The sequence below is a fragment of the Candidatus Methylomirabilota bacterium genome (assembly GCA_036002485.1).
Lineage (GTDB): Bacteria > Methylomirabilota > Methylomirabilia > Rokubacteriales > CSP1-6 > AR37.
In genome coordinates this window covers 1-50,117 of record DASYTI010000057.1, presented here as the reverse complement: position 1 = coordinate 50,117, position 50,117 = coordinate 1, and the positions used below count along the sequence as shown (strand labels likewise).

Sequence of the window (50,117 nt, the reverse complement as noted above, 5' to 3'; positions counted from 1 at the left end):
TAACAAAGGGCACTCATGGCGGCCTCCTTCCTCGAGGGCACCGGGGTCAGCAAGAGCTTCGGCGGTCTCCGGGTGCTGAACGAGGTCGGCTTCCGGGTGGCGGAAGGCGAGATCGTCGGGCTCATCGGGCCCAATGGCGCGGGCAAGACCACGCTGTTCAACGTGATCAGCGGGCTCGAGCGGCCCTCGGCCGGCGCCATCCGCGTGGGCGACCGACGCGTCGACGCGCTGCCCGCGCATCGCGTGGCGCGTCTCGGCGTCGCGCGCACCTTCCAGACACCGCGGCCATTTCTCGATCTCACGGCGCTCGAGAACGTGCGGATGGCCGCCCTGTTCGGAGAGCGAGCGGCGCCCGCGGGGCCGACCGCGCTCCTCGGGCTGGTCGAGCTCGAGGCCCAGGGCGGTATCCGCGCCCGGCATCTGCCCGGTCCGCATCGAAAGCTGCTCGAGCTGGCCATGGCGCTCGCGCAAGGCCCGCGCCTCGTCCTGCTCGACGAGATCCTGGCGGGTCTCACGCCCACGGAGGTGGGCCGGGCCACGGCCATCCTGCGGCGTATTCGGGACGAGCACGGCATCGGGCTGTTCTGGATCGAGCACGTGATGCAGGCGGTGATGGCGGCGGCGGAGCGCGTGATCGTGCTCGATCATGGAGAAGTGATCGCTGAGGGCGCGCCGCGGACCGTGGTGCGGGACGCGCGGGTGCTCGAGGCTTATCTGGGCAAGTCCATGGCTCGCTCACACTGACGGCAAGGAGGCCATCATGCGGATGCGGAGACGGGAATTTCTCACGACCACGGGCGGCGGGGCCACCGCGGCAGCGGTGCTGAGGGGCCGCGCATGGGCGCAAGCCAAGCCGATCAGGATCGGCTACACCCTATCGGCCACCGGCCCCTACTCGGTGGGAGCGGGGATCACCCAGGGCACCGGGTACGCGCTGTGGCACGAGCAGGTCAACGCCAAGGGCGGCCTCGCCGTGAAGGGCGAGGGCCGGCGTCTCGTCGAGTACGTCACCATCGACGATCGAAGCGAGATCGAGACGGCCGTGCGCTTCTACGAGAAGCTGATGGGCGATGACAAGGTCGATCTGATCCTGCCGCCCTGGGGCACGGCCATGAACTTCGCGGTAGCCCCCGTCGCCAACAAGTACGGCTACCCGATGATCGGCCCCACCGTCAGCTCCAACAAGCTCAAGGAGCTGTCCTTCCCATACTTCTACGCCATCTTGCAGCAGCCCGACGCCTGCATGGGCGCCTTCACGAGCTTTCTCAAGGAGCTCAAGGGACAGGGGAAGGTGTCCAAGGTCGGCGTCGCCTACGTCAACGACCTCTTCGGCATCGAGATGCACTCGAGCCTGACGGCCACCCTGAAGGACACCGGGCTCGAGATCGTCGACACCAAGAGCTATCCGCTCGGCGTCAAGGACCTCTCGCCCGTCCTCAAGGGGTTCAAGGCCGCCGGGGCCGACGTCTTCCTGGGGTTGACCTATCCGCCGGACAATATCCTCGCAGCCAGTCAGTCCAAGGAGGTCGACTTCAATCCGCCTGTCTATCTCGCCGCCGTGGGCACCGCCTTCCCCTTCTACCGCGACCGCTTCAAGGGCGCCGAGGGGGTGTCGGGGATCGCGGGCTGGAACCCGAAGATGAAGTACCCGGGCGCCCGCGAGTACTACGAGGCGCATGTGAAGAAGCACCAGAAAGAGCCCGACCGGTGGGCGAGCGCCTTCGCCTACGGCTCGCTGCAGATCCTCGAGCGCTGCGTGGGCGAGGTGGGGCTCGACCGGAAGAAGATCAAGGAGATGCTGGACGCGACCGAGTTCCAGACCGTGGCGGGCCCCATCAAGTTCGCCAAGGGCGTGAACGTCACCACGCCCGGCATGGTGGGCCAATGGCAGAAGGGAGAGTTCGAGATCGTCTGGCCCAAGGCTCTGGCCACCGCGCCCCTCATCGTACCGAAGCCCGCGTGGGCGTGACCACCAGACCAAACCCCCTCCTAGAGAGAACCCTCTCCCCCATCGGGGGAGAGGGGAGGGTGAGGGGGCCGAGGGTGAGGGGCGAGGGTGACGGAGCGCAGTTGGACGTGATGCGGTGACCGCGTCACTCCTCTTCGACATCCTCGGCACGGGGCTGATCACCGGAGGGATCTACGCCCTGGTGGCGCTGGGGCTGAACCTTCAATACGGCCTCATGCGCGTGCTCAACGTGGCGCACGGCGAGTTCCTCATGCTGGGCGCCTACGTCACGTACTCGCTGCATACCGGCTGGGGGGCCAATCCGCTCCTCACGCTGCTCGTGACGGGACCGGCGGCCTTTGGCGCCGGTCTCGTCCTTCACCGGCTCCTCTACGCGCGCGTGCTCGGCCAGGCGGAGGCGCGCGAGGCGATCGAGTCGCGCTCGCTCCTGCTGTCCTTCGGCCTCCTCTTCGTGCTGCAGAACGCCGCGCTCCTCGTGTGGAGCGCCGACCTCAGGGGCTATGGCTATCTCGCTACCCCGCTTCGCGTCCTGGGCGCGGTCTTCCCCGCCAATCGCGTCCTCGCCGCGGTGGTGGCCCTCGGCCTCAGCGTCGGCTTCTACGTCTATCTGCGGCGAAGCCTCACGGGCAAGGCCATTCGCGCCCTCATGGACGAGCCCGAGGGCGCTCAGCTCGTGGGCGTCAACCTGACGCGGCTTCACGGCGTCTGCTTCGGTCTGGGCGTGGCCATGGCCGCGGTCACGGGCTCCTTGATCAGCATGCTCTTCGAGCTGACTCCTTTCGTCGGGCTGCCCTATACCGTGACCGCCCTCGTCGTGGTCATCCTGGGCGGTCTCGGCAATGTGGCGGGAAGCCTGCTGGGGGCCCTGCTCCTGGGGGTGGTGGAGACGGCGGGCGTCTATCTCGCCTCATCCGATATCCGGCTCATCTCCTCGTACGCCGTGCTGTCGCTCATCCTGATCCTCAAGCCCGCGGGTCTCTTTGGCCGTTAGTCGCGCGCTGCTCGCCGCCCTGGTCCTGGCCCTGGTCGGCGCGCCCTGGCTCGTGTCCGGCTATCAGCGCTCCCTGCTCCTGGCCATCCTGGCCGACGTCGCTCTTGCCGTGTCGTGGGCGTTCTTTTCCGGACCCACCCGCTATCTCTCGCTGGCCACCGGGGCCTTCTTCGGCGCCGGCGCCTATACGACGGCCGTGGTGGGAGGACGGCTGGCCTGGCCCCTTCCCGTGCTGGCCGGGGCGGCGGTGGGCGGCGCCATGGCGCTCGTGGTCGGCGCCCTCGCTCTCCGTCTGCGCGGCCCGTACTTCGCGGTCTTCACCTTCGGCCTGGCCGAGCTCGCCAAGCACACATTGATCTGGTACGAGACGCGCGTGACGGGCACGGTGGGGCGGCTGCTCCTCTCTCCACCGGGGCCGTGGACCCTCTACTACACGGTGCTGGCCCTGGCGGGGCTCGCGGTGGTGACCGCGCTTGTCCTGCGCCGTACCCGGTGGGGATACGCGCTCATCGGGATCGGGGAGGACGAAGAGCGCGCCTTGACCCTGGGGATCGACACGACGCGGGTCAAGATCGGGACCTTCGCGCTTAGCGCCGCCTTCATGGGCGCGGTGGGGGCAGCCATGGCGCCGCGCTGGACCTACCTCGATCCGCAGGTCTTCAACCCGTTGGTGTCATTCCAGACGGTGATCATGGCGCTGGTCGGCGGGGCCACCACCGTGGCGGGGCCCGCCCTCGGGGCCGCCTTCCTGGGGCTGGTCTCGGAGCTCTTCCTCCTCAGGTTTCGCTATCTCTACATGCTCGCGCTGGGGCTGACGCTCATTGCGGTGGTCGTGGCATTTCCGTCCGGTCTGGCCGGCATCGGGCGGCGGGATCATCGGGGCGGTCAGCACTGAGCATGGTGGCCATACCGTTCCTCCGCTGGGTGAAGCGCTGGGGCGTCTCGATCTTCTCGCTCGGCCTTGGTCTGGCCACCCTCTTCGTCTTCCGCCGCGGATTACCGCACGTGGGCTGGATCGTCGGCTACCTGCTGCTCCTGTGGCTGCTCGTCCTCGTGGTGGCCGAGCTCCGAGCGCCCCTCGAGGCCAAGCGCCAGCGCCTCGTCGTGGATGCCGTCGACTACGTCATTCAGTCCCTCTATCACGGTCTCCTTCTCTTCGTGCTGCCCGCCTACTGGGCGAGCGTGACGCTGGACTCGATCAATGTGATCTTTCTCGTTGCCGTGGTGGCGGGAGCGCTCGTCACGGCCGTCGATCCCTGGTACGCGGCCATCGTGCATCCGCGACCCTGGCTCAATCAGCTCCTGCTCGGCTTCTCGTTCTTCGCCGCCCTCAACGTGGCGCTGCCCCTCCTGCGCATCAAGCCCATCTTCGCCCTCGAGGGCGCCGCCGCGCTCTCGCTCCTGGCCATGACCCCGGTGTTCCGCGACCGCGGCGCCCTGACATGGCCGCGGGCGCACAGCCGGGCCGTGGCCCTCGCCGTGGTGGCCATGGTCGCGGTGTGGTTCGGGCGCACGGCCGTGCCGCCGGCGCCGCTCTTCGTCGCGCGTGCCACGGTGGCCCGCGATGTCAGCATGCTCGAGCCGCTGGAGCCCGTGTCGAGCCCAATCCCCGCGTCCTCGGTGGCGATATGGGGCGGCCTGACCGCGTATACGGCCGTGTATGCGCCGGCCGGTCTCGAGCAGGCCATCAGCCACCGGTGGTGGAAGGATGGCCGGCTGATCGGGATCGCGCCGCTCTCGCCGGTGCGGGGCGGTCGCAAGGAAGGCTTCCGCACCTACTCGAAGAAGACGGACCTGAAGCCCCCTTATCAAGGCCGCTACCACGTCGACGTCGTGACGGCCTCGGGCCAGCTCATCGGTCGCCTCAGATTCACCGTCAGACCATAGCCTGCCCCGCGTTCACTCAGCCCTCGCCTCAGGGCTTCGCCCTTCAGCTCGAACTGCGGCCCTCTCCCCAGAGAGGAGAGGGATGCAAGGCAAGCGCAGCTCAGTTCTCTCCACATCCCTCTCCCCCATTGGGGGAGAGGGGCAGGGTGAGGGGGAAAGGTTATGATGGGCAGTCAATGACCTTCTTCGACACTCACGCGCATCTGCATTTCCCCGACTTCGCCGACGACCTCGAGGCCGTGCTCGATCGAGCCCGCGCCGCGGGAGTGCGCGGCATGGTGACGATCGGCACCGATCGCGACACCAACCGCACGGTGGTGGAGCTGGCCCGGCGGCTGCCCGACGTCTGGTCGACGGTGGGGATCCATCCTCACGACGCGGCCGAGGCCACCGAGGCGGACTTCGAAGAGATGGAGCGACTCGCGCGCTCCGAGGCCAAGGTCGTCGGCTTGGGCGAGATGGGGCTCGACTTCTTCCGCAATCTGTCGCCCAGGGAAGTCCAGGAGAAAGTCTTCCGCCGCCAGCTGGGAATGGCGCGGGCTGTCGGCAAGCCCGTGGTCATCCACTGCCGGGATGCCCACGCGGAGATCCTGGGCATTCTCGTCGACGAGAAAGTCGGAGAGACGGGCGGGGTCATGCACTGCTTCTCGGGCGACGTCGAGATGGCCAGGCGCTGTCTCGACCTGGGGTTGTTCATCTCGCTGGCGGGCCCGGTCACTTACAAGAACGCGCGCGCTTTGCCGGACGTGGCGCGCTTCGTGCCCGAGGACCAGCTCGTGGTGGAGACCGATTGTCCTTACCTGCCCCCGACGCCTCACCGAGGCCAGCGCAATGAGCCGGCCTATGTCGCGCTCACCGCGGGCAGGATCGCCGAGCTGCGAGGGGTCGATTCAGCCGAGCTGGGCGAGACCACGACGCGGAATGCCGCGCGGCTCTTCCGCCTCCGCATCGACTAAGTGCCCACGCAAACGCCGCAGGCTGCTCAGCAGCCTCCTAGCCGAGACTGTTCATGAACGTGGCTCTGTCTGCCCCCTCACCCTGCCCTCTCCCCCGATGGGGGAGAGGGATTGAAATTTTGCAGACTCTCTTCGGATCCCTCGCCCCCGGAGGGGGAGAGGGCAGGGTGAGGGGGCGTCTATGGTGAGGGGCCTCTATGATGACGAACACGCGTTTATGAATAGTCCAGACTAGGTGCGCGAGGTGATGGCGCGGGCGGGATCGGCCTGGTCGATTGGCACGAGGATCACGATCTCGCCCTGATCGCCGACGCTGAAGGGATGCACGGACTGCGCGAGACGACTGCGCATCACCACCTGGATGCCCTCGCTCTCGAGGAGGCTGCGCACGACCATCGCCTCCAGCTGATTGGCGCAGCGGCACAGCTCGATGAAGCCGGACTCCGGCTCCGGCCGCCGCGTCCCGGGAAAGGGGATGACCTTGCCCCGCCGCCTCATCGCTGTGACCTGTACCACTCGTAGATGTCCTCGCCCGTGGTGAACCACACGCCTTTCTTCTTCCGCATGTAATCGTAGGCCGCCTCGAAGTACTTGATCCGGTGCGGCACGCCCGAGATGTACGGATGCACGGCAAGCGCCATCACCCGAGGATTCTTGGCGCCCTCGGTGTAGAGACGGTCGAACTGGTCCTTGACCCGCTGCAGCCACTCGGAGGAAGTGTGGTGCTGGATCACCATCATGGGGATGTCGTTGAGCTCTATCGAGTACGGCACGGAGACGAGCCGGCCCGCGCTCGTGCGGATCTCGTAGGGCTGGTCGTCATTGACCCAGTCGGAGACGTACTCGATGCCCTCGGCGGCCAGATGGTCGAGCGTCTCCCAGGTCTCGGTCAGGCCGGGGCCGAGCCAGCCTTTGGGCTTCTTGCCGGTGAACTTCGTCAGCATCTCCACCGATTGTCGTATCGCCGCGCGCTGATCGGGCAGGAGGTGCATGGCGCCCTGGATCACGCCATGGGCCATGAATTCCCACCCCGCCTCCAGCATGGCCCGCGCCACGGGCTCGTATGACTCGACGACATGGGCATTGATGGCGGTCGTCGCGCGCAGCTTGCGCTTGGCGAGCGCCTCGAGAAGCCGCCAGAAGCCCACCCGCATGCCGTAGTCGTGCCAGGCCCAGTTCGGCACGTCGGGCACGATGCTCACCCCCTGGGGCGCGGTCAGGTACTGACGGGCCATCGCCTTCTCGATGTCCCATTCCTCGACATTGACGATGGTCCAGACGGCAATGCGGGCGCCCTTGGGCAGTCTCCACGGCGGGCGGCTCACCATCGGCGAGTAGTCGAAGCGTTCGCGAGGCAGCTTCACGGCCTCCTCCTTCTCGGTAGGGCTCGGGCACTCGCGCCGCCGAACCTGGGCCCCGGTCGCCCTTGAGACTACCATCGCCCGGGCATTGAGAGTAGAATCCCGATCCGTGGCCCGCCCGCCCGGCATCGACGTCCACGCGCATTTCTTTCCCGAGACTTTCATCCGGCTCATCGAGGAAGCCGGCGCACCCTTCGGCGCCGGGATCGACCGCGGCAATCCCAAGGGGCCCGTGATCATGTTCGGCGCGTCGCGGACGGCGCCGCTCGAGCCGCGTTTCGTGGACCTGGACCTTCGCCTCCGATCGATGAATCACCAGGGCGTGGGCGTCCAGGCCCTCTCCCTCACCGTGCCGATGGTCTACTGGGCGGACGGCCCCATGGGCGCGCGCCTCTCGGCCACCTTCAACGACGCCGCGAGCGCCGCGCATGTGGCGCATCCCGACCGCTTCGTGGGCTGCGCCATGCTGCCCATGCAGGATCCGCCGCGCGCGCTCGAGGAACTCGAGCGGGCGGCCCAGCTCCCGGGCATCCGCGGCGTCTACATGGGCACCAATGTGGGCGGCCGCGAGCTGTCCGATGGGGAGTTCTTCCCCGTCTTCGAGCGCGCGGCGGCCCTCCGGCTGCCCGTGCTCCTTCATCCGCTTCGGGTCATCGGCGCCGAGCGCCTGCAGCCCTACTACCTGGGCAATCTCCTCGGGAATCCGTTCGACACCGCCATCGCAGCTGCCCACCTGGTCTTCGGCGGCGTGCTCGATCGGCTCCCCAAGCTCGAGGTCTGCCTCCCGCATGCGGGCGGGGCCCTCCCGTATCTGCACGGCCGGCTCCGTCACGGCCAGCGGGTGCGCCCGGAGGCCCAGAAGCGCGCGAAGAAGCCCTTCAGCTCCTACCTGCGCCGCTTCACCTACGACATCATCAGCCACGACGCGGGGGCCCTGCGGTACCTCGTGGCCACGGTGGGGGCGGACCGGGTGATGCTCGGCACCGATTTCTGCTTCGACATGGGCTATGAGCGGCCGCGTGCCATCATCGAGGCCAAGGCGACGGGGCTCAATCGAAAGGACCAGGATCGCGTCGTGCGCGACAATGCCGCCCGCCTGCTGCGCCTGAGGTAGCCAGGCCGCATGCGGGCGGACTTCTGGATCCTCCAGACCTTCAACGGCCTGTCGTACGGCGCTCTCCTCTTCCTCCTGGCCAGCGGGCTCTCCCTGATCTTCGGCGTCATGCGCGTGGTCAACATGGCGCACGGCTCGTATTTCCTCCTCGGCGGCTATATCGGGCTGACCGTCGTCCTCCGCACGCGCAGCTTCGTCATGGCCATGGTCGCGGGCACCGTGGCCATCGCGCTGGTGGGGATCGGCATGGAGCGTCTCTTTCTCCGCCGCCTGCGCGGCCAGGAGCTGGGGCAGGTGCTGATGACCGTCGGCTTCTCGCTGATCTTCCAGGATCTGGCCCTCTTGATCTGGGGCGGCGATCCCTACAATCTGCCCGTGCCCGCGGTGCTTGGCGGAGCGCTGCGGCTGGGCGGGATGGTGTTTCCCATCTACCGCTTCTTCATCATGGGCGTGGCGGTGGCCGTGGGCCTGGGGCTCTGGCTCCTCCTGGATCGGACGCGGATGGGCGCCATGATCCGCGCCGCCGTGGACGATGGCGAGATGGCGGAGGGCGTAGGCATCAATGTGCCCCGCATCTCTCTCGTGGTCTTCGGTCTGGGCGCCGCCCTGGCCGCCCTCGGCGGCGTGGTCGGCGCCGGCTTCCTCGGGGTGTACCCGGGCGCGGACTCCGAAGTGCTTCCCTATGCGTTCGTGGTGGTGATCGTCGGCGGGCTCGGGAGCCTGCCCGGCGCGATGGTGGGCAGCCTCGTCGTGGGTCTCCTCGACAATTTCGGGAAGGCGCTCTTTCCCGAGCTCGCCTACTTCACCCTCTTCGCTCCCATGGCGGTGATCCTGGCCCTCAGGCCGACCGGACTGTTTGGCCGCGCGTGATGGGCCGCGGGATGGATCTCGCGACGAGACAGCGGCGGGCGGTGCCGTGATCCGCCGGCGGGGTCTCATCGCCGCCGCGGCCATGGTGGGGCTCGGCATCATCGGGCCGTTCTTGCCGGCCTATCCGCTGACGCTCCTCACCCAGGCGCTCATCCTGGGCATCCTCGCCATGAGCCTGGATGTGCTGCTCGGCTACACGGGGATGCCGTCGCTCGGCCAGGCCGCCTACTTCGGCGTGGCCGCCTACGCGGTGGCCCTGCTCACCACCGAGCGCCAGGTCGGGCTCGTGGGCTGCGCGGCCGCCGGCATCGCCCTGGCCACCGTCACCGCCGCCGTCTTCGGGATCATCGCCATCCGTGCCAGGGGCACCTATTTCCTCATGATCACCCTCGCCCTCGGCATGGTGGTGTGGGGGCTGGCCTTCCGCTGGGTCTCGCTCACGAAGGGAGACAATGGTGTCTCTGGGGTGGCGCGGCCGGAGCTCGGCACGCTCAGCCTCGCCGCTCCGCTACCCTTCTTCTACTTCTCGCTGCTGTGCGCGGCGGCGGCCTTCGCCCTGCTGGGGCTCCTCGTCGTCTCGCCTTTCGGGCTCGGTCTCAAGGGGATACGGGGCAGCGAATCGCGCATGGAGGCCCTGGGCTACAACGTCTGGCTCCACAAGTACCTGGCCTTCGTCATCTCGGGCGCCTTCGCCGGCGCATCCGGCGTCCTCTGGGCTTACTACAACGGCTTCGTCGGGCCCACCGATGTCCAGCTCCTGACCTCCGTCGAGGCCTTGCTCATGGTCGCCCTGGGCGGTCCGGGCACTCTGGTCGGCCCCGCCATCGGCGCCGGCCTCATCGTGTTCCTCAAGAACTTCGTGAGCGTGTACACCAAGCGCTGGCTTCTCATTCTGGGGGCCGTGTATATCGGCGTCATTCTCTTCGCTCCGCACGGCGTGGTCGGCGCGCTCCGCGGCCGGCGGCGCTGAGCACAGGAGGCCTGACATGCTGATTCGCTCGATTGCCCTCATCGCGACCTTGCTCACCGCGCTCGCGGGCACGGCGCCCGCGCCGGCCGCCGCTCAGGGCGGGTCCATCAAGATCGGACTTCTGGCGCCGCTCACCGGCGCCGCCTCCGCTCTCGGCAAGGACATGCTCGGCGGCACCGAGCTCTACCTGGACGAGATCGGCCGGCAGGCCGCGGGGAGGAAGATCGAGCTCATTGTCGAGGACTCGGAAGGCGTCACCGCGACCGCGCTCACCAAGGCGCGCAAGCTCGTGGACCAGGACCACATCCACATCCTCACGGGAGGGCTCCTCGCCTCGACGGGCTATGCCATCCACCCCTTCGCGGACGCCGCGAAGATCCCCACCACGTATCCGGTCATGTCCTCCGACGACCTGACCCAGCGCAAGCCCGCGAAGTGGGTGGTGCGGACGGGCTGGAACAGCAGCCAGTCCATGCACGTCTTCGGGGAATGGGTGGCCAAGAACCTCAAGCACAAGAAGATCGCCGTGGTCGCCTTCGACTACGCGTTCGGCTGGGAGTCGGTGGGCGGCTTCCAGCGCACCTTCGAGGAGCAGGGCGGCCAGATCGTGCAGAAGATCTGGGTGCCCCTGAACACCACGGATTTCGCGCCGTTCCTCGCCCAGATCAAGCGGGACGCCGACGCGGTCTTCGCCGTCTTCTTCGGCCGCGGCTCGCTGCAGTTCGTGAAGCAGTACGCGGACTCGGGACTCAAGGCCAAGCTTCCCCTCCTCGGCAATGGCACTGTCACCGACGAGTCGGTGCTGCCGCAGATGGGTGACGAGGCGCTCGGCGTCCACACGGCCCTCCACTACTCGGCGGCTCTCGACAATCCCGCCAATCAGAGGTTCGCCAAGGCCTTCGAGGCCAAGATGGGCAAGGTGCCTTCCTACTATGGCGAGACTTGTTACACCAATGCCCGCTGGATCGTGGAGGCCATCAAGGCGATCAATGGCAAGGTCGAGGACCGCGAGGCCTTCCTGGCCGCCCTCAAGAAGGTCGAGCTGAAGGACTTCCCACGCGGCCCGGTGGTGATCGACCGCTGGGGCAATCCCGTCCAGAACATCTACGTGCGGAAGGTGGAGCGCGCGGGCGGCCAGCTCCAGAACAGCGTGGTCGTCACCTACCCGGCCGTGAGTCAGTTCTGGAAGTACAACCCCGACGAGTTCCTGAAGATGCCGCTCTACACGCGCGACTACCCTCCGTGCAAGTACTGCTAGTGGAAACATCTCCCCCTCACCCTGCCCTCTCCCCCTCGGCGGGGGAGAGGGTTTTTGGAATCCTCTTCTCTCTGCGTTTTGGATCCCTCTCCCCCGTGAGGGGGAGAGGGGAGGGTGAGGGGGTGGCTTAGTGAACCCCGACTTCGCACTCCGGCTCGACGGAGTCTCCAAGTACTTCGGGGGACTGCAGGCGGTGGGGGACGTGTCGCTCGCCGTCCGAGCGGGCGAGCGACGTGCCCTCATCGGACCGAATGGCGCGGGCAAGACGACGCTGTTCAATCTCATCTCCGGCTCGCTGCCCGTGAGCACGGGGGCCATCTCCTTCTTCGGGCGCGACGTCACGGGCATTCCCACGCATCGCCGCGCCGCGCAGGGTCTGGCCCGCACCTTCCAGATCACCAACCTCTTCGCCGACCTCACGGTGCTGGACAATTGCCTGCTCGCCATTCAGGCCGTGACGCGGGCGCGCTTCGCCATGCTGCGTCCTCTCACGGCCTTCCGGGACCTCCACGCCGCCGCCCTCGCCGCTCTCGAGGCGGTCGGTCTCGGCGCCGTCGGTGACGTGCCGGTCCGCAATCTCTCCCACGGCGAGCAGCGCCAGCTCGAGATCGCCCTGGCCCTGGCCGGGAAGCCCCGTCTGCTCCTGCTCGACGAGCCCACGGCCGGGCTCTCGCCGGCCGAGTCTCGCCTGATGGCCGACCTCCTCACGCGGCTCGATCCCGCCATCACCGTCCTCATGATCGAGCACGACATGGACATCGCCCTCGAGCTGTCGGCGCAGGTGACCGTGCTCCACTACGGCCGGGTGATTGCCGACGGCTCTCGCGAAGAGATCAGGGCCGATGCGCAGGTGCGAGAGATCTACCTCGGTGCCTGAGCCACGGCCCGCGTCGTCCGCCGTCCTCGAGGTGGAGGGCGTCCATACCTACTACGGAGAGAGCCACGTGCTCCAGGGCATCTCGCTCCGGGTGGGGGAGGGAGAGGTCCTGACCATCCTCGGCCGCAATGGGGCGGGCAAGACGACCCTGGTGCGCTCCATCATCGGCTTCACGCCCCCGCGGGAGGGTCATGTCCGTTTCAAGGGCCGCGACATCACGGAGTGGCCGTCATATCGGATGGTGGGGGCCGGGATGGCCCTGGTACCCCAGGGCCGGCGCGTTTTTCCCTCGCTCACCGTGCAGGAGAATCTCGAAGTCGCCCGGGCCGGCCAGGGGCGGTGGACCATCGAGCGCGTCCACACGCTCTTCCCGCGGCTCGCCGAGCGGGCGGGCAATCGAGCGAACAAGCTCTCGGGCGGCGAGCAGCAGATGCTCGCCATCGGGCGCGCCCTCATGACCAACCCCGAGCTGCTCCTCATGGACGAGCCCACCGAGGGCCTCGCCCCCCTCCTCGTGCGCGAGGTGGGGAGGGTCATCGGCGAGCTCAAGCGCGAGGGGCTGTCCATCCTGCTCGTGGAGCAGAATCTGCCCCTGGCCTTGTCCGTGGCCGACCGCACGCATATTCTCAGCCGGGGGCAGATCGTGCATTCCTGCCGGCCCGCGGAGCTTCTCGCCAACGAAGAGGTGAAGTCGCGATATCTTGGAGTGAGCTGAAAGCGAGGTCATCGGATGCGATTCGGCACCTTCTATTTCTTCCAGGCCGCCCCGGGGCAGAGTCACGCCGACATCATCCGGGGCGAGCTCGATCAGATCGTCTGGTCGGAGGAGCTGGGCTTCGACGAGATCTGGCTCACCGAGCACCATTTCATCAACTACGGGCTCTCCGTCGACCCCGCCGCCCTGGCCGCCGCCGCGGCCTCGCGCACCCGGCGTATCCGGATCGGTCTGGCCGCGGCCATCCTGCCCTTTCATCATCCCCTCCGCCTCGCCGAGCAGATGGCCCTCGTCGACATCATCTCGAATGGGCGGCTGGATGTGGGGGTGGGGCGTGGCAATCGCCCCATGGAGTTCCGCGGCTTCCACGTGCCGCAGGAGGAGAGCCGCGATCGTTTCGACGAGGCCGTGGAGATCCTGCGGCGCGCGTGGACGGAGGAGCGCTTCAGCTACGACGGGCGCTTCTTCAAGGTGCCCGAGGTGTCCGTGATTCCCAAGCCGGTGCAGCGTCCGCATCCGCCGCTCTATCAGGTGTGCGTCAGCAAGGATGGCATCGAGAACACGGCGCTGCATGGCTGGCCCATGCTCAACTCCGTCCTCTTCGGCCCCGTGGACCAGCTGATCGCCAACCGCGAGACCTATATCGACACGCTGAAGAAGGCGGGCCGCAGCGCGGAGGAGATCAAGAGTCTCCTCGCCCGCTGGGGCGTCTCGCGCCAGATCTACGTGGCGGAGACGGATGCCCGCGCCCTCGCCGAGGCCAAGGACGCCGAGCTCTGGTACCAGGAGTCGTTTCGCAAGTTCGTCGTGCCCGAACGCATCGAGGAGGCGCACCCGTCGCTCCAGCCGGGCTTCCGCGCCATGGCGGAGCGCTTGTCGAAGATCACCTGGGAAGGCCTGGTGGCCGAGACGCTCGCCTTCGGTTCGCCCGATACGGTGGCGCGGCACATCGAGGTCATGCGCGACCTCGGGGTGGGGCAAGTGATGTGCTGGATGAACTTCGGCGGCCTGGCTCAGGACAAGGTGCGCCGCTCCATGGAGCTCTTTGCCCGCGAGGTGATGCCGCGCTTCCGGTGACCTCCACGCGCTGACCCCGCTCGGGGTGCGCCTAGCATAGGCATTCCTCAGCGTGATTCGGCCACGGGCGTGCTCAGCGCCGTCACCACCACCGCGAGATCCTCTCCCCCGTGGCCCGCGGCCTGGGCGGCGGCATAGAGCCGCTCGGCCAGATCGGTGAAGGGGAGGGGAGCGCCCACGGCACTCGCGGCCTCCTGCATGAGGTGAATGTCCTTCATGAAGAGGTCGAGCTTCATCTGGGCGGGAAATTCACCGCGGACGATCATGGGACCCCGAACCTTGAGCATGCTGGAGGCGGCCGCGCTGGCATTGAGCACCTCGAGGGCGAGGTCGAGGTCGAGCCCGGCCTTGCGCGCGAGGGTGAGGGCCTCGGCGGCCGCCGCGCTATTGAGGGCCACGAGCAGATTGGCCACCAGCTTGAGCACCATGGCCTGACCCACCCGGCCCACGAGGACGGCGCGCGGCAGCACCGACTCGAGCACGGGCCGCCAGCGCTCGAAGAGCGCGCGATCCCCGCCCACGAAGAAGATGCCATCGCCCCGCTCGACCATGCTGCTCGTCCCGCTGACGGGACAGTCGAGGAATCCGAGACCGCGGGCCGTCACCTCGCGGGCGAGGCGTTCGGTCAAGGTGGGGGAGATGGTGCTCATCTGGATGACGGCGAGGTCTGGGCGCGCGCCCGCGAGGATGCCGTCGGCGCCGAGGATGACCGCCTCCGCGGTGGCGAGCGAGGGCAGCAGCGTGCAGACCGCCTCGACGGACTGGGCGACGGCGGCAGCCGAGGGAGCGGACTTGCCGCCCATGGCGGTGAGGGCGGAGATGCGGTCCGGCACGACGTCGAAGCCGACGACCGCGTGCCCGGCCTTGATCAGTCGTGAGGCGATGGCGTGACCAAGGAGACCGAGGCCGACGATGCCGATGGTGGACATGTGACTTATTCCCTCACCTTGCCAGTGATTGGCTCGCCTCGCTCACACCATGACCTGGCCGCCATTGACGTCGAGAGTGGCGCCGTTGATGAAGGCCGCCGCGTCGGAGGCGAGAAAGACCACGGCCTCGGCGATCTCCTCGGGTTGGCCGAGCCGTCTCACGGGGATTGCCTCGGCGACACGCCGCGTCTCCTCCGGGGTGCGCGCGTTGAGCACGCGCTCGGTGGCGGTGGTCCCGGGAGCCACCGCGTTGACCGTGATGCCGTCGCCCCCGACCTCGAGGGCCAGATGGCGCGTGAAGCCGATGACGCCGGCCTTGGCGGCCGCGTAGTGAGAGGTGACGCGCACCGCTCCCGCCCGGCCGACCACGGAGGCGAGGTTCACGATGCGGCCGTAGCGCTGCCGTTTCATGATGGGGAGCACGGCCTTGGCGCAGAGGAAGACGCTCGTGAGGTTCGAGGCGAGAATGGCCTGCCACTCGTCTTCCGTGATCTCTTCCGTGGCGCGGATGACCGCGAAGCCACCCGCGTTGTTCACGAGCGCGTCCACACGGCTCCAGCGGGCCATGACGGCATCGAGCGCGCGCGCGATCTCCGCCGATCGGGTCACATCCGCCCGAAAGGCCATGGCCTCGGCGCCGCTTCCCCGGAGCTTGTCCGCCACCGCCTCCACGCCGCCGCCATCGAGATCGAGGACGGCGACGCGGGCACCTTCGCGCGCGCAAGCGTCCGCGATGGCTGCGCCGATGCCCTTGGCCGCGCCCGTGACGATCACAACCTTGCCGTCGAGCCGCATGGCGTTCTCCCGTCCCCTCGGAATGGCACGTCTGCCTGGGAGCGATAGCATACCCGGAGCGGCGATGCTAGTCTTGGGCGCCTGCGGCGGGACGTCCGGAGATGAGGCCCGCAAGGGGATGGAGAGAATATCGACATGGCGAAGGCAACGAAGCTTCGGTATCCGTGCCGCACGTGGTCAGTGCTGGCGTTCCTTCTCGCCATGCTGGCAGGTCCCATCGAGCACGGCGCCGCCCAGGCTCCTGCGCCTGCCCGAGAAGCGGAGCAGCGCGATATGCGGCTCGTCGGCCACGATGATCTGCAGGGCCGCTCGGCCTACCAGCCCGTGATCCATCATCAGGGGAGCCGCTGGATCGCCTATGTCGGCCATCACGGCGGGCTGAGGTCGAATCCCCTCACGGGGCAGATGGAGCGGAGCGGCACCTCCGTCGTGGATGTGACGGATCCGCGCCGCCCGCGCTATCTCCATCACATTCCGGGCGCCCCGGGGGAAGCCGAGGCCGGTGGCGCCCAGATGGTGCGGCTCTGCGATGGCGCGTCGCTGCCGCGAGGGACGCGGGGCAAGACCTATCTCCTTCGCACTCTTGGCAATCTCGCCCACGAGGTGTGGGACGTCAGCGACAGCGCCAAGCCTGCGCTGCTCACCACGGTGATCTCAGGGCTCAACGCCACTCACAAGAACTGGTGGGAGTGTGAGACGGGCATCGCCTATCTCGTCTCGGACGGACGGCCCGCGGGCTGGCGGACCCATCGCATGACGAAGATCTACGACCTCTCCGATCCCGCGCAGCCACGCTTCATCCGCGACTTCGGGCTTGTGGGCCAGGAGCCGGGCTCGACGGGCCCGGCGCCCGAGGGCGTGCACGGGCCCATCGCCTACAAGAACCGCGTCTACTTCGCGTATGGTACGGGCTCCGAAGGCGTCCTGCAGATCGTGGATCGCGAGAAGCTGCTGGCCGGTGACCCAAGCGCCGCGGACCGCTTTGCTCCCACTCCCGCGAGTCTGCTCTACCCGCAGGTGGGACGCCTCGACATGTCGCCCGCCTGGGGCGGGCACACGAGCTACCCCATCCTGGGCATGCCCATCCCCGACTGGTCGGCGAATGCCAAGGGGCAGACACGTGACTTCCTGCTCCTCGTCTCCGAGTCACTCCGCAACGAGTGCCAGGAGTTCCGGCAGCTCTCCTTCATGGTCGACATCACCACGGAAGCGAAGCCGTTCTCCGTCTCGACCTTCCAGGTGCCCGCCTCCCCCGGTGACTTCTGCAGCCGCGGCGGGCGCTTCGGCCCCCATTCGAGCCACGAATCGTTCACGCCCATCTACTATGGCCGTCTCGTCTTCATCGCCTACTTCAATGCGGGCGTGCGCGCCGTCGACATCCGCGACCCGTTCAATCCCCGGGAAACCGCGTATTTCATCCCCGCCGTCACCGCCAAGACGGACAAGCGCTGCCTCAAGGTCAACGGCGCCGACCGCTGCAAGGTGGCCATCCAGACGAACAACGTCGAGGTGGACGACCGCGGGCTCATCTATCTGGCCGACCGCGCGGATGCGGGGCTGCACATCGTCGAGCTCACGGGCGCCGCGCGCGCCATCGGGCGCAAGCCTTAGGGGAGGAGTATGGGCCGCTTCGTCGATCTCTCCGTCACGGTGGACTCGAGCACCATGAGCCCGCCCTCGACCAACATGCGGCTCGAGGTGACGCCGCACCGGCGGGGACCGGGCTTCTGGCAGGTCTCGAGCGTGCACCAGAGCCTCCACACGGGCGCGCACATCGATTCGCCTCTTCACGTGTTCAAGAACGGCATCACCACCGCCGAGATCACCCTCGACCAGGTGCTGGGCGAGGCCCTCGTGGTGGATCTGTCCTGGGTGGGCGCCAATCACGCGATCACCATCGACGACCTCAAGAAGGCCGGGGCGGGCGACGTCAAGCGCGGCGATATCGTGCTGCTGCGCACGGACTGGACGGACAAGATGTACGGCACCTGGCCCGACTACTTCACACAGTCGCCATACTTTCCCCCCGAGTCCGCCCAGTGGCTGGTGGACCGCGGCCCCAAGAATATCGGCTTCGACTTCTTCGAGGAGTACTGCGCGCGGCTGCCCGACTTCGGCTCGGAGGATTTTGCCATGCACCGGGTCATCCTTGGCGCGGGCGTGGTCATCATGGAAGGGCTGACCAATCTCGGCGCGCTCCCGCGCCGCCGCGTCGACTTCGCCGCGCCCTTCTACAAGATCGCGGGCACCGAGGGCGCCCCCGCCCGCTTCTTCGCCACGGTGTGACGCTGATCGCTACCCTTTCACGCAGACGAGCTGACGAAGCGTGTGAACGATCTCGACCAAGTCCTTCTGCGCCTCCATCACCGCCTCGATGGACTTGTAGGCGCCGGGAGTCTCGTCAATGACCCCATGATCTTTGCGGCACTCGATGCCGGCCGTGGCTGTCGCGTGGTCCGCGACCGTGAAGCGCCGCTTGGCCTCGGACCTCGACATCGCTCGCCCCGCCCCGTGGCTACAGCTGTGAAAGCTCTCCGGGTTTCCCTTGCCGCGCACGATGTATGAGCGCGTCCCCATGCTACCCGGGATGATGCCGAGATCGCCCAGCTTGGCCCTGACCGCTCCCTTCCGCGTCAGCAGCACGTCCTTTCCGTAGTGGTGCTCGCGAGCGACGTAGTTATGGTGGCAGTTGACCGCCTCCATCCCTGCGGCAAAGGGCGGAATTCCCGCCACCGAGCCTACCGCGGCGATGATCGCATTCATCATGAGACGGCGGTTGGTGAGGGCAAACGTCTGCGCCCACTCGACCGCCTCGACATATTCCGTGAAGTGATCGGTCCCTTCGGAAAGGTAGGCGAGGTCCTCGTCCGGCAGGTTGGCGATCAACTTGCGCATGTCCTTTTTCGCCAGCTCGATGAAGTAGGTGCCGATCCTGTTTCCGACCCCGCGGGAGCCGCTATGGAGCAGAAACCACACACGATCACCTTCATCGAGGCATACCTCGATGAAGTGGTTCCCGGTGCCGAGCGTGCCGAGGTGGGTCTGGTGGTTCGAGTGCTCGATCGCCGGATGCTTTGCCACGATCGAATCAAAGCCGGGCTTCAGCTCGTCCCAGGCCTTCACGGCGGCCGGAGGCGGAGTGCCCCACGACCCCTTGTCCCGCCGGCCGGGCGTGCGACCGTGGGGCACGGCGGCCTCGATGGCGGAGCGCATGGCCCGGAGGTCATCTGGGAGGTCGCGTGCCGTCAATGTCGTCTCGGTCGCCATCATGCCGCAACCGATATCGACACCCACGGCCGCGGGAATGATGGCGCCGACCGTGGGGATGACGCAGCCCACGGTCGCCCCGATACCCCAGTGAACATCGGGCATGACCGCGACCCACTGATGAATGAACGGCATGCGCGCCACGTTGGCGAGCTGCTTTGCCGCAACGTCCTCGATGGGAACGCCGCGTGTCCAGGCCTTGATGGGGACGCCGCCCTCGGGATGAATCACGTCGTACGAGCGCTCGCTGGTTATGGTCTTCTCCCTCATTGGGACGCCGGATACTCAGGCCTGAGCTACAGGAAGGCTCTCTCCAGTGAAGTTACGAACTGAACGCCTGGAACAATCTTTTGACTCAGACGTTCGTCGTTCGTGATGAAGAGATCAACTCGAGCTTGCGAAGCACAGGCGAGCTGGATGGCGTCAGGCGGGCGGATGGCACGATCAATTCGGATCGCCGCGTAGACCCCTGCTGCGGATCGATCGAACGGGACGATGGTTGCACCGGTGACGATGGCCTGCTCGTACGTCTCTCGGAGTGTGTCATCTTGCATCTCCATCGGTCTAACGAGTACCTCCCCCAGGGTCAGGGTCGAGGTATAGAGTTGGTCTCCGCGGACGAGCATGCGCTCTCGAAGCCGCGTCACGCGGTCTGCACGTTCTCCCGAGCCCTCGATGAGATAGATGAAGAGGTTTGTATCCCAGAAGACGCGGCTCATGCCCAGCGTTCCCGGAGGCGGAGCACATAGTCGTCCGGATCTTCACCGGCCCAGATGTGCTTCCCCACGCCTCGCAACTGCAAAATCGGGTCGGCCGTTCCATGTTCCGTCGTCTCCGGAGCGTACTCAGAGCGGTACCAGTCGAGAAGGTACCGGTACTCTCGTGGCAGATCTTCGATCTCGGGAACAATCTTGGCGCCTCGACGGTCTGGATGATAGGGATCGCCTGGGCGGAACAGTCGCCTCGTCTTGCCGATCGCGTACAGCATGCGATACCGGCCCGGGTCCGGTGGCTTGTTCGCCACGCAGTGTTGCACCGCATGCTGATAGACCGCAGGTCTCACCTTGTCCGGGGCCGCCTCCTCTGCCGCGCGCATCAGAATCTCCCTTGGAGTGAAGGTCGCGCGCTCGGGATGCTCTCGATGGAGAAGCGCCGTTGCGACCCAGACCTCGTCTGCGGCTTTCATGCTGGTCTTTCGTAGCCCTTTCATAGCACCTCCCCGGTCCGACAAGATACATATACTACAATGTAGTATTTGTTGTCAAGTAGATCGCCCGACTGACCTAGAGGATGGTCTTTTCCGTGAGATCATCCAGCCCGAGCACGGATCGGAATGGTTGGGACCATCATCGCGGGCGACGACGAAGCGGAGCGGCAGGCCGCGCTCGCCTTCGACCTGCTCCGCCTCGAGCCCGGCTTTCTGGAAGACCCGTTCCCGATCTATCACCGGCTGCGGCGATGGGATCCGGTGCACCGCTGCCCCGACGGCTCCTATTTCCTGACGCGCTACGACGATGTCGCCGCTGTCTACCGTGACCATGCCCGGCTCTCCTCCGACAAGCAGGTCGAGTTCAAGCCGAAGTTCGGCGACGCCCCGCTCTTCGAGCACCACACGACGAGCCTGGTCTTCCGCGATCCGCCCGACCATACGCGTCTCCGCCGCCTCTTCGCCGCCGCCTTCACTCCCAAGGCCCTGGCCGCGCTGCTGCCCCGCGTCGTCCGCCTGGTCGATGGCATGCTCGACCGCGCGGAGAGGCAGGGCGGAATGGACCTCATCGCCGACTATGCCTTCGCCCTGCCCGTGGAGCTGATCGGCGACATGCTGGGCGTACCGCGGGCCGACCGTCCTCGGTTGCGCGACTGGTCGCTGGCCATCCTGGGCGCGCTGGAGCCCGTGCCCGGGCCCGAACGGCTGGACAGGGGCAATCGCGCCGTGGAGGAATTCAAGACCTTCCTGCGCGCGCTCTGCGAGGACCGGCGGCACCATCCGCCCCTCGATGACGACGGCGAGGTGCTGAGCAAGCTCATGGCCGCCGAGGACGAGCAGGGAGCCTTGACCGAGATTGAACTCTTGCACCAGTGCATCTTCCTCTTGAACGCGGGGCACGAGACGACGACCAATCTGATCGGCAATGGCGTGCATGCGCTGCTCGAGCATCCCGGCGAGCTCCGGCGGCTGCAAGACGATCCCTCGCTGATCGAGACGGCCGTGGAGGAGTTCCTGCGCTACGAGAGCTCCAATCAGCTGGGCAATCGCCGCGCCCTCGCCGACGTCGAGATCGGAGGCGTGGCCATGCCGGCCGGCACCCTCATCACGCTCTGCATCGGCGCGGCCAACCGGGACCCCGCCCAGTTCCCGGAGCCGGACCGCCTCGACATCACGCGGGCGCCCAACCGGCATCTCGCCTTCGCGACGGGCATCCATGCCTGCGCGGGGATGTGGCTGGCGCGCATGGAGGGGCAAGTTGCCATCGGTCGGCTGGTGCGCCGCTTCCCGAAGATTCGGTCGGCGGGGCCCGTGGTGCGCGGAGGGCGCGCCAGATTTCGCGGGCTGGCGCAGTTCCCGGTGGCCGTGTAGGCTTCCTCCAGGAGGACACAGCCGTGGAGAAATTCGAATACTTCAGCGGGGTCCCCGAAGTGGGCATCGTCCCCCGGGCGCCGCATGCCGGCCCGCTCCTCCGCCATGTCTACGAGCAGGAGCTGGGACGCGGCGGCTTCGCGGGCAAGGTGACGCACACCTATCATCTCTACCCGCCCAACAATTGGCTGCCCGACGAGACCTTGACGCTCGAGGGCGGCACGTGGGCGCCCCACTGGGATTCGCCGCTCCGTGACGTGGGGGGCACGCATCACGCGCTCGGCACCATCGAGCCTGCGGCCACGGGCGACGTCTATCAGGGCATGGCGAGGCTGATCGCCAACGCCACGGTGGCCATGAACGTGACGGCGCCCGGGGCGTCCATGGACTACTTCTTCGAGCATCATGGCGCCACCCTCATCTTTTTCATCCATCAGGGCTCGGGGACGCTGGAGACCCTCCTGGGTCCCATCGCGTATCGTCGCGGGGATTTCCTCATCGTGCCGAAGGGGCTGACGCACCGCTTCGAGCTGGGTCCCGGTCCGCACTACTACTGGGTCTACGAGAGCTTCACGGGGGACCCGGAAAAGGCCGAGGCCGTGACCACCGGCCAGTTCCTGACGCATAGCCGGAGCGACTACAAGTTCCCCCGCTCGCTCGAGACGCGCAACGAGGCGGGGCGCTTCGAGATCGTGTCCAAGGTGGGCGGGAGCTACACGCGGCGCGTGCACCCGACGCACCCCTTCGACGTGGTCGGCTGGCGCGGCACGTATCTGCCCTACCGCTTCGCGGTGGAAGACGTCCGTCCCCTGGTGGCGGACCGCTCGCACGTGCCGCCCTCGGGGCATACCGTGTTCATCCTGCCCGGCTGCTACATCTGCGTCTTCACCGTGCGCTCCGCGGAGAAGGAAGGGCTGTGGGTACCTTTCTTCCACAAGAACCTGGACTACTGCGAGACGCTCGGCTATCACTCCGGCCAGTTCTTCAGCCGGGGGGGCGTCTTCACCGAAGGCATGGTTTCCGTCCACCCGGTGGGGTTGCCTCATGGCCCGCATCCCACCGCCCTCAAGGCCCTGCTCGACGGCAAGCGCCCGGAGCGCTTCGAGGAAGTGGGAATCATGGCCGACTTCGCGAACCCTGCTCAGATCTCCGATTTCGCGCGGGGGATCTCGCGCCCCGACTACATGAAGACCTGGTCGGGCTATGTGTCCGACCCGCGCTTCCAGCACAGCCCGACGCGCCTCGGAGAAGTCCAGGCGGCCGCCGAGAGCGTGGCCGACGTGCGCGACGTGCTCAGGCCCAAGGGCTCGGAGGGCGAGGCAGGCTCGCTCTGACCATGGCCTGCGGCGAAGCCCGCGCTCTCGAGGTCAACGGGCTTCGCCTCAGGCTCTGGGAGTGGGGCGGCTCCGGCGCGCCCGCTCTTCTCCTTCACTCGCTGGCCGCTCACAGCCACTGGTGGGACTGGACGGCGCCGCTCCTCGCCACCCGCTTCTCGGTGATGGCGCTCGATCTTCGCGGCCATGGCGAAAGCGGCTGGGCCGAGCCGGCCGCGTATCACGCCTCCGACTATGCCGGCGACATCGTGCCCGTGCTCGACCACCTTGGCTGGGAGGCGCCGCTCGTCATCGGGCATTCGCTGGGTGGCTATGTCGGCGCCTGGCTGGCCGCCCATCACACCGACAGGGTGGGCGCCCTCGTCATCGCCGATACCATGACCCAGTGGTCGGAAGACGAGACGGCCTGGGCGCTCAGACAGTCCGAGCGACCCGGTCCAGAGTTCGCCAATCCTGTCGAAGCGGGCGCCCGTTACCGACTGTCGCCCCCCGAGACCGCGGCCACCGCGGAGCGTTTGCGCCACCTCGGCGAGGCCGCCGTGGTCGAGCGTGCCGCCGGAGTCTGGCAGTATGCCTTCGATCGCAAGGTGTTTGCCCAGGCAAGACCCGACGCCTGGTCCATCCTGCCCAAGATCGCCTGTCCCACGCTGGTCGTGCGCGGCGAAGGCAGCGGGATCATGGACCGCGCCGCGATGCTTCGTGTCGCCACTACCGTGCAGCGCGGTCAGTTCGCCGAGCTCAAGGGCGCCTGGCATCATCTCGTCCTCGACGATCCTGCCCGCTTCGTCTCCCTGGTGACGGACTGGATCGAGCGGGCCAAGCCGGCGGCCGCCGCCCGCCGTGTGTAGTGGGTCAGTTTGAGCCGCTTGAAGAGGAGGTCGACGTGAACCCTGCCATGACGACGCGCGACGCGAACCTCCCCGCCGAATATTCGGCGGGGCTCGACCGACTCGCCCTCGCCCCGCTGTGGACCGCCCTTCACGTCCTGCTGCCACAGGAGCGCGTGACAGAGGCGGTACCCCATCGCTGGCGTTGGGCCGAGATGCGCGGACCGCTTCTCGAGGCCGCGCGTCTCGTCCCGCTCGATCAGGCCGAGCGTCGCGTTCTCGTTCTCCGCAATCCAGGGCTCGGTGGCGCCTACGCGGTGACGGCAACGCTCTTCGCCGGGCTGCAGATCATCCTGCCGGGGGAGGCGGCCCCGAGCCATCACCATACTCCGGCAGCCCTCCGGCTCATCGTCGAGGGCCGGGGGGCCTTCACCACCGTGGACGGCATCAAGTGCGCGATGGAGCCGGGTGACCTCATCATCACGCCGCCCATGCGCTGGCACGATCATGGCCACGAGGGAAGCGAGCCCGTGATCTGGCTCGACGGTCTCGACATCCCGCTGGTGAGGAGCTTCGAGGCGGCCTGGGCATCCAAGATGCGGCCGGCTGTCGTCCCGGCGACGGCGACTGACTCCTCGCAGGACGAGTTCACCGCCGCGGGCGTGTTGCCGCGCGCCTCTCGCTACGAGGACACGGGCTACCCGCAGGTGCGCTGGCCGTGGACCACCGTGCGCCGGGCCCTCGAGGCCATGGCGGCCGCCGCTCCCGCTGATCAGCCCATCGTGCTCCGCTACGTCAATCCGCAGACCGGCACCTTCCCGCTCCGCACCATCGGCTGCGAGGCCCAGTGGCTTCGGCCGGGCGAAGCGACCCGCGCCGAGCGCCGCACGGGCAGCGGGGTCTACCACGTGATCGAAGGGCACGGGGAAAGTCGCATCGGCGACGAGACCCTCACCTGGGAGCAGGGCGACTGTGTGGTGGCGCCGCCGTGGCACTGGATCCACCACAAGAACCTCTCGCCATCGGCGCCGGCCTGTCTCTTCCACTTCAATGACGAGCCGGCGCTCCGGTCGCTGGGGCTCTGGCAGGAGGAGGTCCGCGCATGACGAGGACGGCACGGGTCGCCGCGGCCCTACTGGCGGGAGCGTGGCTGGCGGCCCCCGGTCCCGCGCCCGCTCAGGAGATAAAGCTCAAGCTCTCGCACTTCCTCCCCGCGGCTCACAACCACCATGCCAACGTGATCGTGCCGTGGGTGGAAGAGGTCAAGAAGAAGACCAATGGGCGAGTGGAGATCACCGTCTTTCCGGGCGCATCGCTGTGCAAGCCGCCCCAGCAATACGACTGCGCCAAGTCCGGCATCGCCGACATGGCCTGGGGCGTGACGGGGTGGACCCCAGGACGATTTCCCCTGTCGAGCGTCATCGAGCTGCCCTACATGCACCGGACGGCCGCGGTGGGCTCGCAGATGCTGGCCGATCTCTGGCCGAAATACCTCGCCAAGGAGTACGACGACGTCTACGTGCTGTACATGCACGTGCATCCGGCCGGGCACATCCACACTCACTCCAAGCTCGTCCGCACGCTCGACGACTTCAAAGGAATGAAGATCCGGACGCCCACGGCCGTGGTGGGCGACATCCTGGACACCCTGGGCGCCACCAAGGTCGGCATGCCCGCCACCCAGATCTACGAGGCCATGTCCAACAAGGTGGTGGATGGCTTCGGCATGCCCTTCGAGGCCCTGCCGCCCTTCAAGCTCATCGAGGTGTCGAGGTACCACACCGAGGTGGGCATGTACAGCACCGCCTTCGCCATGTTCATGAACAAGGCCAAGCTCGACGCGCTGCCCCCCGACGTGAAGAAGGTCCTCATCGAGACCACCTCCGCGCAGAGCGGGTACTGGCGCAAGGTCGGCGAGTCCTGGGACAAGGCCGAGATCGTCGGCCGCAAAGCCGTGGTCGACCAGAAGGGCGAGATCTACACCTTGCCCAAGGACGAGCGCAAGCGCTGGCGCGACGCGGTGAAGACGCTCGATGAGAAGTGGATGGCCGAGCTCGAGGCCAAGAAGCTGCCCGGCAAGGCGCTGCTCCAGGAGGCCCGCGCGCTCTCCACCAAGTACGGCGAGGCCGAGTAGCGGCATTCCGTTCGTGTCCCCGCGGGCTCCACGATGGTAGCCGCGCTCCTGACGGTCGAGCGGGTCGCCCTGACGTGGAGCCGCCGCCTGGCCCTGGCCGGCGGCTGGGTCCTGCTCGCCCTCTCCGTCGTCACCGTTCTCGACGCGCTCTTGCGCAAGCTCCTCAACCGGCCCATTCAGGGCACCTTCGAGGCCACGGAGCTGCTGCTCGCCGTCGTCATCTTCTCGGCCATGGCGTATACCGTTCTCACCGACGGCCACGTCGTGCTCGATCTGTTCACCAACCGCCTGTCCGCCCGGGCGCAGTCCATCGTCATCGGGCTGAACGCCCTCTTCATCGCCGCCGTTCTGGCCATCCTGGCCTATGAGCTGGGCGTGCTCGCCGCCGAGTACGGCCGGACGGCGCGGACGACCATCACCATGCGGATTCCCGTGTTCCCCGTGGCCGCGGTCGTGGTGGCCAGCGCCTGGCTCGCGGCGCTCGGCGCGCTGATTCAGGCCCTGGCGGCTTTTGCCCGGGCGGCCCTGCCCAGAGCCGGCAGGGCCTCGGACCGAAGGGCATGAGCGTCATTGCCGTCACGGCCTTGATCTTCGTGCTGCTCATGGCCCTGATCCTGGTCAGGACGCCCATCGCGGTGGCCATGGCTGTGGCCGGGGTGCTCGGCACCGTGGTCATCAGCGGCTGGTCCACCGCGCTCGCCACCATCCGTCAGGGGCCCTTCGAGCGCGCGACGTCGTACACGCTGGTGGTGATCCCGCTCTTCGTGCTGATGGGCTATCTCTCCTCGCAGGCCGGGCTCAGCCGGAGTCTCTTCCAGGCCGCCAATGTATGGCTCGGACATCTGCGCGGGGGGCTGGCCATGGCCACCGTGGTGGGCTGCGCCGGCTTCGGGGCCATCTGTGGCTCCTCGCTCGCCACGGGGGCGACCATGGCCACCGTTTCCCTGCCGGAGATGCGCCGTTACAAGTACGCCGACAGTCTCGCCACGGGTTCGGTGGCCGCGGGCGGTACCCTCGGCATCATGATCCCCCCGAGCATCATCTTCGTCCTCTACGGGATCATGACCGAGCAATCCATCGGCAAGCTCTTGCTGGCTGGCGTGGTACCGGGCATCGTGGAGACGGCGCTCTTCTGCGTGGCCATCGCCATCGAGACGGCGATCTATCCGGCCCTGGGGGCACCGGGCCCGCGCGCGACCGTCCGCGAGCGCCTCCTCGCTGTCCGTGACGTGTGGGAAGTGCTGGTGCTCTTCCTGATCGTGATCGGGGGTCTCTATGCGGGGCTGGCCACCCCCGTCGAGTCGGCGGCTTTCGGATGTGTGGGTGCGCTCTGCTTCGGCGTGGTCAAGCGGACGCTGATCTGGACCGGGCTCCTCCGCGCTCTCGACGAGACGGTCCGCACCACGGCGATGATCTTCCTCATCATCATCGGGGCCGACCTCTTCGGCTACTTCATGGCCCTGTCCCAGACTCCGCTGGCCCTGGCCGCCTGGCTGGTGTCCTTGAAGGTGGGCCCCGTGGTGGTCATCTGGATCATCATCGTGGTGTATCTGGTCCTCGGCTGCTTGATGGACGAGCTGGCCATGATCCTGCTCACCGTCCCGATCTTCTTTCCCGTGGTGATGGCGCTCGGCTTCGATCCGATCTGGTTCGGCGTGATGATCGTGGCCGTGGTTCAGTTCGGGCTCATCGCTCCCCCCGTGGCCCTGAACGTCTTCGTCATCGCCGGCATCGCGAAGGACGTGCCCATCGCCACGATCTTCCGGGGCATCATGCCGTTCCTCGCCGCCATGCTCGTCCTCATGATCCTGCTCACGGCTTGGCCCGACCTCGCCCTCATCCTCCCCCGTCACATGAAGTAGCGCGCATCACGTGTCCTTGGTGAGCGCCCAGGTGCCCCCGCCCAGGAAGAACTGGGCGATGGTGGCGACGAGGACCACCATGGCGTACTCGTAGCCGACCACATGGGCCTTGCCGCGAGAGGTCTCCGTGATGGCGGCGCGGAGGAAGAACCCGTCATTGAGCTGAATGAGAAGTACGACCACGAGCATGGGTGGGACATTGACGAGGGCCGCCCAGCGCGTCCACAAGCCCAGCACGAGCATGACCCCGCCCAGGAGCTGCGCGGCGAGCAGGTAGAAGACGAGGGCGTCGGCGCCCGGTAGCCCCAGCTCCTTGTTGATCATGGCCACCATGGCATCCGGCGTCACTTCGAAATAGGCGTGATATGCGTGGGCGATGTAGACGACGCCCAGCAGGACGCGGAGGATCGTGGCGCCGAAGGGGCTCAAGATCGTCTCTCGCTGAAATACTACAGCCCCGTCATCGGCGGCCCGGCGAGAATTCTAGCCGGCCAGGTCCCGCGCGGTGGGCAGCCCGGGGAGGGCCGTGGCGCAGAGTACGGCTCGCGCGATGGCCTGCGCCACGGCGGCGGCGGCGGCGGCGCCCACGGCCGTCGGGTCCGCCGGCTGTGCGCCCATCGAGAGGCAGAAGAGGCAGTCACCGTCCGTGTCGAGGTGCGGCGGCGACAGCGCGCGCCCGAACCCTTCGAGCCCGAGGCGCGCCACGCGCGCCGCTTCCGCCTTGTCGAGGCGGGCCCCGGTCGCGACCACGCCGATGGTGGTATGGGTGGGGCGGAAGCGCGGCGGCGGTGCCCCCGCGGCCAGCGCGGCCGCCGTGTCCACGAGCTGCCGGCCATCGGGAGCGTCGCGGGCGCCGGCCAGGAGCCGCCCCGTCGCGGGGTCGCGCACATCTCCGGCGGCATTGACGACCATGAGCGCGGCCGTGACGATTCCATTCCGCTCCACGCTGGCCACGCCCAGTCCGCCCCGCATGGCCCGCTCGATACCGTAGAGCTTGCCCACGGTGGCACCCGTGCCCGCGCCCACGCTGCCCTCGGCGATGGGGCTCGCGATGGACGCGGCGGCGGCGGCATAGCCCATGGCCCGGTCGGGCCTCGCGCGATGGTCGCCCACCGAGAGATCGAAGATGATGGCCCCCGCCACGTGCGGGACCACGGTCCGGGACACCGCGAAGCCGCGCCCGCGCTCCTCCAGCCACTGCATCACGCCCCAGATGGCCTCGAGGCCGTAGGCGCTGCCGCCGGCCAGCACCACCGCGTCCACCGCGGGCACGAGGTGGCGCGGGTCGAGAAACTCGAGCCCGTGCACCGCGGCCGCCCTTCCCGCGATCTCGAGGGCCCCTGTGGCGGGACGGTCGGGCATGATGACGGTGCAACCGGTGAGCCCGCGGTTGTCGGTGACATGGCCCACGCTCAGGCCGGGAATCACGCTTGCCACTCTAGCAAAGTCCGGGCGCCAACCTCGGGGCGACCCGCGAGGCTACGACATTCTGGGTACTGGGCCAAGTTGCGAGCCAGATCAACTCAGCCCTCGCCTCGGGCTAGCGACCTCAGCTCGAACGGCCACGCCCGAGGGAGCCAGCTTTGCCTACGTACCTGTATGTACGTTGAGCGTCGCGGGCGACCGAGAACGTGGCCGTTCGAGCTGAGCAGCGCAGCTGCGAGGCGAGGGCTGAGTTAGTATGGCGAAGCAACTTGGCCCAGTACCAAATTCTGGCGGGCAGTGACCCTGCGGTGCTACGCTCGGACCACATGCGCAGGGGAGACGCCCCAGACGATGAGCAGGCCGATCATCGGGAGCGCCACCGGCCGCCGCGTCGGCCATGGTTTCTCATCGCCGCCTGCTTCACCCTGGTCGTGCTCTCCGCCGTGCTGTGGGTCAAGTGGTCGGACAATCGGCGGGAGGCGGCCCGTCTCCAGCGAGAGCTGACGCGCGTCTATCGGGAGGCGGAAGATCTACGCATGCAGGCCGCCCTCGGCCAGGAGCGCATCGCGCGGCTCGAGCGGGAGCTGCGCGCGCTCAAAGCCGAAAGTCAGGCCAAGCAGGCAGATGACAAGAAGGGCGGACGGACGGCGCCTCGGCGCTAGCGCTCCGACGCCCGAGGAGATCGCATGGAATTGATCAGTCGCATCCTCGACGGCTCCATCCCGCAGGATCTCAAGGACGCGCTCCGCCGGGCCGAGCCCGCCGGACCCCGCATGAGTCGCGACGAGAAGGTCGCCCATCTGGAGGAGGTACCGCTCTTCGCCGACTGCAGCCAGAAGCAGCTCCGCTCGGTCTCCGACATCTCGCGCGTGGTCGAGGTGCCGACGGGCACCTCGCTGACGCGGGCCGGACAGCCGGGCGACGAGTTCTTCGTGCTCGTCGACGGCACCGCCGCGGTCGAGAAGCCGGGCAAGAGGAGGAACTTCCTCAAGCCCGGCGACTTCTTCGGGGAGATGAGCCTGCTCGATGGCGGCCCGCGCTCGGTCACCGTGCGCGCGGCCACTCCGCTGCGGGTGCTCGTCATAGACCGGAAGAACTTTCAGGTCCTGCTGCGCGACGTGCCCGATCTGACCTACAAGCTTCTTGTCACCCTCTCGAAGCGGATCAGGATGCTCGAGCAGGCGGAGAACACCTAATCCAGGTTTAGCAGTCCCCGAAAAACTCGCAGGCGGCTCAAAAAGGTCCAGATGCGAGGCGGCGAGCGCCGCGGCCCCCGAAGCGTAATTCTCGCTCAGCCCTCGCCTCGTGGCTTCACCCCTCAGCTCGAAATCCCACGTACGTTGAGGGGCGCCGCGGCGCTCGCCAACGAAGCAGATGGGCCTCTTTCAGTCGCCTGCCAGCGTCTGGTCCCAGATCTCTAGAAGGCGTGCATTGACGTCGGGTCGCCCGATCGTGACCCGGAGGTGCCCCGGAAAGCCCACGGCGGTGCCGTCCCGCACCAGGATCCCCGCTTTGAGCAATGCCGCGGCGAGCGCCCGTGACTGTCTCCCGACGTTGGGCAGGAGAAAGTTCGCTTGCGAGGGCGGCGCGGGACAGTCGCGCCGGGCGAACTCCGCAAGGAGGCGCGGCCGCTCCGCCAGGACCAGGGCGCGCGTGCGCTCGAGATGGGCGCGGTCCTCGAGGGCGGCCACCGCGGCCACCTGGGCGAAGCGGTTGACATTGTAGGGCGCGCGCACGCGGTTGAGCCAGCCCATGGTGTCGGGCGACCCCACGACATAGCCGACGCGCAGCCCGGCAAGCGCCGCGATCTTGGAGAAGGTACGGAGCGCGATGAGCCGGGGCAACCGCCGCGCGAGCGCCACCCCGTCCGGAGTCTCCGGGTCATCGGAGAAATCCCTGTACGCCTCGTCGAGAATCACGAGCGGGCTGTCTTCGCCCAGGGCCTGCAGGAAGCGGTCGAGCGTCCCCTTCTGGATGATCGTGGTCGCCGGATTGTGCGGGGTGCAGAGGAAGATGGCCTTGGTCCTGGGCCCCACACGCGCGAGCATGGCGTCGAGATCGGTGTCATAGCCGCGCAGCGGCACTTCGACCGGAATGGCGCCGGCCAGCAGCGTCTCGATGCCATAGGGCTCGAAGGCTGGCTTTGTCATGAGGATCTCGTCCCCGGGCTCGAAGGCCGCGCGCGCGATCAGCCCGAGGAGCTCGTCACCGCCATTGCCCACCATCAGCCATTCGGGGGGCACACCGAGCCAGGAGCCCAGGGCCTCTCGCAGCCGAGTCGAGCCGCCGTCAGGGTAGAGGTGGGCTCGGGCAGCCTCTTGCCGCAACGCCTCGATTACCTTGGGAGAGGGACCGAGCGGATTCTCATTGGCTGAGAGCCGTACGATGGCCGGCAGCCCGAGCTCCTCCGAGAGAGCCTCGAGAGACTTGCCTGCCTCATATGGAGTCACTGACTCGAGCGCTCTTCTCCATATCCGCCTCATGGTGGGACATTCTATCCCGCCGCCCAAGTGCGCGCCAGATTTGACATCCCTGACCACGGCATGTACCGTTTCGTCATGTCCACGGACCTATTCCGCCAGGTGAAGCGCGTGGAGGCGCAGGCGGAGCGGGGCTTCGAGGGGTCGGCCACCGAGCGCGCCGAACGGAAGCGGCGACTCCGACTCGAGCTCCTCCGCCAGCATCTGACCTCCAATGTCGACTTCCTCAAGGCGGCCCACCTGGGGGGCGCCTCGGGGCAGCACTCGGTGCAGGCCTATGCCGCCTTCATGGATGGGTTTCTCTCCACGCTCTTCCGCCTGGCCGTGGACGACCGCAAGCGAGATGGCATCGCGCCGGCTCCGCTCGTCCTGGTGGCCCTCGGCGGCTATGGGCGCGGCGAGCTGGGCCCGCTCTCCGATCTCGACCTCATGGTCATCTATGACGGCGAGATGGGACCATTCGTGCAGCGCGCCACCCAGGGCCTCCTCTACACGCTCTGGGATCTGGGTCTCACCGTCGGGCACTCGGTGCGCAGCCTGCCCGATTGCGTGGCCATGGCCACCACCGATTTCCCCTCGCGCACCTCCATGCAGGAGGCGCGGTATCTCGTGGGCGACCGGCGGCTCTTCCAGCGCTTCCGCAAGGTGCTCTCGGCCAATGTCTACCGGAAAGACTTCGGGCAGTTCCTGGAGACGGCGCTTGCCGAGCGCGACCAGCGCTATCGCAAGTTCGGGGGCTCGCCCTACATGGGCGAGCCCAATGTCAAGGAGTCCGCGGGGGGCCTGCGTGACCTCCACACCGCCATGTGGCTGGCCTCCACGAAGTTCGGCACGCGCACCCTCCGTGATCTTCTCGAGAAGGGGATGATCACCGAGCGCGAGCAGCGGCAGACCGACGAGGCCCTGACCTTCCTGTGGAGAGTGCGGAACGAGCTCCACTTCCTCTCCGGCCACAAGAACGACGTGCTCGCGCGAGACATTCAGCCGGAAATCGCCGCGCATTTCGGCTACACCAGCGACGAGAATTCCCTCGCCGTCGAGAAGTTCATGCGCGACTACTATCTCCACGCGCGCGTGGTCCACCGGGTGTCGAGCCAGCTCATCTTGCGCTGCCAGGAGACGCTCTCGCGCCGGAGCACGGTGCAGCGGCGCTTGCGGCAAGAGGCGCTCGCCGACGGGCTCTACGTCATGAACGAGCGCATCCACCTCGTCCACCCCGACGGTCGCGACCTGCGCGAGGATCCAGCGCGGCTCATGAAGCTCTACTGGCACTCGCACCGGCTGGGGCTCGAGCTCGGCGTGGAGGCGGAGCGGGCTGTGGAGGAAGCCCTCGATCTCGTGGATGACCGCTTCCGCCGGTCGCCCGAGGTCCGAGATCTCTTCCTCGACATCTGTCGGAGCTGGGGGCGGGTGGCCCCCACCCTCCGGAACATGCACCACGTGGGCTTTCTTGGGCGCTACCTGCCGGAGTTCGGGGCCCTCACCTGCCTCGTGCAGTACGACGTGTACCACAAGTTCACGGCCGACCAGCACTCCCTCATCGCCGTGGAGAGCCTCGAGGCGCTGGCCCCGGGCGCCTCCGCCGAGGCCCAGGGCATCGCGCAGGTGCTCAACGAGGTCGAGCGCCCGGACCTCCTGATGCTGGGCATGCTCCTGCACGATATCGGCAAGGGCAAGGGACACGGGCACGTGGCCAAGGGCATCCCCCTCGCCGAGGAGCTGACGGCGCGACTCGGACTCGCGGGGGAGGCGGCCGGCCACGTGGTTTTCCTCGTGGCCCAGCACGTGGCCCTCTCGCACATCGCGCAGCGGCGGGACGTCAATGATCCGAAGACCGTGGAGGCCCTGGCCGAGATGTGCGGGAGCCCGGAGCGTCTGCGCATGCTCTACCTGCTCACCTTCGCCGACATGCGGGCCGTCGGCCCCGGCGTCATGACGGGCTGGCAGGCCCAGGTCCTCTGGGAGCTCTATTCGGGCGCGCTCCGACGGCTGACGGGAGGCCATCCGGAAAGCGTGACGCGTGACGAGGCCACCCAGCGCGTGGCGGCCGAGCTCACCGATCCCGCCCTCCGGCGCGCCGTCCCGGGCCACCTGGCCATGGTGTCCGAGCGATACCTCGCCACCACGGCGCCCGCGCGGATGGCCGCGCACCTGCGGCTGATCGAGCGCCTGGAGGAAGATCCCGTGGCCACGGAGCTCTTCCATCACCACGATCTCGGCTCCTCCGACCTCGTGATCGTGACGCGCGACGTGCCGGGCCTGTTCTCGCTCATCGCGGGCAGCCTGGCCGCCCACGGCATCAACATCCTCTCGGCGCAGATCCACACGCGCGCCGACGGCATCGCCATCGATACCTTCCAGGTCAATGATCCCTTCGGCGAGGCGGTGACCGAGGAGGCCCGCTGGCGGCGTACCCTCGAATCCCTCCGCCGCGGGGTGCTGGGCGAGCAGCCCATCGAGGCGCTCTTCGCCGCGCGAAAGAGTATGAGAGCGGGGGAGGTCGCCGTGCCCGGCCCGCCCAAGGTCTCCGTGGACAATCACCTCTCGGACACGCATACGGTGGTCGAGGTCAAGTGCCCCGACCGCGTCGGGCTTCTCTACCTCATCACCCTCACCCTGTCGAAGCTCGGCCTCAGCATCGCGAGCGCGCGCATCGCCACCGATATCGACCACGCCTTCGACACCTTCTACGTGGTGGACCGGCGGGGCCGGCGCATCGAGGACTCCGACGAGATGGCCCGGATACGAGGGGCGCTCGAAGACGCCTTGCTGAAGCCGTGCTAGGGCACTACAAGGCTCCGCTCCACCGACTCTTCGATCCCGTGGCCAGGCTCCTCTTCCGGGCGCGCCTCCGGCCCAACCACCTGACGGTAGCGGGTCTGGGCGTGAGCATCGCCGCCGCCTATGTCTTTTCCGCCGGCCGGCTGCGCTGGGGTGCCGTCCTTCTTGCCGTGGCCGGGCTCTTCGACTTCTTCGACGGTGCGGTGGCGCGGCTCGCGGGCTCCGACAGCGACTATGGCGCCTTTCTGGATTCGGTGGTGGACCGCTACTCGGACCTGGCCGTGCTCCTGGGCATCCTCGTCTACTACGAGACGCGCGGCGACACCACGGGCGCGATCGCCACCATGGCCACCCTCGCCGGCACCTTCATGGTCAGCTATACGAAGGCGCGGGCCCAGTCCATCGGCCTCCGCTGCGAGGTCGGCATCATGGAGCGCCCCGAGCGGCTCATCGCCCTGATCGCGGGCGCCACCTTCCTCGTGCTCACGCCCATCATGGTGCTGCTCGCCGTCCTCACCAATGTCACGGCCGTCCAGCGCATCATCTACACGCGCCGGATCGCCCGGGATCTGACCCTGCGGTAGACTCGCACTATGCGGCGCGCGTGCACGGCCGTCGTCTGTATCCTCTTCGTGGCGCTCCTCGCCTCCGCGTCCACGGCGGGGCCCGCACCTGTCCGTCTGGCCCCCGAGGCGCGCGACCGCTTTGCCGCGGCCCTGCAGAGCTATCGGGCGGGCGACTGGGCGACGGCCGCGCGCGAGCTCGCCGACATTGCGCGTTCGGCGGCTCCCATCGGCGACTACGCGCTCCTTTACCAGGCGGAAAGCCTGGCGCGCCTGGGCGACCCCGCGGGCGCGCGCGTGGTGGCCCAGCAAATCCCCGACCAGTGGCCCGATAGCCGCGCCGTGCCCGCCGCGCTCATGCTCGCCGCCGAGCAGGCCTCGCGCGCGGGCGACGAGGCGGGGGCGGCCGCTCTCTGGCGCCGCGTCCTCGATCGATTCCCGGATCTGCCCGACCTCCCGCGCGTGCGGCTGGCCTGGGCCCAGGCCCTCGCCAATGCCGGGCGACTCGGCGAAGCGGCCGCGGCGTACCGCGAGCTGTGGCTCCTCCTCCCCGCTTCCCCGCAGGGCGAGGCGGCGGCGCGCGAGCTCCGCGCCCTCGAGGGCCGCGGCGTGCCCGTGGCCGCGCCCACCCCGGCCCAGCGGGTGGAGCGCGCCGAGCGTCTGGTGGCGGCGGGAACGGCCGAGGCCTCGCGCAGCGAAGCGGATCTTCTCCTCGCGGAGCGGCCCTCGACAGAGGTGGCCCTGCGCGCCCTTCACGTGGTCATGGAAGCCTCGCGCCGCCTCAATCGCGACGACGCCGCGCTGCTCGCCGTCAACCGGGCGCTCGCCCTCGCCCCCGCCGACAAGCGCGCGCCGTGGATCCTCGACTCGGCGAAGATCCAGCAGAAGAAGAATCGCGAGGGCGCCATCGTGCAGCTCGACCGCCTTCTCACCGCCGAGCCCAAGAGCGCGGAGGCGCCGGAGGCGTTGCTGCTCAAGGCGCGCCTCCTGGAGGCGGGGAGCGCGCCCAAGTCGGCGGAGCCTGTCTACGTCAGGCTGGCCCAGAGCTATCCGGAGAGTGACGAGGGTTTGGCCGCGACATGGCGGCTCGGCTGGCTCTCGTGGCTGCGCGGCGACTATGGCGAGGCCGTCGAGCGGTGGGGTCGTATTTCCTCGGTCCGCATGGCCAGCCAGGGGTATCGCGACGCTTCGACCTACTGGATCGGCCGCGCCCAGGCGGAGCTCGGCCAGACCGAGGCCGCGACCCGGCAGTTCACTCAGCTCATCGCGGAGGCGCCGCGCAGCTACTACGGCATTCTCGCCTCCCGCCGGGCTCCGCACGTCCAGCCGGGCCCGGGTCGCAATCCCGCCTCCGCTCAGCTCGCGGCATCGCTGCCCGCGGATCCTCGCGAGCTCCTCCAGGCCGAGGCGCCGTGGGCGCGCGTGGAAGCGCTGCGCGCGGTTGGGCTCGGCGACTACGCCGACGACGAGATGGATTCCATGGTGCGGCGGTCCGCCGACAATCCACGGCGGCTCTATGCCCTCTCGGCCGCCTATGCCCAGGAATCGCGCTTCTACCTGTCGCTGCGCATCCTTCGGCGGAGCTTCCTCGGCGTGGCGCGGAGCGCGCCGTCCGTGCCGCGGACCTTCTGGGATCTCTTCTATCCGATGGGATGGCGCAATGAGCTGAGCGACGCCGCCTCGCGAGCGGCCCTCGACCCGTACTTCGTGGCGGCCATGGTGCGCGAGGAGTCCTCGTTCAACCCCCAGGCGCGCTCGCGCGTGGGGGCGCGCGGGCTCATGCAGCTCATGCCCGACACCGCCCGCCCGCTCGCCAGGAGCCGCGGGCTCCCCACGAGCGAGGAGTCGCTGGACGACCCCGCGGTCAATCTCGCCCTGGGCGGCGCCTACCTGGGGGTGCTCATGAAGGAGTTCGGCGAGCCCCGCCTGGCCGTGGCCGCGTACAATGCCGGCCCCACGCGCGTGCGCGAGTGGTGGAAGAGCCGGCCCACCGAGGACCTCGAGGTGTGGGTCGAGCTCATCCCCTACGACGAGACCCGCCGCTTCGTCCGGCGCGTCATGCTCGCCTGGGAAGAGTATCGTCGACTCTACGCTCCATCCGCGGTGAGCGCCAAGCCATGACGGAGCTGGTCGCGGCCGGCTTCTGGCGCCGTCTCGCCGCGCACCTCCTCGACGGCCTCGTCGGGCTCGGCGCCTGGCTCCTGGGCTCGATGTGGCTCTTGATCGGCGTGTGGGAGCTTCGCGGCGCCCCGCGTGATCTCCGCGAGCTTCTCGTTCTCGCTCTGGCCTTGCCCGTCTTCGCGGTGGCTCTCCACGTCGCCTATCACGTCTTCATGCTCGTGGCGGGCGGCCAGACCCTGGGCAAGATGGCGGTGGGCGTCATGGTCGTGCGCCGCGATGGCGGCCCCGTAGGCGTGGGGGCGGCGTGCCTCCGTTGTCTGGGTGGCCTTCTCTCGGCGGCCAGTCTGGGATTGGGCTATGTGGGGATACTCGTGACGCGGGAGCGGCGGGGGCTGGCCGACATGCTGGCGGGAACGCGAGTCGTGGATGCGGGGTCGGCACGTGCCATGGCCGAGCTCGAGCCTGAAGTGCCAATAGTGATCGAGCACCGGCTCAGCGCCTGAAAACTGGACGGGAAGACTCGCAGACTACGGCTTCTTGCCCGGAGCTCCGGCGACGGTGGCCGGCTCGAGCGGCTCGAGAGCCTTGAGCCTGTCCTCGAGCGTGGGGTGCGTATCGAGCACACTGCCGCCCTCGTCGCGCGTGCGGACGAGCACGGCGTCCACCGCGCGCAAGGACTCGGAGAGACTACGGCGCGGCGTGGGATTGCCCATGGCACGAAGGATCTCGATGGCGCGCTGGTCGGCGGCGAGCTCCTGCTGGCGCGAGAAGGCCCGTACCACCAGCGGATTGACGAGGAAATCGAGGAGTCCCACGCCCGGCGCGAAGATACCGGCCGTGCCGAAGCCGGCATTGAGCGACAGGGCCAGGCGCCGCCGGGTCCCGACGTGATCGAGCACTTCGTGGGCAACCTCGTGGGCCACGGCGGCCTCGAGGACCGGGTTGGGCAGCCTGGCCAGACCGTCCGTGATGTAGAAGGTCGCGTCCTCGTCGGTATAGGCCGCCGCGTGCTGGCTCTTGATGAAGGAGAAGCTATAGCGGGTGGGATCGTCGCCGGCCGCCACCGCGGCGCGGTGCAGGATATTCGCCACCCGGCGCGTATTGGGGTCCGTGGGCGAGGGATAGTAGGTACCGGCGGGCAGGGAGGCACAGCCGGCCGACCAGACCGCCACAACGAGGATGACGAGCAAGCTCCGCCGTCGCATGGGAACCCACATCCTATCGCCGGTTAGCCCGCCTGATCAAGAAATCCCCAGCTTTGGTCCTGGGCCAAGTTGCGAGCCAGACCAACCCAGCCCTCGCCTCGGGGCTACGCCCCTCAGCTCGAAAGGCCACGCCCGAGGGAGCCAGCAGTGCGAGGCGTACTTTCTGTACGTTGAGCGCTGCTGGCGACCGCGAACGTGGCCTTTCGAGCTGAGCGGCCCCGCCGCGAGGCGAGAGCTGAGTAGAATTGGCGAGCAAATTGGTCCAGGACCCCTACGGGTCGTCGGGGCGGATCGTCTCCCACTCCGCCTCGAAGGCCTGGGCCAGGGCCGGGCAATCGAGGGCCAGGACATTCTCCCGGTTGCGGCGCTCCGCTCCCTCGGTCCAGTTGAAGCTCCCGGTGATGACCCAGCGACCGTCCACCACCGCGAACTTATCGTGGAGCAGTCGCCCGACACGCGAGACCTCCACCTCTATGCCGGCCGCGCGCAGTCGTGACAGGAGTGCCCCTTGAGCCTTGCCCGCGCTCTGGACATGGTCGGATTTGATGGATACGCGCACGCCGGCCTGGGCAAGGTCCAGCAGCGCCTGCTCGATCTTGCGGCTCGTCAACCCGTAGATGGCGATGTGCACGGTGACGCGGGCCTGGCCGAGGGTGTCGACGACGAGGGCCTCGGCGCCGCCATGGGGAGAGAAGCGGACCAGCCCAGGACAGGTGAATCCAACCTCCGGAGGATGCTGGGCGTGGGAGGCAAGAGCCGGGCGGGAAGCGGGGGTCAGAAGCGCCAGGACGAGCACCCACCCTGCCCATGGACGGGGCCGGATCACCCGGCCATTATCTCAATCGGGGGGCGTGGGCCAAAGGTTTCCAGGTCGCGCGAATCTCTCGGCGCGCGAACCTGTTAGGATGGTCGATGAGTCCAAGGAGAGGGAGATCAGTTCATGTTGATCAAGCGTGACCAGGACAGGAAAGTTCGAGGAGAGGACATCCCGGCCTCGGAGATCACCGAGGAGCGGCTCTATCTCGATCGGCGGGCCTTCATTGCGGGAGCCGCGGCGCTGGCCCTGGTGCCTTCCCGGGCCTCGGCGCAGGGGAATCTCGCCCCGCTCAAGGCGGCCAGGAACCCGGCCTTCACGCTGCCCGACGCGCTGACCTCGTACAAGAACGTCACCTCCTACAACAACTTCTACGAGTTCGGCACCAACAAGGAGGACCCGGAGCGGCTGCAGGCCTCGCTGAAAACGCGCCCATGGGCGGTCAAGGTCGAGGGGTTCTGCGCCAAACCCAAGACCTTCGACATAGAGGAGATCCTGAAGTTCCCTCTCGAGGAGCGGGTGTACCGGCTCCGCTGCGTCGAGGCTTGGTCCATGGTCATTCCGTGGATAGGCTTTCCCTTGAAAGATCTGCTCAAGCGCGTGGAGCCCACGGGGCAGGCCAAGTACGTCGAGTTCACCACCCTCGTCGACCCGAAGATGTTTCCGGGACAAAGGCGAGGCCTCTTCGGCTTCGCTCTCGACTGGCCCTATACGGAAGGGCTCCGGCTCGACGAGGCCATGCATCCCCTGACCCTCATGACCGTCGGACTCTACGGCCAGGTCCTCCCGAACCAGAACGGCGCGCCGTTCCGCGTGGTGGTGCCGTGGAAGTACGGCTTCAAGAGCGCCAAGTCCCTGGTCAAGATCCGCCTCACCGCGGAGGAGCCCAAGACCGCCTGGAACAAGGCCGCGCCCAGCGAGTATGGCTTCTATTCGAACGTGAACCCGCAGGTCGACCATCCCCGCTGGACTCAGGCCACCGAGCGCCGCATTCCAGAGGTGCGTCGCCGCGAGACGCTGATGTTCAATGGCTATGGCGATCAGGTCGCTTCGATGTACACGGGGATGGACCTGCGGAAGTTCTACTAGAAATCGCGTGACGTATCGCAGGCGGGTCGCTCTCAAGGCCGCCGTCTGGGTGGCCAGCCTCTGGCCCCTCGGGGTCCTGGTGCGTGGTTGGTTCGCTGACGATCTCACCGCCAATCCCATCGACTACATCACGCGGACCCTGGGGCTCACCGCCCTCGTCCTGCTCCTGACCAGTCTCGGCATGACCCCGCTGCGCATCTTGTTCCGCTGGTCCTGGCCCATCCAGTTTCGCCGCCTTCTCGGCCTCCTGGCCTTCTTCTACGTCTGCCTGCACTTCACCGTCTGGATAGGGCTCGATCACTTCTTCGCGTGGAAGCGCATGGGGCAGGACGTTCTCAAGCGCCCCTTCATCACGGTGGGCGTCCTCGCCCTCGTGCTCCTCATCCCCCTCGCCCTCACGTCGACCCAGGGCATGATCAAGCGCCTGGGCGGCGCCCGGTGGCGACTGCTCCATCGCGCCGTCTACGTGGCGGGGGTGCTCGGGGTGCTCCACTTCCTGTGGCTGGCCAAGAAGGGCCGCACGACGCCGTACTACTACGCCATCGTGCTGGCCGCCCTGCTCGCCGTGCGGCTGTGGGACTGGGGGCGGAAAAAACTGGCTTCGCGAGCCCTAAAAAACGAACCCTCTCCCCCACTGGGGGAGAGGGCGGGCTAACGAGCTTCGAGCGGGGCGCCGCTCAGTCGCTACTTCGCCGGCGTGTAGTACGGGTTGGTGCCGGCCGCGTGGTCGGTGGAGTCCAGTACTTCCTCGATCTCCGGAAGCTCTTCCTTGATGAGGCGCTCGATGCCGGCCTTCAGCGTGACATCCGCCGCGCCGCAGCCCTGACAGCCGCCGCCCATCTGGAGGTAGACCTTGTTGTCCTTGACTTCTATCAGCTGGACGAAGCCACCATGGCCGGCCACGGCCGGATTGATGGTCGAGTCAATCAGCTCCTGCACCTTGGTCGCCAGTTCCTCGCTCATGTCCTCACCTCCCTGGGGCGCCTAGTCTACACCCAGACGGGGGGCGAATGCATGCTTGCCTTGACAGTGGCGGCCCTCGCCCCTAGCATCGCGCGAGACCCCTACCCGGAGGCTTCGTCCATGGACTACGCCGATTACCAGCACCTGCTCTTCGACCGCCGGAAGAACGGGGTCGTGCTCATCACGATCAACCGTCCCGAAGTGATGAACGCCACCAATGCGCGGCTGCACTGGGAGCTGACCCAGGTGTGGCTCACCATCGACGCCGATCCGGCGGCGCGCGTGGCCCTCGTCACCGGAGCGGGACGGGCCTTCTCGGCGGGCGGAGATATCGCGCTCGTCGAGGACATGGCGGGGAATCCCGAGGCGGCCGCCCGAACGATGCGCGAGGCCGCGGACCTCGTGTACAACATCATCAACCTCGACAAGCCGGTGATCTCCGCCATCAATGGGGTGGCGGTGGGGGCCGGCCTCGTGGTGGCCCTGCTCGCCGATGTCAGCATCATCTCGGAGACGGCCAGGTTCACGGACGGCCACACGCGGCTCGGCGTGGCCGCGGGCGATCACGCCGCCATCATCTGGCCTCTCCTCTGCGGCATGGCCAAGGCCAAGTACTATCTCCTCACGAGCGATTTCATCGACGGTCGTGAGGCCGAGCGCATCGGTCTCGTCAGCCGTTGCGTTCCCGCCGACAAGCTCATGGAGACGGCCCTGGCCGTGGCCGAGGGGCTGGCCGGGGGCAGCCAGCCCGCGATCCGGTTCACCAAGCGTGCGCTCAACAACTGGCTGCGCCAGGCCGGACCCATCTTCGACCACTCGCTCGCCCTCGAGATGCTGTGCTTCGGCTTCGAGGATGTGAAGGAAGGCGCCCGCGCCATCCGCGAGAAGCGCCCCCCGTCCTTTCCGTCGGCGCGGTGAGCCGCGCGGCCGCCCCCGCTAGGCCATGCCGTGAGGGCGACGGCGCGCCGCGGGCGCGCCGGGGTCGAGCTCGACCACGAGGCCGTCGCCCCAGCCGTACTTGCTCTTCGAGCGGGCCTGGATGTCGCGGACCAGCTCGGGGGCGCTGGCCGCGCGCACCACGCGCGCGCGGCCGCGGAACTTCCGGCCGTCCACGCTCCACCGCACGCGCGGCTCCTCCAGGAGGTTCTGCACCCAGTGGGCGCGGAGCCGGCGCTCGGACACGAGATAGAAGCAGCGCCCGCGCCGCGTGAACCAGATCTCGATCTCGCGCGGCCGCCCCGTCTTCCGGCCGCGCGTCGTGAGATAGAGGTATTGCGGCTCCTCCGACGCGGCGGGGTCCGGCATCGACTCTTTACGTGATGTCGCTGGACTGGATGCGCTTGACCCCGGCCTTCTGCATGGCCGCCCAGGCCTTGGCGAGCGATCCCTCCGTGTCGATGCCGCGGCAGGCATCCTCGATCACCGAGGCCTGAAGTCCCACCTTGCGAGCATCCAGGGCCGACCAGCCCACGCAGAAGTCCGTGGCCAGGCCGACGAAGTAGAGATTGCGGAGCCCGCGGTCCCGGACATAGCCCCGGAGCCCCGTGGTCGCCTTGCCGTCGGCCTCGAAGAAGGCCGAGTAGGAGTCCATGTGCTGCCGGTATCCCTTGCGAATGATGAGCTCGGCGTGCGGGACCTTGAGGTCCTTGTGAAAGTCCGCGCCGGGCGTGCCTTGCACGCAGTGATCGGGCCAGAGCACCTGGGTCCCGTAGCCGAGGGCCACCGTCTCGAAGGGCTTCTTGCCGGCATGGGTCGAGGCGAAGGAGATGTGCCCCGGCGTATGCCAGTCCTGAGTCAGGATCACATGCCGGAAGCCCGCGGCGATCTTGTTCACCAGCGGAACGATCTGATCACCCTCCTTGACGGGAAGGGCGCCCCCGGGAATGAAGTCGTTCTGCACGTCCACGATCACGAGCAGCGCATGATCATCCGGCTTGATCTTGCCGCCCGTGCCCTGGGCGCTGGCCTGGCCGGCCCGCGTCATGAGCCCGGCCGCCGCCGCCCCCGCCACCCCGGAGAGGAACTCGCGTCGATTGGATCTCGTCATGGGACACCTCCTGGTTGTCGCCAAGTATAGTCGCGAGCCGCGCCCCCCGCGAGGTCGCCCCGCGTGAGCAGCATGACGGCTCCGCCTGTGCGATAATCCTCGCACAAAACGCTCGCCTGCTCGCGGGCCGAGCCCGAGGACTTTGATGCCGAAGCTCAAGAAGCCGCGCGAGATGCCCTCGCCGCCCGTCACGTCGCGGCCGGACTGGATCATCGCGGGGTTGGCCCTCGTGGGTCTGGCCGTGGCCGGCTACCTGACCGCGCTGAAGCTGGGCGGCAATCAAACCTTCCTCTGCCGCGACGGCAGCGGCTGCGACATCGTCCAGGCCAGTCGCTATTCGCTCCTCGCCGGTCTCCCCACCGCCCTCTGGGGCGCCACCGTCTACGCCGCCATCTTGGTCCTGAGCGTCATCCCGCAAACCGTGCGGCGCTGGCAGACGGCCTTCATGTTCGTCTCGGCCGCGGTGGCCTTCTCGATCTACCTCACGTACCTGTCGGTCTTCGTGATCGGCGCCACCTGCCCCTACTGCCTCGCCTCGGGCGCCATCTCGCTCCTGCTCCTCGTGACCATGATGGTGAGGCGGCCCGCGGCCCCTGCCCGGGCGTATTCGCTGAAGCACCTGGCCGGACTCGGCATCACGGCGGGCGTGGCCGCGGTGATCTTCGGCGCGTTCATCTTCGCCGCGGACTTCTCCACGCCCGCGGGATACCAGATGGCTCTCGCCGAGCATCTCAAGAAGAACCAGGCCGTGTTCTACGGCGCCCACTGGTGACCCGCGTGCAAAGAGCAAAAGGCCCGGTTCGGGCCTGCCGCGGAGCGTCTGCCGTACGTGGAGTGCAATCCCACGGGCGATCATAAGACGATCGATGAGCGCTGCGTGAGGGCGGGCGTGCGCGCCTATCCCACGTGGATGATCGGCGGCCAGAAGCACGAGGGAGTGCTGTCCCTCGAGCGCCTCGCCGAGCTCTCCAGGTTCCGCTACACGACGCAGGCGGGCGCCCGGCCGTGACGCCGCGTGAGCTGGCCGCGCTCATGGCGGGCGAGGCGCCCCACGCCGTCCTCGATCTCCGCGAGCGCGCGGCTTATGAGCGCGGGCATATCTTCCGCGCGACCTCTCTGCCCCGGCGGCTCCTCGAGTTCAGGCTGCGCGATCTCGTGTCGGCGAAGGGCACGCCCCTCGTATTGTGTGACGGCGACGGCACCCTGGCCGCGCTCGCCTCGCCCATGGTGCGCGCCATGGGCTATACCGACGTCCGCACGCTCGAGGGAGGGCTTGGCGACTGGTGCGCGGGAGGGCGGGAAACCGTCACGGGCATCAACGTGCCGAGCAAGGCGTTCGGGGAATGGGCCCTCCATCACCTCGGCACGCCCGAGATCCCCCCTCACGAGCTGAAGCGGCGGATCGATGGCGGCGAAGACTTGGTCATCGTGGATTCGCGCACGCCCGAGGAGTATCACCGGGGCTGTATCCCGGGCTCCGTGAGCATGCCGGGGGGCGAGCTCACCCTGCGGATCGGCGAGCTCGCCACGAAACCCGAGACCACCATCGTCGTCCACTGCGGCGGCCGCACCCGGAGCTATATCGGCGCCGAGTCTCTCCGGCGCATGAGGCTGCCCAATCCCATCGTGGCCCTCGAGAACGGCACCATGGGTTGGGAGCTGGCCGGCTTTGCCCTCGAGCGGGGAGCCCAGCGCTGGGCGCCCGCGGTGTCGGAGGCGGGCCGCGAGCGGGCGCGCGCGGTGGCGGCGCGGGTGGCCAAGGATGACGGGATCGCATCCATCACGGCGGTCGAGCTGAGCAATCTCTGGGCCCGTCGCGCCGAGGAGAATGTCGTCGTCCTCGATGTCCGCATGCGCGAGGAATACGAGGCCGGTCATTTGGCGGGCGCCGCGTGGGCCCCCGGTGGCCAGGCCGTCCAGGCCACCGACGAGTACATCGCGGTGCGCGCCGCGCGCGTCGTGCTGGTCTGCGATGGCGCCGGCCGCTCGGTCATGACCGCCTCGTGGCTCAAGCGCATGGGTCTGCCTCAGGTGGCGGTGCTCTCGGGCGGGCTCCCCGCATGGATCGAGCAGGGCGGCGCCATCGAGACCGGCCATCCCGAGGCCGAGCCGTGGGGATTCGCGGCGGCGCGGGAGGTGGTGGGCAGCCTCGTGGCGGCGGAGCTCAAGGCCGCGCTCGCGGGAGGACAGCCGCCCACCGTGCTCAGCGTCGATCCGAGCGATGTCTATGCCCGCGGCCACGTGCCGGGCGCGGCATGGCTGTGCCGCAGCCGCCTCGAGCTCAAGGCTCCACAGGCTCTCCCCGATCGGACACGGGCCCTCGTTCTCACGTGCCGCGACGGGCGGCCCTCGACGCTCGCCGCGGCCGCGCTCGCGCGCGTCGGCTATGCCGCCGTCCGCGTGCTGGACGGTGGCACCTCTGCGTGGGAGCGGGTGGGGCTCGCGCTCGAGACGGGCAAGAGCCGACTCCTCGACGAGACCGACGATGTGGTGCTCAAGCCGTACGAGAAGGGCCGCGAGGCCATGGAGGCCTATCTGAAATGGGAAGTCGATCTCGACCCCGCCGCCCTCGACGCCGCGCGGTCAAAGTAAGCCGCCGCGCGAAGCGTCCCGCACGACCCCGGGCCCGCACGAAGGCGGCCCGGGGGCCGGCCGCCTTCAAGAGCCCGGGCCTCGTCGTGACCACGGAGTGGCTGGCCGCGGTTCTATCTGATCCTCGCGGGGGCGGGGAGAACTCTCGCGTGCGCGTGGTGGACGGCACCTGGCACATGCCTCAGCTCCAGCGCAGCGCGCGCCGCGAGTTCGAGGAAGGGCATATCCCCGGGGCGGTCTTCTTCGACATCGACGAGATCGCCGATCGCACCACGCCTCTTCCCCACATGCTTCCCGCGGCGGCGGAGTTCTCCCGCCACATGAGCGCGCTGGGGCTGTCGAGCCATGACCTCATCGTGGTCTATGACACCCGCGGCGTGGTCAGCGCCGCGCGCGTCTGGTGGACCTTCCGGGCCTTCGGGCACGATCGGGTGGCTGTGCTCGACGGCGGACTCAAGAAGTGGAAGGCCGAGGGGCGTCCCCTCGCCACGGGGGCGCCCACCCCCGCCGTCCGTCGCTTCCGCGCCAAGCTCCGGCCCGCGCTCGTGCGCGGGCTCGAGCAGATGCGACGCAATGTCGACACGCGTCGCGAGCAGGTGCTGGACGCTCGCTCGCGCGGCCGCTTTTACGGCACCGAGGCCGAGCCGCGTCAGGGGCTGCGCGCCGGCCACATTCCGGGCAGCTTCAACCTGCCCTATGACATGCTCTACCGGCCGGACGGCACCCTCCTTCCTCCCGAGGGGCTCAAGGAGGCGTTTCGCGAGGCGGGACTGGATCCGCGCAAACCGGTGGCGACCACCTGCGGCTCGGGGGTGACGGCCTCGGTGCTGGCCCTGGGGCTTCACGTGATCGGGCACAAGAAGGTCGCGGTCTATGACGGCTCGTGGACGGAGTGGGGCGGCCGCTCCGACACACCGGTCGAGCTCTGAGGAGGAGATCGATGACGGTGTACACGTTCAAGCAGTTCCTCGAGGATCTCGAGGCGATCACGAGCAAGGAGCAGGACCCCGAGGTCATCACCCGCCGGGCGGCGCCGTTCCTCGAGAAGCTCTGCGGCAATCCGGAGGCGATTCCCGCCGAGTATCGCACCGCGCCGGCGGGTCAGCGGGGCCGCTACATCCTCCACCGGGGCCCGCGATTCAACGTCACCTCGGTGATCTGGCCGCCGGGTGACGAGGCCCGCTCTCACGATCATGAAACGTGGGGCCTGGTGGGGGTGGTCGAGAACGAGATCCAGGAGACGCGCTATGTCTCCACGGGCGCGCGCTCCCTCGGAGGCAAGGTGGCGCTCGAAGTGCGCGAGGTGCTTCGTCACAAGCCCGGCGCCGTGTCCCGACTCGTGCCACCCCACGACGAGATCCACGCCATGCACAATCCAACCACCAAGGACACGCTGGAGATCCACGTCTACGGCAAGGACCTCATGGGCCTCCAGCGCCACGTCTTCGACGCCGACGGCACCGTGAAGTCTCTGGTGAGCGGCAAATACATGAACTGCTGAGCATGGACATGCTTCAGGGTGCGATCGGCCACCCTCACCCCGGCCCTCTCCCTGGAAGGGAGAGGGAGACTTTTGAACCCTCTCCCCAGGAGGGGGAGAGGGCCGTAGTTCGAGCTGAGCGGCAGAGCCGCGAGGCGAGGGCTGAGTTAGTGAGGGGGAGTCCTCGATGAAGATCGCGGACATTCGCGCGTTTCCCACGTCGTTTCCCGTCCCGCCCGAGGCCCGTGTCTCGCTGGGCATCGGGATGGCGGTCAAGCGCGACGCCGTCGTGGTCAAGGTGACGACGGACGGGGGCCTGGTCGGCTGGGGCGAGTCGCATCACGGCCGCTCGCCCGGCGCGGTCGCCCACCACGCCAATACCACGCTCAAGCAGCTCGTCATGGGAATGGACGCATCTGATGTTGTTGGGGTGTGGGCCAAGATCTACAAGATGCAGCTGGGCTCCCACGGGATGGGCGCGGCCACGGCCATCGCCATGAGCGGCATCGACATGGCGCTCTGGGATATACGCGGCAAGGCGGTGGGCTGGCCGCTCTATCGTCTTCTCGGCGGCGCGGCGCGCCCCATCCCCGCGTATGCGGGCGGTGTCTCGCTCGGCTATCAGGAGCCCGCGGCGCTCGTGGACGAGGCGCGTGTCCACGTCGAGGCGGGCTACAAGGCGGTCAAGCTCCGTATCGGCGATGCTCCCACGCGTGATCTCGAGCGCGTGGCGGCGGTGCGCAAGGCCTTCGGCGAGGGGCTGACCATTCTCTCTGACGCCAATACCGGCTACACCGTGGCGGATGCGCGCCAGGCCATGCCGGGACTGGAGGCTCATGCCGTGGGCTGGCTCGAGGAGCCCTTTCCGCCCCACGACCACCGGAGCTATGCGCAGGCGGCCACCTTTGCCCGCGTACCCTTGGCCGCCGGCGAAAATCACTACACGCGCTTCGAGTTCTCCCGCGTGATCGAGGACCGGGTGATCACCATCCTGCAGCCCGATCTTTCCAAGACCGGGGGCATCACGGAAGGGCTGCGCATCGCGGCCCTCGCCTCGACGTGGAAGCTCTCCATCAACCCGCATACCTCGATGACCGGCCTCAACATGGCCGCCTGCATCCATTTTCTGGCCGCCATCGACAATGCCGGCTATTTCGAGGCCGACGTCTCCACGTACAACCTCTTCCGCGACAAGCTCGGCAGCGAGCCCTACCGGATCGGCACGGACGGCTGCGTGCGGCCGCTGGAGAAGCCCGGCCTCGGCGTCGAGATCGACGAAGCTTTTCTGACAGCTCACCCGGTGATCGAGGGCCCCGGCTATGTTTGAGGACCGTGGCGGTCTTCGCCTGTCCACCACTTCCGAGCGCGCCGCCGAGCAGTACCGGCTCGGCGTGGACGCGTTCCTCTCGGCGAGCGCGGGCGTCGAGCCGGCACTCGAGGCGGCCCTCGAGGCGGATCCAGACTTCGCGCTGGGTCACGCTGCCCGCGCCCGTGGCCTGCAGGCCCGCGGCGCCGTTCCCGCCGCCAAGGAGGCGATTGGCCGGGCGCGCGCGCTCGCGGGCGGGGTCACACCGCGCGAGCGCCGCCACATCGAGGCGCTCTCCCTCGCCATCGACGGCGAGCTGACGGGCGGGCTCGCCCTCGTGCGCGAGCACCTCGCGGACACGCCACGCGATGCCCTCGTGCTGTCGCTCGTCACCGGGGTCTACAGCCTCGTGGGAGCCAGCGGCCGGCGGGATCGCGACAAGCTGCTTCGGGACTTGCTCGATGGGGTCGCGTCCGCCTACGAGGACGACTGGTGGTTCCTGGGCATGCACGGCTTCGCCTGCACGGAGTCGGGCAGCCCGGCGGAGGGCCGGCGCAAGATCGAGCGGTCGCTCACGCTCCGGCCGCGCAACGCGAACGCCGCCCACGCCCTCGCGCACGTCTTCTATGAGGAAGGCGACAGTATCGGGGGCGCCGACTTCGTGAACGGGTGGATCCCCGGATACGAGCGCGCGGCCCAGCTGCACTGCCATCTCTCCTGGCATCTCTCGCTCTTCGAGCTCGGGGCGGGGCGCGGCGCGCGCGCGCTCGCCGTCTACGAGGACAGCATCCGTCCCGGCGTCGCGCGCTCCGCGGCCACGGGGGCGGTGGCGGACAGCAGCGCGTTCCTGTGGCGCTGCCAGCTCTGGGGAGTGGGCCCCGCCGCGCTTCCGTGGGGCGAGATCCGGGACTTTGCCGCTCGGTCCTTTCCGCGACCGAGCACGGCCTTTGCCGAGGCCCACATCGTCATGGCGCTGGCGGCGGCGGGCGACCACGCGGCGGTCGAGAGCCGGCTCGCCGAGCTGCGGAAGATGGAGCGGGAAGGACGCCAGCCCGCCGGCCCCGTGGTCGCCGACGTCGCCGAGGGTATGGCCGCCTTCGCGCGCGGTGACTATGGCGAGGCCATCCGTCTCATCGAGCCGGTCTTCGAGGAGATCGTGCGGGTCGGAGGCAGCCGCGCCCAGCGCGACGTCTTCGAGCAGACGCTGCTGAGCTCGTATCTACGGGCGGGCCGGACCAAGGATGCCGAGGCGCTCTTCCGCCAGCGCCTGGAAGGCCGCCCCGCCGTGCCCGGTCATCTCTCCCGCTAGTCCCTCTCGCTGAGGGGGGAGAGGACCGAGCTACTGCTTGGGCTCCGGCGCGGCCTGAGAGACCCTGGCGCGGATCGCGGCCGCCGCGTCCTGCATCTGCTTGACGACGCTGGGCCGGAAGCGCGCCCGCCAGAGCTCCGCGAGGGCATCGTACGTCTTGGCCTGGAGCGG

53 protein-coding genes are annotated in these 50,117 nt (G+C 68.3%); 38 read left to right on the top strand and 15 right to left on the bottom strand.

Translation table 11 applies throughout. The features are described from left to right. Positions 1-15 precede the first annotated feature (15 nt). The 6 genes from VGT00_06500 (at position 16) to VGT00_06475 (ending at position 5,803) form a co-directional block, all read left to right on the top strand. Entirely contained in the window at positions 16-744 is a 729-nt protein-coding gene (locus VGT00_06500) for an ABC transporter ATP-binding protein (GenBank protein HEV8531048.1), read from the top strand. A 16-nt stretch (positions 745-760) separates the two neighbouring features. Further along, the gene (locus VGT00_06495) at positions 761-1,969 is read left to right on the top strand and encodes an amino acid ABC transporter substrate-binding protein (GenBank protein ID HEV8531047.1); all 1,209 of its coding nucleotides are present in this window, start codon (positions 761-763) and stop codon (positions 1,967-1,969) included. A gap of 115 nt (positions 1,970-2,084) precedes the next feature. Continuing rightward, positions 2,085-2,960 carry a branched-chain amino acid ABC transporter permease gene (locus VGT00_06490; protein ID HEV8531046.1) on the top strand — a complete coding sequence of 292 codons (876 nt, stop codon included), beginning with the start codon at positions 2,085-2,087 and terminating at the stop codon, positions 2,958-2,960. Continuing rightward, positions 2,950-3,855: a branched-chain amino acid ABC transporter permease gene (locus tag VGT00_06485; protein ID HEV8531045.1), complete on the top strand. Its 906-nt coding sequence runs from the start codon at positions 2,950-2,952 to the stop codon at positions 3,853-3,855. Before VGT00_06490 ends, VGT00_06485 begins: the two co-directional genes overlap by 11 nt. Before the next feature lie 2 nt (positions 3,856-3,857). Then, positions 3,858-4,847 (top strand): DUF5924 family protein, encoded by a 990-nt coding sequence (locus VGT00_06480; GenBank protein ID HEV8531044.1) that lies wholly within the window; start codon positions 3,858-3,860, stop codon positions 4,845-4,847. Between the two features lie 176 nt (positions 4,848-5,023). After that, the gene (locus VGT00_06475; protein ID HEV8531043.1) at positions 5,024-5,803 is read left to right on the top strand and encodes a TatD family hydrolase; all 780 of its coding nucleotides are present in this window, start codon (positions 5,024-5,026) and stop codon (positions 5,801-5,803) included. Between the two features lie 231 nt (positions 5,804-6,034). Here the strand turns inward: VGT00_06475 and VGT00_06470 are convergent, their stop codons facing one another. Beyond that, positions 6,035-6,301 (bottom strand): DUF2007 domain-containing protein, encoded by a 267-nt coding sequence (locus VGT00_06470; GenBank protein HEV8531042.1) that lies wholly within the window; start codon positions 6,299-6,301, stop codon positions 6,035-6,037. Continuing rightward, a complete protein-coding gene (locus VGT00_06465) occupies positions 6,298-7,167 on the bottom strand; it encodes a polysaccharide deacetylase family protein (protein HEV8531041.1) in 870 nt (289 codons plus the stop codon). Before VGT00_06465 ends, VGT00_06470 begins: the two co-directional genes overlap by 4 nt. 106 nt (positions 7,168-7,273) lie before the next feature. On the opposite strand from VGT00_06465, the gene VGT00_06460 reads away from it, so the two are divergent. From VGT00_06460 to VGT00_06430, 7 genes are all read left to right on the top strand, one after another. Then, on the top strand, positions 7,274-8,278 hold the full coding sequence (locus VGT00_06460; protein HEV8531040.1) for an amidohydrolase family protein: 1,005 nt from the start codon (positions 7,274-7,276) through the stop codon (positions 8,276-8,278). Positions 8,279-8,287: 9 nt separating this feature from the next. Beyond that, positions 8,288-9,148 (top strand): branched-chain amino acid ABC transporter permease, encoded by an 861-nt coding sequence (locus VGT00_06455; GenBank protein ID HEV8531039.1) that lies wholly within the window; start codon positions 8,288-8,290, stop codon positions 9,146-9,148. A 46-nt stretch (positions 9,149-9,194) separates the two neighbouring features. Beyond that, complete coding sequence (locus tag VGT00_06450) at positions 9,195-10,118, top strand: branched-chain amino acid ABC transporter permease (protein ID HEV8531038.1); 924 nt, start codon at positions 9,195-9,197, stop codon at positions 10,116-10,118. 16 nt (positions 10,119-10,134) lie between these two features. Then, positions 10,135-11,376 (top strand): ABC transporter substrate-binding protein, encoded by a 1,242-nt coding sequence (locus VGT00_06445; GenBank protein HEV8531037.1) that lies wholly within the window; start codon positions 10,135-10,137, stop codon positions 11,374-11,376. A gap of 130 nt (positions 11,377-11,506) precedes the next feature. Beyond that, positions 11,507-12,253 carry an ABC transporter ATP-binding protein gene (locus VGT00_06440; GenBank protein HEV8531036.1) on the top strand — a complete coding sequence of 249 codons (747 nt, stop codon included), beginning with the start codon at positions 11,507-11,509 and terminating at the stop codon, positions 12,251-12,253. Then, positions 12,246-12,968: an ABC transporter ATP-binding protein gene (locus tag VGT00_06435; protein ID HEV8531035.1), complete on the top strand. Its 723-nt coding sequence runs from the start codon at positions 12,246-12,248 to the stop codon at positions 12,966-12,968. The genes VGT00_06440 and VGT00_06435 overlap by 8 nt, the downstream gene beginning before the upstream one ends. 15 nt (positions 12,969-12,983) lie before the next feature. Beyond that, positions 12,984-14,045, top strand: a complete 1,062-nt coding sequence (locus tag VGT00_06430; GenBank protein HEV8531034.1) for an LLM class flavin-dependent oxidoreductase — start codon at positions 12,984-12,986, stop codon at positions 14,043-14,045. Positions 14,046-14,092: 47 nt separating this feature from the next. Here VGT00_06430 and VGT00_06425 read toward each other — a convergent pair whose 3' ends face one another. Next, positions 14,093-14,974 carry an NAD(P)-dependent oxidoreductase gene (locus VGT00_06425; protein HEV8531033.1) on the bottom strand — a complete coding sequence of 294 codons (882 nt, stop codon included), beginning with the start codon at positions 14,972-14,974 and terminating at the stop codon, positions 14,093-14,095. A 42-nt stretch (positions 14,975-15,016) separates the two neighbouring features. After that, positions 15,017-15,769, bottom strand: a complete 753-nt coding sequence (locus tag VGT00_06420) for an SDR family NAD(P)-dependent oxidoreductase (protein HEV8531032.1) — start codon at positions 15,767-15,769, stop codon at positions 15,017-15,019. A gap of 135 nt (positions 15,770-15,904) precedes the next feature. Here VGT00_06420 and VGT00_06415 point away from each other — a divergent pair, with 135 nt between their 5' ends. Both VGT00_06415 and VGT00_06410 read left to right on the top strand, forming a co-directional pair. Next, positions 15,905-17,380 (top strand): hypothetical protein, encoded by a 1,476-nt coding sequence (locus tag VGT00_06415; protein ID HEV8531031.1) that lies wholly within the window; start codon positions 15,905-15,907, stop codon positions 17,378-17,380. A gap of 9 nt (positions 17,381-17,389) precedes the next feature. Further along, the gene (locus tag VGT00_06410) at positions 17,390-18,055 is read left to right on the top strand and encodes a cyclase family protein (GenBank protein HEV8531030.1); all 666 of its coding nucleotides are present in this window, start codon (positions 17,390-17,392) and stop codon (positions 18,053-18,055) included. A gap of 9 nt (positions 18,056-18,064) precedes the next feature. Here VGT00_06410 and VGT00_06405 read toward each other — a convergent pair whose 3' ends face one another. From VGT00_06405 to VGT00_06395, 3 genes are read right to left on the bottom strand one after another with little or no spacing between them, the layout of a single operon-like run. Continuing rightward, complete coding sequence (locus tag VGT00_06405) at positions 18,065-19,306, bottom strand: RtcB family protein (GenBank protein HEV8531029.1); 1,242 nt, start codon at positions 19,304-19,306, stop codon at positions 18,065-18,067. Between the two features lie 26 nt (positions 19,307-19,332). Then, positions 19,333-19,755, bottom strand: coding sequence for a PIN domain-containing protein (locus VGT00_06400; protein HEV8531028.1), 423 nt, complete (start codon positions 19,753-19,755; stop codon positions 19,333-19,335). Further along, positions 19,752-20,222: a hypothetical protein gene (locus VGT00_06395; protein ID HEV8531027.1), complete on the bottom strand. Its 471-nt coding sequence runs from the start codon at positions 20,220-20,222 to the stop codon at positions 19,752-19,754. The genes VGT00_06400 and VGT00_06395 overlap by 4 nt, the downstream gene beginning before the upstream one ends. A gap of 147 nt (positions 20,223-20,369) precedes the next feature. On the opposite strand from VGT00_06395, the gene VGT00_06390 reads away from it, so the two are divergent. Genes VGT00_06390 through VGT00_06360 form a run of 7 tightly spaced genes read left to right on the top strand, consistent with a single transcriptional unit; the run spans position 20,370 to position 27,771 of the window. Continuing rightward, a complete protein-coding gene (locus VGT00_06390) occupies positions 20,370-21,614 on the top strand; it encodes a cytochrome P450 (GenBank protein ID HEV8531026.1) in 1,245 nt (414 codons plus the stop codon). Between the two features lie 23 nt (positions 21,615-21,637). Beyond that, positions 21,638-22,948: a homogentisate 1,2-dioxygenase gene (locus VGT00_06385; protein HEV8531025.1), complete on the top strand. Its 1,311-nt coding sequence runs from the start codon at positions 21,638-21,640 to the stop codon at positions 22,946-22,948. A gap of 2 nt (positions 22,949-22,950) precedes the next feature. Then, entirely contained in the window at positions 22,951-23,796 is an 846-nt protein-coding gene (locus tag VGT00_06380) for an alpha/beta hydrolase (GenBank protein ID HEV8531024.1), read from the top strand. 35 nt (positions 23,797-23,831) lie between these two features. After that, positions 23,832-24,881: a cupin domain-containing protein gene (locus VGT00_06375; GenBank protein HEV8531023.1), complete on the top strand. Its 1,050-nt coding sequence runs from the start codon at positions 23,832-23,834 to the stop codon at positions 24,879-24,881. Beyond that, positions 24,878-25,909: a TRAP transporter substrate-binding protein gene (locus VGT00_06370; protein HEV8531022.1), complete on the top strand. Its 1,032-nt coding sequence runs from the start codon at positions 24,878-24,880 to the stop codon at positions 25,907-25,909. The genes VGT00_06375 and VGT00_06370 overlap by 4 nt, the downstream gene beginning before the upstream one ends. A 33-nt stretch (positions 25,910-25,942) precedes the next feature. Beyond that, positions 25,943-26,473: a TRAP transporter small permease subunit gene (locus VGT00_06365; GenBank protein HEV8531021.1), complete on the top strand. Its 531-nt coding sequence runs from the start codon at positions 25,943-25,945 to the stop codon at positions 26,471-26,473. After that, positions 26,470-27,771: a TRAP transporter large permease gene (locus tag VGT00_06360; protein HEV8531020.1), complete on the top strand. Its 1,302-nt coding sequence runs from the start codon at positions 26,470-26,472 to the stop codon at positions 27,769-27,771. The genes VGT00_06365 and VGT00_06360 overlap by 4 nt, the downstream gene beginning before the upstream one ends. Before the next feature lie 6 nt (positions 27,772-27,777). Here VGT00_06360 and VGT00_06355 read toward each other — a convergent pair whose 3' ends face one another. Next, the gene (locus VGT00_06355; protein HEV8531019.1) at positions 27,778-28,200 is read right to left on the bottom strand and encodes a DoxX family protein; all 423 of its coding nucleotides are present in this window, start codon (positions 28,198-28,200) and stop codon (positions 27,778-27,780) included. 54 nt (positions 28,201-28,254) lie between these two features. Then, the gene (locus VGT00_06350; protein ID HEV8531018.1) at positions 28,255-29,199 is read right to left on the bottom strand and encodes a P1 family peptidase; all 945 of its coding nucleotides are present in this window, start codon (positions 29,197-29,199) and stop codon (positions 28,255-28,257) included. A 323-nt stretch (positions 29,200-29,522) separates the two neighbouring features. Between VGT00_06350 and VGT00_06345 the strand changes: the two genes are divergently transcribed. Together VGT00_06345 and VGT00_06340 are read left to right on the top strand one after the other, a co-directional pair. Further along, on the top strand, positions 29,523-29,858 hold the full coding sequence (locus tag VGT00_06345; GenBank protein ID HEV8531017.1) for a hypothetical protein: 336 nt from the start codon (positions 29,523-29,525) through the stop codon (positions 29,856-29,858). A gap of 24 nt (positions 29,859-29,882) precedes the next feature. Next, complete coding sequence (locus VGT00_06340; GenBank protein ID HEV8531016.1) at positions 29,883-30,392, top strand: cyclic nucleotide-binding domain-containing protein; 510 nt, start codon at positions 29,883-29,885, stop codon at positions 30,390-30,392. A 189-nt stretch (positions 30,393-30,581) separates the two neighbouring features. On the opposite strand, the gene hisC is transcribed toward VGT00_06340, so the two are convergent. Next, positions 30,582-31,679, bottom strand: a complete 1,098-nt coding sequence (hisC, locus tag VGT00_06335; GenBank protein ID HEV8531015.1) for a histidinol-phosphate transaminase — start codon at positions 31,677-31,679, stop codon at positions 30,582-30,584. A 27-nt stretch (positions 31,680-31,706) separates the two neighbouring features. On the opposite strand from hisC, the gene glnD reads away from it, so the two are divergent. The 4 genes from glnD to VGT00_06315 are packed head-to-tail and all read left to right on the top strand — an operon-like array spanning position 31,707 to position 37,644. Beyond that, positions 31,707-34,460: a [protein-PII] uridylyltransferase gene (gene glnD, locus VGT00_06330; GenBank protein ID HEV8531014.1), complete on the top strand. Its 2,754-nt coding sequence runs from the start codon at positions 31,707-31,709 to the stop codon at positions 34,458-34,460. Then, positions 34,454-35,041: a CDP-alcohol phosphatidyltransferase family protein gene (locus VGT00_06325; protein ID HEV8531013.1), complete on the top strand. Its 588-nt coding sequence runs from the start codon at positions 34,454-34,456 to the stop codon at positions 35,039-35,041. The genes glnD and VGT00_06325 overlap by 7 nt, the downstream gene beginning before the upstream one ends. Before the next feature lie 9 nt (positions 35,042-35,050). Continuing rightward, the gene (locus VGT00_06320) at positions 35,051-37,141 is read left to right on the top strand and encodes a transglycosylase SLT domain-containing protein (GenBank protein ID HEV8531012.1); all 2,091 of its coding nucleotides are present in this window, start codon (positions 35,051-35,053) and stop codon (positions 37,139-37,141) included. Continuing rightward, positions 37,138-37,644, top strand: a complete 507-nt coding sequence (locus VGT00_06315) for an RDD family protein (GenBank protein ID HEV8531011.1) — start codon at positions 37,138-37,140, stop codon at positions 37,642-37,644. Before VGT00_06320 ends, VGT00_06315 begins: the two co-directional genes overlap by 4 nt. A 24-nt stretch (positions 37,645-37,668) precedes the next feature. Here the strand turns inward: VGT00_06315 and VGT00_06310 are convergent, their stop codons facing one another. Beyond that, positions 37,669-38,346 carry a M48 family metalloprotease gene (locus VGT00_06310; GenBank protein ID HEV8531010.1) on the bottom strand — a complete coding sequence of 226 codons (678 nt, stop codon included), beginning with the start codon at positions 38,344-38,346 and terminating at the stop codon, positions 37,669-37,671. Positions 38,347-38,617: 271 nt separating this feature from the next. Next, on the bottom strand, positions 38,618-39,172 hold the full coding sequence (locus VGT00_06305; protein ID HEV8531009.1) for a phospholipase D-like domain-containing protein: 555 nt from the start codon (positions 39,170-39,172) through the stop codon (positions 38,618-38,620). A gap of 114 nt (positions 39,173-39,286) precedes the next feature. Here VGT00_06305 and msrP point away from each other — a divergent pair, with 114 nt between their 5' ends. Both msrP and VGT00_06295 read left to right on the top strand, forming a co-directional pair. Continuing rightward, the gene (gene msrP / locus VGT00_06300) at positions 39,287-40,249 is read left to right on the top strand and encodes a protein-methionine-sulfoxide reductase catalytic subunit MsrP (protein HEV8531008.1); all 963 of its coding nucleotides are present in this window, start codon (positions 39,287-39,289) and stop codon (positions 40,247-40,249) included. Positions 40,250-40,256: 7 nt separating this feature from the next. After that, positions 40,257-40,904 (top strand): protein-methionine-sulfoxide reductase heme-binding subunit MsrQ, encoded by a 648-nt coding sequence (locus VGT00_06295; GenBank protein HEV8531007.1) that lies wholly within the window; start codon positions 40,257-40,259, stop codon positions 40,902-40,904. Positions 40,905-40,933: 29 nt separating this feature from the next. Here VGT00_06295 and VGT00_06290 read toward each other — a convergent pair whose 3' ends face one another. Then, a complete protein-coding gene (locus tag VGT00_06290) occupies positions 40,934-41,212 on the bottom strand; it encodes a NifU family protein (protein HEV8531006.1) in 279 nt (92 codons plus the stop codon). Positions 41,213-41,332: 120 nt separating this feature from the next. Between VGT00_06290 and VGT00_06285 the strand changes: the two genes are divergently transcribed. Next, positions 41,333-42,130, top strand: a complete 798-nt coding sequence (locus VGT00_06285; protein ID HEV8531005.1) for an enoyl-CoA hydratase/isomerase family protein — start codon at positions 41,333-41,335, stop codon at positions 42,128-42,130. Positions 42,131-42,148: 18 nt separating this feature from the next. Here the strand turns inward: VGT00_06285 and VGT00_06280 are convergent, their stop codons facing one another. Together VGT00_06280 and pncA are read right to left on the bottom strand one after the other, a co-directional pair. Beyond that, complete coding sequence (locus tag VGT00_06280) at positions 42,149-42,517, bottom strand: nitroreductase/quinone reductase family protein (protein ID HEV8531004.1); 369 nt, start codon at positions 42,515-42,517, stop codon at positions 42,149-42,151. Positions 42,518-42,524: 7 nt separating this feature from the next. Beyond that, positions 42,525-43,196, bottom strand: a complete 672-nt coding sequence (gene pncA / locus VGT00_06275) for a bifunctional nicotinamidase/pyrazinamidase (GenBank protein ID HEV8531003.1) — start codon at positions 43,194-43,196, stop codon at positions 42,525-42,527. Positions 43,197-43,404: 208 nt separating this feature from the next. On the opposite strand from pncA, the gene VGT00_06270 reads away from it, so the two are divergent. The 7 genes from VGT00_06270 to VGT00_06240 all read left to right on the top strand — a co-directional run bounded on the left by VGT00_06270 (position 43,405) and on the right by VGT00_06240 (position 49,946). Beyond that, a complete protein-coding gene (locus VGT00_06270; GenBank protein ID HEV8531002.1) occupies positions 43,405-44,031 on the top strand; it encodes a vitamin K epoxide reductase family protein in 627 nt (208 codons plus the stop codon). A 105-nt stretch (positions 44,032-44,136) separates the two neighbouring features. After that, positions 44,137-44,268, top strand: a complete 132-nt coding sequence (locus tag VGT00_06265) for a hypothetical protein (protein HEV8531001.1) — start codon at positions 44,137-44,139, stop codon at positions 44,266-44,268. Continuing rightward, positions 44,265-45,851, top strand: a complete 1,587-nt coding sequence (locus VGT00_06260; protein ID HEV8531000.1) for a rhodanese-like domain-containing protein — start codon at positions 44,265-44,267, stop codon at positions 45,849-45,851. The genes VGT00_06265 and VGT00_06260 overlap by 4 nt, the downstream gene beginning before the upstream one ends. Before the next feature lie 86 nt (positions 45,852-45,937). Next, positions 45,938-46,780, top strand: a complete 843-nt coding sequence (gene sseA, locus VGT00_06255; protein ID HEV8530999.1) for a 3-mercaptopyruvate sulfurtransferase — start codon at positions 45,938-45,940, stop codon at positions 46,778-46,780. Between the two features lie 11 nt (positions 46,781-46,791). Then, positions 46,792-47,352 (top strand): cysteine dioxygenase family protein, encoded by a 561-nt coding sequence (locus VGT00_06250; GenBank protein HEV8530998.1) that lies wholly within the window; start codon positions 46,792-46,794, stop codon positions 47,350-47,352. Between the two features lie 166 nt (positions 47,353-47,518). Continuing rightward, a complete protein-coding gene (locus VGT00_06245) occupies positions 47,519-48,658 on the top strand; it encodes a mandelate racemase/muconate lactonizing enzyme family protein (protein HEV8530997.1) in 1,140 nt (379 codons plus the stop codon). After that, positions 48,651-49,946 (top strand): tetratricopeptide repeat protein, encoded by a 1,296-nt coding sequence (locus tag VGT00_06240; GenBank protein ID HEV8530996.1) that lies wholly within the window; start codon positions 48,651-48,653, stop codon positions 49,944-49,946. Before VGT00_06245 ends, VGT00_06240 begins: the two co-directional genes overlap by 8 nt. Positions 49,947-50,117: the final 171 nt, after the last annotated feature.

Coding starts and splice junctions, on each gene's coding strand:
- VGT00_06455 (HEV8531039.1), top strand. CDS start 8,288: ATGCGGGCGGACTTCTGGATCCTCCAGACCTTCAACGGCCTGTCGTAC.
- VGT00_06380 (HEV8531024.1), top strand. CDS start 22,951: ATGGCCTGCGGCGAAGCCCGCGCTCTCGAGGTCAACGGGCTTCGCCTC.
- VGT00_06315 (HEV8531011.1), top strand. CDS start 37,138: ATGACGGAGCTGGTCGCGGCCGGCTTCTGGCGCCGTCTCGCCGCGCAC.
- VGT00_06395 (HEV8531027.1), bottom strand. CDS start 20,222: ATGAAAGCCGCAGACGAGGTCTGGGTCGCAACGGCGCTTCTCCATCGA.
- VGT00_06470 (HEV8531042.1), bottom strand. CDS start 6,301: ATGAGGCGGCGGGGCAAGGTCATCCCCTTTCCCGGGACGCGGCGGCCG.
- hisC (HEV8531015.1), bottom strand. CDS start 31,679: ATGAGGCGGATATGGAGAAGAGCGCTCGAGTCAGTGACTCCATATGAG.
- VGT00_06480 (HEV8531044.1), top strand. CDS start 3,858: ATGGTGGCCATACCGTTCCTCCGCTGGGTGAAGCGCTGGGGCGTCTCG.
- VGT00_06270 (HEV8531002.1), top strand. CDS start 43,405: ATGCCGAAGCTCAAGAAGCCGCGCGAGATGCCCTCGCCGCCCGTCACG.
- VGT00_06445 (HEV8531037.1), top strand. CDS start 10,135: ATGCTGATTCGCTCGATTGCCCTCATCGCGACCTTGCTCACCGCGCTC.
- VGT00_06320 (HEV8531012.1), top strand. CDS start 35,051: ATGCGGCGCGCGTGCACGGCCGTCGTCTGTATCCTCTTCGTGGCGCTC.
- VGT00_06345 (HEV8531017.1), top strand. CDS start 29,523: ATGCGCAGGGGAGACGCCCCAGACGATGAGCAGGCCGATCATCGGGAG.
- VGT00_06310 (HEV8531010.1), bottom strand. CDS start 38,346: ATGCGACGGCGGAGCTTGCTCGTCATCCTCGTTGTGGCGGTCTGGTCG.
- VGT00_06500 (HEV8531048.1), top strand. CDS start 16: ATGGCGGCCTCCTTCCTCGAGGGCACCGGGGTCAGCAAGAGCTTCGGC.
- VGT00_06365 (HEV8531021.1), top strand. CDS start 25,943: ATGGTAGCCGCGCTCCTGACGGTCGAGCGGGTCGCCCTGACGTGGAGC.
- VGT00_06360 (HEV8531020.1), top strand. CDS start 26,470: ATGAGCGTCATTGCCGTCACGGCCTTGATCTTCGTGCTGCTCATGGCC.
- VGT00_06405 (HEV8531029.1), bottom strand. CDS start 19,306: ATGAGGGAGAAGACCATAACCAGCGAGCGCTCGTACGACGTGATTCAT.
- VGT00_06370 (HEV8531022.1), top strand. CDS start 24,878: ATGACGAGGACGGCACGGGTCGCCGCGGCCCTACTGGCGGGAGCGTGG.
- VGT00_06420 (HEV8531032.1), bottom strand. CDS start 15,769: ATGCGGCTCGACGGCAAGGTTGTGATCGTCACGGGCGCGGCCAAGGGC.
- VGT00_06425 (HEV8531033.1), bottom strand. CDS start 14,974: ATGTCCACCATCGGCATCGTCGGCCTCGGTCTCCTTGGTCACGCCATC.
- VGT00_06340 (HEV8531016.1), top strand. CDS start 29,883: ATGGAATTGATCAGTCGCATCCTCGACGGCTCCATCCCGCAGGATCTC.
- VGT00_06290 (HEV8531006.1), bottom strand. CDS start 41,212: ATGAGCGAGGAACTGGCGACCAAGGTGCAGGAGCTGATTGACTCGACC.
- VGT00_06240 (HEV8530996.1), top strand. CDS start 48,651: ATGTTTGAGGACCGTGGCGGTCTTCGCCTGTCCACCACTTCCGAGCGC.
- VGT00_06410 (HEV8531030.1), top strand. CDS start 17,390: ATGGGCCGCTTCGTCGATCTCTCCGTCACGGTGGACTCGAGCACCATG.
- VGT00_06280 (HEV8531004.1), bottom strand. CDS start 42,517: ATGCCGGACCCCGCCGCGTCGGAGGAGCCGCAATACCTCTATCTCACG.
- VGT00_06495 (HEV8531047.1), top strand. CDS start 761: ATGCGGATGCGGAGACGGGAATTTCTCACGACCACGGGCGGCGGGGCC.
- VGT00_06285 (HEV8531005.1), top strand. CDS start 41,333: ATGGACTACGCCGATTACCAGCACCTGCTCTTCGACCGCCGGAAGAAC.
- VGT00_06415 (HEV8531031.1), top strand. CDS start 15,905: ATGGCGAAGGCAACGAAGCTTCGGTATCCGTGCCGCACGTGGTCAGTG.
- VGT00_06250 (HEV8530998.1), top strand. CDS start 46,792: ATGACGGTGTACACGTTCAAGCAGTTCCTCGAGGATCTCGAGGCGATC.
- VGT00_06475 (HEV8531043.1), top strand. CDS start 5,024: ATGACCTTCTTCGACACTCACGCGCATCTGCATTTCCCCGACTTCGCC.
- pncA (HEV8531003.1), bottom strand. CDS start 43,196: ATGACGCGGGCCGGCCAGGCCAGCGCCCAGGGCACGGGCGGCAAGATC.
- VGT00_06245 (HEV8530997.1), top strand. CDS start 47,519: ATGAAGATCGCGGACATTCGCGCGTTTCCCACGTCGTTTCCCGTCCCG.
- VGT00_06430 (HEV8531034.1), top strand. CDS start 12,984: ATGCGATTCGGCACCTTCTATTTCTTCCAGGCCGCCCCGGGGCAGAGT.
- VGT00_06400 (HEV8531028.1), bottom strand. CDS start 19,755: ATGAGCCGCGTCTTCTGGGATACAAACCTCTTCATCTATCTCATCGAG.
- msrP (HEV8531008.1), top strand. CDS start 39,287: ATGTTGATCAAGCGTGACCAGGACAGGAAAGTTCGAGGAGAGGACATC.
- VGT00_06390 (HEV8531026.1), top strand. CDS start 20,370: ATGGTTGGGACCATCATCGCGGGCGACGACGAAGCGGAGCGGCAGGCC.